This is a genomic window from Arcicella lustrica, assembly GCF_034930985.1.
In the GTDB taxonomy this organism is placed as follows: Bacteria; Bacteroidota; Bacteroidia; order Cytophagales; family Spirosomataceae; genus Arcicella; species Arcicella lustrica.
Genome location: NZ_JAYGIM010000011.1, coordinates 173,015 through 230,685, shown reverse-complemented (window position 1 = coordinate 230,685; position 57,671 = coordinate 173,015). Strand labels below are relative to the sequence as shown.

Sequence of the window (57,671 nt, the reverse complement as noted above, 5' to 3'; positions counted from 1 at the left end):
TAAAGAATAAACCAGAACAAGGGTTTAAGGTTAATGTTGTTCGCTCTTTTCAAGATGGAGATTTCGCTTTCACACACACAGAATACGATTTTTTTGGACCAAAAATCGGCTTCGACATTTTCCGATTTGAAGATGGGAAAATTGTAGAGCATTGGGATAATTTGCAGGAAACAGCAACAGAAACCGCCAATGGACATACAATGATTGATGGTGCCACCGAAATTAAAGACCTTGACAAAACTGATGTAAATAAAGCACTGATAAAGAAATTTGTTACAGATTTTTTAGTGGATGGAGACACCTCAATTATTCCAGATTATATTCATCCTACGGACTATGTACAACACAACCCACATATTGGCGACAAAATAGAAGGTCTGCAAGGAGCATTAACATATTTTGCAGAAAATAACATTGGATTTAAGTATGATAAAATCCATAAAATATTAGGTGAAGGAAACTTTATATTGGTAGTAAGTGAAGGACAAATGGCAGGAAAACACTCTTCGTTTTACGATTTATTTAGAGTTGAGAATGGTAAAATTGCCGAGCATTGGGATACCATTGAAGAAATTCCAGCGAAAGAAAATTGGAAAAACAACAACGGAAAATTCTAAACGGACAAACAACTACCGCTAATAACTAAGGTACTGTAATAAAAAGTGAGCAATTTTTAGATTATTTTTCTAATATTTTTTCTTCAGAGAGGAGACATATTCGATAGTAATCTACCTTGTGTAATGCCAGTTAGTCTGGCATTATTCATTTATTTTTAACTTGCTTTTGCTAAAGATACTATAGAGTGCTTGGTTGTTTCATACAACCCAAAATGTTAAAGAGCATCAGGGATAAATATTCCTTTTGCCTTGAAACATTTTAATATATTCAATAAGCCCTTTCGAGCTTGAGGCTCTTTATTGTTTTAGGGTTTAGGATTACTTAGGGATTGATACCGTAGCATTAAAAAAGGATGATTTTAGAACGAAAATAACGCTATGTCAAAGCCTAGCCTTGAGTTTATTCTCCCCGCAGGCATATTGGTCTTTATTGATTTAGCCCTATTTCAAACTTCATCCCAAAGGTTTTCAAGAGTATAGCCACTGCCCTCTAAGCACCAAAAATCACCCTTAATATATCGATAATGTTGATCTAATTGATTAATTTTCTCCATTTCTAAAGGTGTAAGTTCAATATTAGCCGCTTCAAGATTTTCTTTTAACCTTTGTGGATTTACAGATTTTGGAATGACCGATGTGCCTCTATTGATTGCCCAAGCGAGCATAATTTGTGCAGGTGTATTTCCTTTCTCTTGGGCAATATCTATAATTGTTTTATTTTCAAATAACTTGGGTTCACCTTCTGTAATCCTATTTATGGGTCTATCTGACGAACCAAGAGGGCAAAAACCAGTGAGGACGATGTTGTTGGCATTGGCAAAATCTACAATTTTCTTTTGTTGAAGAAATGGATGCAGTTCTAATTGTAGGGCTTCTGGACAAACGCCAGTTTCATTGATTAATTCATTGATTTTTTTAATGCTAAAATTTGAAACACCGATATGCTTGGTCAAATTATTTTCTTTTAAAGCAATCATCCCCTGCCAAGTTTCCACCAAAGGAATGTGCTTCAAGTCAACCATCTCACTCCCATCTTTTGGATAATTTACGTTGTTTAAGAGTGCTACTGGCCAATGAATTAAGTATAAATCTAAATATTCGAGTTTCAAACTGTCCAATGTTATTTCAATAGTTGGTTGAATATCAACTTTTTTATGGCGATTATTCCATAGTTTTGAGGTAATCCAAAGCTCATTTCTGGTTACTTCTCTATAATTGATTGCATCTGAAATTGCCTGCCCTATTTCGTGTTCATTACCATAGATTAAGGCACAATCAAAATGGCGATAACCAATTTCGATGGCTTTTCTAACGGTTTGATAAATCTCACCTTTGTCTGATTTCCAAGTGCCTAAACCCAACATTGGGATTTTGTCATTATTACTAAATTGAAGATATTTCATGAATTTTTGTTATCAATTTGATTGTTTTGTGTATTCAGTTTTTAGTGGGATGACCAATCTATAAATCACTCAGCCTTTACGTATTTCCTCCAATTATGTTGTTCTTTGAATCCAAGTACTTCTCGGATTTTTCGATTAGAAAATAAGGCTTCGTGTTCGCCTAATTCACGAGTAACTGGTACGTTAGGAAAAAACTTTTCGGCTAATTCTTTACTTGGAATAATGGCACCGTTGTGGTCATTTCCAGCATTGAAAATCTGAAACCCAAGCCCGTCTTTCTGTAAACATAAATTTACAATTTGTCCTAAGTCACGGGCGTCTATATAACAAAAAGCATTTCTGCGACGAACTTCAGGATTTTTAAAATAATGCGGGAATAGTTCAGCGTATTCATGAGGTTCAATCACATTTCCGATTCGGAGTGCATAAATATCAAAGCCTGAACGACGCTGGAAACTCTGGGCCGTTTTTTCATTTACAACCTTTGATAATCCGTAACTATCCATAGGGTCCACATCATAATCCTCTTCAAGTGGTAATGATTTTGGGTCAGTTTGTCCATCTGAAAAACAGATTCCATAAGTGGTTTCCGAAGAAGCAACAATAATCTTTTTAATACCCAGTTTAACAGCCGCTTCAATCACATTATAGGTCCCTATTGTGTTCACTCGAAAGGTTTCATTATCTGGTTTAATCAAAATTCTAGGAACTGCGGCAAAATGTACTACTGCATTAAATTTTGGTACGCCATCGCCACCTTCCAATTCACTTAAGCCTATGTAAGAACTCATGGCATTAAACATTTGTCCAGCATCCGTAATGTCAGCTATTAGGTTTTCAACCCCTACAAGATTCAAAGGTGTTATATCCACGTTCAGTACCTTGTGTCCCTGTTCGAGCAGATACGCAATTACGTACTTTCCTGCTTTTCCCGAGCCACCCGTAAAAAGAATTCTCATTTTAGTCATTTGTTTATTGAATTAATAAGGGTTTTAGTTGTTACTAACCCCTGCAGGTCTAAGTGAAAAACACTTAGACCTGTCTTGTCATAAAATAAGTTGACAGATTCGGCTAAGTTATCGAAATTAGTTATAAACTTTAAAGTAATGGGACAAAGAAGATTAAAAAGCGAAAAAATTGTTAATGAGCCATTTAAACGCAAAGTTATCGAAGAGTACTTATCTGGAGGTGTAACAAAGAAGTTTTTATTAAAAAAGTACAATATTCGTTATCAAAGTGCAATCCAAGAATGGATGAAGAAATTAGGCTATGAAGACCCCTATTGTAATGTTCATATTCCAAATGCATTTGAAGAAATCAAATTAAATAAACAAAAGGAACTTGATCAAACTAGTCGTAGTTTGTTGCCTACGACTCAAAATGTTAAAGAGCATCCCGTTCCTTCAATATATCAGGGATAAATATTCCTTTTGCCTTAAAACATTTTAATATATTCAATAAGCCCTTTCGAGCGTGAGGCTCTTTATTGTTTTAGGTTTTGGAGAGCCTAAATTTTTCAGGAAAACGAATAATCGTTTTATGGATGGTTTACATAGTAATGTCTTAGAAAAGCCCTAATTCGGCATTACTATTTTTTGTCAAAGGTTAAATTTATTTCAGAATCATAACTGGTATTGATGTATTTAAGCCAATTGTGTATTTTATCTTGATAGGTTCTGAATCCAATAATGGTGAAATTATTAGACGGTAGGTTAGATATGAAATATTTTAGAATGTCTAAGTATTGCATCAAAAAAATCTAATATTTCATATCTAATTAATACATCCTACCTTATAACTAAAAATCTTATTTTTCAACCGACCTAGAAAGTCCCATTTCTCCTTCTTTGCCGTCGTTTTCAGTGATACTGATGGCATATATATAGGTCTGACCTTTCTCTATTTTTTCATCGGTAAACACAAATGTGTCAGACGGCATCGTGTGTACCTTTACAAAATCACCACCTGTAGCATTACGTCTGTAAATGGTATAGCCTTTACGATTAGAATAAATGATTTCGGGAATACTTACCTCTACACCCGCAGTAATATTCCGTACATAAAACTCGTTAACAGTTTCTATTTTAGGTTTTTCAAGACTGTATTCTGTGATGTCACTATAGGCACTCATATCACCCGTAAAAGCCACCGATGCTACTCTGTACTGATAAGTTGTTCCTCTTTGGATAAGGCTATCCACTAAAAATGCATTGCCTGCTTCTTTAGGTTTCATCGTAACATATTCTGTTTCTCCTTTTTTTCTCCTTTGTATCAAGAAAGTCTCAATAGCATTATCTTGTGTTCTGGTGTCATCCCACATTACTCTAAGTTTGCCATTGACGTAATAAAACTGAATATTATCAGGAGCAATAACGTCAATTTTCTTAATAGGAATAACCGTTACGATGTTGCTATACATACTGGTATCCTGTCTCAGGTTTTGGTTTCTCACAGCATAATAATACTGGCTTCTACCACTCAATGATTCCGAGGTATCAGTATATTTTTTTTCCTTTACTGGTCCTGCAATCAAATACATTTTTTTAGGCGATGTACCTCTGTACACAAAATAACCATAGAACCCTGGTTCATCAGCCCCTTTCCATGATAATGAAACATTTTTCACGTTTGAAGAAACCTCTAAGTTGTAAGGAGGTAGGGGCTTCGAAAACTTAGTGTATGTACCTACTCCTTGTGCTGGAGCCTCTTGTGTGATGCCAATACCATGTATAAACAAGGCTCTGACATGATAACGATAATGTTCTCCTACCTTGATGGCATAGTCGGTATAGGTAGTGTCACTTGCAGACAATACGCCTAGCGGTACCATTGTATCCTGACTGTCGTATCGTGTAACTTCCACACCCGTCACATACGACTTATTAGGCAGTTTGTCCCAAGCAAGGCAAATACCATTCTCAATTTCACTTACCCTAACACCATAAATCAATGGTATACTTCTAGCCTCTACGCCAAAAACTACTGCGGTATCTGAATGTACACCCTGATTATAGATTTCATCTTCAGCCATTAAATAAGCTGCAAATTGTTCATCTTTACCTACAGTACCCGAATAATTAAAGGTAAGGGTATCAAGGGTACGATTTATTGATGGAATTAGCTTTATGCCCGGTATAGTCTTACCTTCACGTGTAGGTACTACTCGTCCACTAAGTGCCGAAAGTGGGAATGGTACCATTAGCAAGTCTCCTTTTGGGTCAAAAGATGCTCGTGTGATTGGCTTTGGAAACGTATTGACCATCGCCTCCGAGATTTTCAGTTTCCATGTAATGTTTACACTAGAGTCTGTAGATTGCAATGCTGTTACCTTAGGCTTAAGATAAGACAAAGCATAGTTACCCACTTTGCTTTGAGCAAGGGCTACACCCCATGGATATTCCTTTTTGTTTTTATCAACTCTAATTACCTGATAATACATTACTTCGCCATCTTTTACTTCAGTATCTAAGTAAACTTGCCCCATCATCATACGGATTTCAATGAGAGAATAAAGGAAACCATAGTCACTTGCCTTTACGTGCTTGTCAACAAAGTCAAGGAGTTCTTTGTTTGTTTTTTTATCCAAAAACCTTTTTACATCGGTTAAGTCATTTTCGTTAAATAGCTCTTTTAGCACTTTATCACTATTTGCTTTTTCGGCTTTACCAATTGTTTTAAAGTTTTTTAAGGCTGCCTTTGCTTTGGTCGAATCTGTAATGAGTACAAAAGGCATTCTTTTGATGATAAAATGGTCGGTAGCATGCAGGATAGCTGTGTCTTTGCCTTCAACTTCATCTCTACCAGTAAGGTAAATATAATTTCCTGCTTTAGACGAAGCCACTTTTAGCACACGTGGTGTTTCTATGGGTGCTCGCTGGGCATGCAAACTTGCAGTTGCCCAACACGAGATTAACAGAATAAGGGTTACTATATTTTTCATAAGATTTTTTTCTATTCAAGAATTAGTATAAGCGAACATTAACACTTGATCCTGCGCTAGATACATTGAAATCTGCCCCAACGTTGGTACAAATTTTAAATCCAACGCCACAAGGAACCCAGTTGCTTCCGCAAGAGCAATTGAAGCTACCGTTTGGATAAGGGATGCCGTAAAAATAACTAAAACATGGGCACACTGCTGGTGGCGAGCAATAGGTAACGTTGATCGTATTACAACCTGCTCTTTCGTCTGAATAAAATTGAGCTGCCATATTAGCACTACCTTTTACAAACCATGAACCATCGTAACCTCCTTCTAGATTCATACTAACAGCACCCATTGCACCAAGGGTCATATTTAAAAGAGTAACCCTGAAATCGGATGATGAACTGAATGCTGACTTAGCGTAAAATTTGTTTTCAACGAATTTATAATACATCTCTACATTTCCTGAAGAAACATACCTGTATCGAAAGCCAAATGCCTTGAAACCAGCTATTTCGGCATTGAATGCAGCATTGAAGTTTGGTACTATCAGGGATCCTTTTAAATAGATGGCATTCATGGTGCCATTGTTATCAAGACCATTACTCCCCACCAAAGTTAATAACGTTTTAGCATCTGCGGGAGCTCCTGGAGTCTTACTGCTAAAGTTATAACCAAGTGCCATAAATACGTTCCCGTTTAAGATAGCCCCTGCATATGCTGAGGCATTAAATCCAAGGAACAACGCACCATCTCCCTGTGATGATGATGGCGCTAGTGCATAAAGCACACCCTCGACATTTGCATCTACACCCTCAATAAATTTTATATCATTTCTTGCTCTAGACCTAACCGTAACTAACAGCGAATTCCTACAAAAGTCTGCATTAAATTCCATAATACCCCAAAGCTTATCTTTCATCACCAGCGACCCACTACCATATATCACTGGGTTATCGTTGCAATTAGTGTTATCAAACAAAATCCCAACAGTGGCATCTTTTACCATGGCTACTGTTTTGGGCACACCCATCGGGCCAAAGCTTCCTTTTAAGAATACATCGTATTTCTGTGTTCTAGTATCGATGTCAAATCCCCCGCCTATATTGTGCCACATGATAGGCCCTGTAGCAACGCCCGCATTGGTTGTAATACTGGCTGCAAGCTGAAAACCACCTGCTGTATAGTTATAGTATTTAAAGGCTGCTTCAAAATCCTTAGTTGCCATTTTTAGCTTGGCAGCGGCCTCAAAGCCTTGCTTTACATCATCAATCTGCAACTTTACTTTTCCGTTCAGTTTGAATGATGAGCTTTTCATTTCCAACTCAAAATCATTCAACATTATTTCAGGACCGTTACCGACATTCCCTACTACAAATGAGGCCGAAGCAGTAGTGGAGAGTCCCTCAAATGGAAGGGTAATTCCACCTGTAAGTCCTATTGCCCATGTAGCTTGTGCTGGTGTCATTTGCACATTGTTAGCTGTTTGTTTCTCAATTGGCTTGGCCGCATCAGTAAGTGCTTGCGCCATGGCTTTCATCGAAATACCGTTACCGATGTTCACGAGTAAAGTCTTGATACTTATCCTAGCCACCTTCAAGTCTACGACTGCATTGGGTGAAGCAACCAGGTATAAGTCCCAATTTTTACTCCGTAATTGGAATTGATTTACCACAATTGGGAATATCCCTGTCAATGACGACTTGATGCCTGCTGAACCTCCAGTACCAGCATAATCTAACGTGCCAGAAGTTTTGAATTCAAAGCTTCCTGCGTCAAAATTATAGCTCAAACTGATGTTACCATTGGTACCCGTTGTTTTAAAGGTTAATCCATTCATGGTCAATCCAGATGAAGGAAGCTGTACTACGCCCGCTAGGGTAGTTCCTACTCCTTCTTTGGTTGTCAATGAAAGTGATTTGATGGTAAGTGTGCCGTTTTCTTGGTTTCCTTCAAGAAGGGTAATCTTTCCAGACATGGACAAATTCGGATTAGTAGTACCCAACCCAGACAAATCCATCTTACTCACCATCAGCCTAAAGTTTTGCATGGTAGCAATAAAAGGTTTGCCACTCACCGCCATACTACCTTGTACAATAGTAGCGGGTTTCATGCTAAACCATTCGTAGCTAGAGCTTGTCACTGTGCTTGCTGGTATAGTCAATCCTGTTATTGTAGGTAATTGAAAATAAGTGCTTACACTATATCCTGTACTGCTAAGGCTTGGAGTACTTTTATTTACCAATAAAGTGCCCATAACACCTGCTTGCAATTCTAAATTACCAGTGGCAGCTGGTATAAAAGAAACCGTTGACGAAAAGCTTTGACCTGATTCTAGAAACTTCATTCTCAACTTTCTAGAATTACTCAATTCGGGAATTTCAGATGAGCTAAATACATAATTAAAGGTAGTATTTGTTAATAAACTATCCTTCAATGCTGTATCTGGTAGTTTAATAGGCAGGTTATCAGTTGCGCTAGATGAACTGAGTCGAAGCACTAGTTGGTCACCACCAATTACAAATTTGCTTCCTGTTATTGTTTTAAGCTTTATAAAAGGATTCCCCTGTACCTCAACTGAAGCAAAATTGAATGCCTTTACGTTCATTACAGACTCTTTAAAGGTAACATCGCCCAAAGGCACTGCACTGATGTCTGTAGCCTTAGCCTTTATAGGCACATCGCTAAATGTTAGGGTTGCATTCCTTCCTTCTACAGTATATAGGCTATTAGATGCAACCGTTAATGAGCCAGTAATCTCAAAATTTCCTGCACTTATTTTCTTTATTTTAGTAATCGCTACAGGAAAACCTCCAAAAGTTTGTAGCCTTGGTGCATCGGCGTCTATATACTGAAGAGGGAAGTCTACTGTACTATTGACTCCTACAGGTACTTTAACTTCAGTCGGTGCAATAAACGATGATTGTACTACACTAAGTACATATTCTCTATCAGCCTTGGGAAGGGTGAGCGTATAATTTCCTTTAGCATCAGTTACGGCTTCATAAGGGAGACCGTTGACATACACCTTGGCTCCTGCGACCGCTATTCCAGTTTCTGTATTACGTATTACACCCGTAATTACCATAGCAGGCGTTAATATTACTTTTAGGTCTAAACCACTAATTCCATTAACGATATTGAAAGATCCTGAAGCCTTCATGAATGATGCACCACCTACAACTGGCTCAATCGTAAAACTATGCGTTCCAGGTGTACCTGTGTAGAACCACGGAACACCATCTGTTGCAGTAAAAACTTCCTTACCATCTATGGTTACTTTTCCTCCAACTATCTGCTTGTTGCTCAAGCTAAAGAATAAAACAGCACTACCACTAGGTATAAGGGTAAGTTTTGTGTCAGTTCCAGATGTCACGTAAGAGCCCTTCACTTCTTCGCCTACGCTAAAATAAGTTGGAAAAATGTCCTTCACTTGTCCCGTACCAATTCCTAGAAGATCAGCAGTGATATCATTCTTACTCAGGTATTTCAACGGATCTAGACCCCATAGATAGGACTGCCAATTACTTGCAGTGTATCCACCCGATGGATATGTTGCAGGCAACATATAAAATGATATCTCTTTATCGAGATATCCATCAGCATAGCAATCAAGTTTACTGCCAAGTGGAACTGGATAGGGAACCTTTAGAGTAAAATAGCCATTTTTTGTGGTACGTGTAGAGATATTAGTACCTCTTAGGGTTACTAGGGCATTTTCTATGCCATCACCAGTTGATGATGAACTAAACTTTATTCGACCAATAATGGTTGCTACTAATCTTTTAAGGGCAATATTTTTGGTCTGAAGTTGTTGTCCGTCTTGTATCACTGCATCTACTTCCGTAGCGCTTTCCATAATACGAGTATCTGTAACGGATAATTTAACAATACCTCTCGGAAGAAGCCATGGTAACTCAGCGAACTTATAATAACCACTAGCATCTGTTATAGCCGTATATACAGTATTGACGTTCTTAGGTACGCCGGGTCTAAGATCATACGTTTGAATAGTGGCTGTAACTTTTGCCCCGCTTCGAGGAATGCCTGAGAAGGTAACAATACCATCTATCTGGTTTTTACTTACGTTAAAAACAAAGTTTTTTGTTACACGTGTAACGATTTTGGCAGTGTCTGATGTACTTCGTACGGGCAACGTTCCTAACGGATAATAGACCGATTCTGTTGATGGATAGCTTACTTGTACCAAGTAGTCATCTGGTGCAGTACTTCTGAACAATCGTTTAAACGTGTTTCCATTGCTACGTTTGGCAAGTACTACATAACTAACGTTATTGTAGGTTACAGTTTCGGGGGAGTTACCAAATACTGCCTTCATTACTGGCGATGCATTGTATTTGGCTTGATTTAATAAGAAATTGAGCGTCAGTCCAGGATAACCAGTAGTCACTAATACTAGTGGTTTTACCTGCATAGAGATAATCTGTAAGACAGTCGTTCCAAGGTTAGTATCGTAGCTATTAGTGGTATTTTTTACCAATTTTACAGTTTGTATAACAGGGTAAAGTTGGTTATCGGTATGCTTAGCTATGATATACCCCCCCTGACACATATCAGCCGTAACGGTATTGAAGCTTATACTATAAGTACCATCCGAAGCCGTTTGGGCTGTACCAAGTACAATTGATTCTCCTGAAAACATTGTTCCGTACAATGTTACTTGACCATTATTTAAGTTGTATTTGGTTGTGCCTGGGGTAGGGTTATTAACAGGCAGACTCGTAATTGATTCTGCGGCGGCATTCGTTGCTATGTCTGTTAATGTACTCGTACCTGTTTCATCAGTTTGTTCTGAAGAAGCATAAGCAAAGGTAACCTTCCCCTGTAAAATGCTGTTTACAGGAACGACAGGGGTTGTAGTCTCGACTAGCGTTGATCCTGCTGATGATGTACTACCCATTCCTGAGGGTACACTAATACCTGTTACACCAGCGTTTATTACAACAGAGCTTTGTCCATATATAAAACTGGTAACCAAGCTTTGTCCGTTGTTTCGGAAATTGGTAAAACCATTACGGTCAAATGCAGTTACCATCATGGCATATCGTCTGCCAAGGACTAATTGAGGATCTGCTGGGCTGTACACATACATATTTCCCATTACTTCTTTTTCAAAGAAATAAGGTTGAATAGCACTCTGAAGGGCATCGTTGGGATTTCGGTTTCCCACTATTTCTACTATCCTGATTCTGTACCATGTAGTAGGTGGTGCCCCTGGCGGAGTACTCCAGCTAATGTTTAATAATTGTACAGTAGTATTTGTAACCTCCATTCCATCACGTGGTGATGTTATCACGGGAGGCTCTATGTTGGTAATACTGAAATTATTACTGCAACCAACAGGTTCTTCGGCACTTATCGGAATATTAGAATCGTAGTTGAAAGCACGAATACATAAGCGGTAGTTTGCTTCTGGTAGGCCATTGCCACGAATGGCTTCTGCCTGAGTGATGCCGACGTACTCAAGATGGTCGAGATCAAAGAAGGAGGTAAAATCTGAACCATTTAGAACCTTCATTTCACCAGAAGCCATCACAAGCGGAGTTCTACTTTTAAAACCAGACTGAACACGCATTTCTATCCCATTATCCCCAACAATAGTACCTCTTAGCTGAACACGTTGTTCGGTAGTAGTGGTGTTTAAGAGTGTAATTAAAATCTGCTCGGGATGCGAAGAATAATCGGTGATTCTGTATCGATATGGTGGGATAATTTGTACCGTTACTCTTACCTGAGAAAATACATTTCCGGTAAGCATACACGATAGAAAAAAGACCAGAAAGCTTTTGATAAATATGTTCATAGTATTTTACTTAGGTAAGATTTAAAGAAAAAATAGAAAAGGTAAAAGTTAGTTAACATATATGAGCAAATGTAACGATTACATTCATCTCAAGTATTAAAAAGTATCCCAACGACCAATATTTAGGATGTTAATCAACTATTTATGTATGTAAGAAGATTTGTTATCAATCATTTAATCAGTAAACCAATTTGTGAAAATGTATCTTATCCTGAACGAATTCCCCCAAAACTTCTTAATATTTCAAAAGAACACATAAAACGTATTCAGTATGTATGATATGCAAATACATATCTGATGTACAAGTAAGTGTATACCTGAATTTTATCATGACAAATGCTTGTAAAAGGGTTTGGTTTATGGAATTTAGTTTCTCATAAGACGTTGGTATCTCACAGGCAAACAGATAGATTGTTTAAAATTAATTTAATTAATAAACTCAATATAAACCGACTGGATAAATACACCGTTAATAGCAAATTCCCCATACTTATAGTCGTCCCCGTTTCCTATCTTAGGGTCTAGTTTATACAAACTTATGCGGTCGAGGTATTCACACCCAAAATAGAAGATTTTATTAATTGATATTAAATACGGTATTGTTTAAAAAAAGAAAACAAATAAACAAGTTTTGATTAGCATACATAAAATTCACACCCACATACATAAACAAGGTGTTCAAATACTTTGATTTGCATTATTTCAATAATTGTCCATACATTAGATTATATTTATCACCAACTATCTTAATTGTGTAATCCAATAAGGCTTAGTGTATTATTGTGCTGCTAGATTACCATCAACAAATTTATATGTTTAAAAAGACGATTCACTATACTTTTATATTGATACTAGGCATTTGCGGGGCAGTTTACGGTCAAGGTAATACCAAGGGGAATGAGACAACCTATAAAAACGAACTCAATAAGTTAGTAGAAAGAGCAAATAAACTCAGTAATGATTCTCTCTTGCTAATTGTGAAGGAGTTTAATGCTTTGCATACCGAATATCAAGATCAGACTTCACTGGTTTATGTTGCACTATGTAAAGCCAATTATGAACATTTAAAGGCTAATCATGTAGGTGCCATGCGCAACGCTCTTGATGCCTTAAATATGGCTCATAAATACAATGTAAAAGAGCCAATACCAAGTATTTATATGCTTATTGGTAATTTGCATAAAGAAAATACCAATTATCCAATGGCATTTGAGTCGGCAGGAAAAGCACTACAGGTTGCTAAGGTTAATAAAGATACCATACGGATTATTGCTGCTATGGGGCTTTCAGCGATGTTTAAAAGGGGATATGTTAGACATTTTGGGCTTTCGATTGCTGAAGATAGTAGCATATATACACAATTTGAAGCATTAAAACTAGCGGAGTCGAGCCCTAAATATGAACGAGAACGTGTTAGCTTTTATCATAACATCGCCCAACATTATAAAGATATGAAGGATTATGATAAAGCAATTATGTATGCCCAAAAAGGCATTGCATTGGCTACGACTTTAAACAAAAAAAGATCATTAACGTATGGGTACTGCTGGCTGGGCGAAGCATATTATCGTAAGGGAAATCGGGAACTTGGAACGAAGTATATAGAAAAAGCCATTAGTATAAGCAAAGAAATCAAGCAGCCCTATCGCACAATGGAGCTTTATGAAACAATGGCTAACTGTTACAGATCATCAGGAGATTTAAAGAAAGCTATACCTTTTATGGATCTGTATTTGGAAGTACATGATTCACTAAATGTGCAAACTAATGAAAAGCTTATGGGAGAGCTACAAATCAAATATGAGAGTAGCAAAAAAGATAAAGACTTAGCTTTAATGCAACAGGCAGATAAGCTAAAAAGCAGACAGATGACATGGCTGATTGGTGGTATCATTATTTTCATGGTGCTTTGTATAACCCTTGTTTATTTTTATACTATTATCCTCAAAAAAAATAACACACTAAACGATAAAAACAAAAAAATTAACGAACAGGCGTCCAAATTACAAATACTGATGCAGGAACTGCATCATAGGGTAAAAAACAATCTGCAAATTGTGTCGAGCCTACTCACGTTACAGTCTAACCGAATGATGGATAACGATGCCCGTCAGGCCCTTGATGTTAGCAGGCAGCGTATTGAAGCCATGGTAATTATTCATAGTAGCCTTTACCAGCAGGAAAGTGCCAGCAATGTAGATATGAAGGGTTTTTTACCAGAGTTGTTACGTAGCATACTTGAAAGTTTTGATGTAGATGCCGATAAAATGGACATTAATACGGAGATAAATATTTCAGATATTGATGTAGATATAGCTATGCCACTAGGTTTAATCATGAACGAATGGGTTACCAACGTATTTAAACATGCTTTTTATCAAATAAATCACAGACCAGCCTTAACCATAAATATCTTGCAGATTGCAAATGAAATACAGTTAGAGATTAAAGATAATGGCATTGGAATGCCATTAAAAATATGGGAAAACCCAACAGGAACTTTTGGCATAAAGTTGATGAAAGTTTTGATTAAACAAATCAATGGTAAATCAACTATCCTAAACAACAATGGCACTACCTTTATTTTAAAAATCCCTAACGCATCCCTAATCCCCACTATTTAGACAAAATCTATGAATAGCGTTACTATACCCGATAAAATAAGAATTTTAATTGTTGAAGATGAAGGAATTGTAGCATTGGAGTTACAGGAAAGCCTTGAACAGGAGGGTTTTGAAGTGGTAGCTGTTGCAGACAATGCAATTGATGCCATTGCAATCATTAAAAAAGAAGACATAGACTTGATTTTACTTGATATTCACATTAAAGGTGAGTTGGATGGGATTCAAACAGCCATTCGGATAAATCAATTAAAAAACTTGCCCATTATTTATCTTACTGCCTATGCCGATAGCGAAACTTTTGAAAGAGCCAAAGCTACAAAACCATCGGCTTATTTAATCAAACCATTCCGGATTAATGATTTACGAAGAGCCATTGATTTAGCCCTATTTCATTTTGTTAATCAAACAACCCCAACAGAAGTAAAGGAAAAAACTCCTGAGAAAAGACGTAATATTGAACAAGACAGCATTCTGCATTTTAATAATGCCATATTTATTAAGCAAAACTATAAATATAATAAAATTAACGTTGAAGACATTCAGTATTTAAAAGCCGACGGTAACTATACTTATATTCAAACGGTTGAAAAACGACATATTATCAAGTATTCACTCCAAAACATCATTGATATTCTTAGTACAGATAAGCTAGTGAGGGTCCATCGCTCATTTGCGATAAATATGTCACAACTAACCTCATTTAATGAAAACCAGTTATTTCTTGGTCAAGAAGAAATACCCATCGGAAGGAATTATAAAGAAGCTTTTTTACAGCTATTCAAATCATATTAAAAGCTAGTTTATAGCATTGATTACCTTATTTTAGGGAATGAAAAATACTTATGTAATAAGTATAATTCTGAAGACCCTATTAAAAATAAAAACTTGTGTTATCCCCCCCTCTTTTTGTTTTAAGCATTTTTTTCGCATACTAAAATTCGTTACAGACATCCTTTAGAATGCTGTTCATATACCTTTTTCTATATGCTGATAATATTCTGTATATCTTTCGATTCATAACTACTACACCGAACAGATATGGATAAACCAAAAACACAATTGAACAATTAAAGCCTAACTATGAAACCACTTTTACTTGCATATATCCATAATATCATCAGATTAAAACCTAGGTATACTACAGCGGTTTTACTCCTACTTTTATCAATCACAGCTTTATCAGGCGTGGCACAATCGTTTGATAATCTTAAAAGCCAGAAGCCATTTACTATAAATGGTGGTCTTGAAATACGCCAAACATTGTATAATGCCAATGGCATCCCTAATCGTAGCCAAGCCAATTCATATTTTCTGAGTGGTTCGGCTACCATCAATATTTATAATTTTAGTATTCCTATTTCAGCAACGTACAGTCCATCGGCCCGTTCTTTTAGTCAACCCTTTAATCAGTTCGGTGTTAGTCCCACTTATAAATGGATTACCCTACATGCTGGTTACCGTAATGTGGAGTTTTCTCCTTATACATTAGGGGGGCATACTATGCTAGGGGGAGGATTGGAGTTGAAACCTGGTTTATTAAGATTTGGTTTTATGTATGGTAGGCTCAATCGTGCCACCACCGTTGACACCACCACTCAGGCATTAGTACCATTCTCATTCTCACGCAAAGCCATAGCAGTTAAACTTGGGCTTGGCACAGACCGTAACTTCTTTGAATTCAGCTACCTGAGAGCAAGAGACGACAGTACTTCGGTTTCAAGGAAAGATGTAAGACCACAAGATTATATTACGCCATCGTCAAATGATGTACTAGGGTATAGCAATAAATTTACTTTTTTCAAGAGGCTCACTTTTGAGAACCGAGCGGCGATAAGCGTATATACACGTGATATTAATTCGCCAATCAGTATTGATTCTGTTGACAGTCCGATTCTTAAAAAGCTAAAGGATTTAAATACATTAAATGGGACAACAGAATTTTATACAGCTTTAGATGCATCACTAACATACCGTGCAAAATACTATGGGCTAAAGGTCGAATATAAACGCATAGATCCTGAATTTAAGACAATGGGTTCTTATTTCTTTAATTCGGATTTAGAGTCGTGGACATTCGGCCCAAGCCTTAGTATTTTTAAGAATAAAGTTAGGATTTCAGGTAATGTAGGCTTCCAGCATGATAACCTCTTAAATCAAAAACGGACAACAAATAAACGTTTTATAGGCTCTGGTAATGCTAGCATTGAAATAAGCAAGCCACTAGCTATGGATATCAATTACAGCAACTTTTCTAACGACCAGCAACCGAATACCGTCAGATTTCCCGATTCACTTCGTATCGTACAGACTACCCAGAATTTTACGGTATCTCCTCGGTACACTATCCTCAAGCAATCTACGATGCAAGTGATAAGTGCTTCGGTTAATATGAATAAGCTGAATGATTTTAACCGAATTATTACGAGTAACTCAGTTAGTAGTAGTACCATCGATACCAAACAATACTTGTTAGTTTATACATTAAACTTTATCAAAAAAGGGATTGGATTATTCATTAATGTCAATCGTACTGACCTTACTAGCCAAACCATTGATAACACTTATCAGGGTGTTACTTTAGGAGGTTATGGCTCATTTTTAAAAAATAAACTACAGCTAAACCTAAATAATTCTGTTATTCAGGGAATAAGCAAGGAGGGAAAAAGTCTTATCATTAACACATCAGGCAGTGCCAATTATAAAATTACACGGAAGCAAGGGTTTAAATATGCGTTCTTTTTTACCAGTAACAATCCCACACCAGGTTCATCACAAAAGAATTATACTGAGTTAAAAAACGAAATAAGTTACTTACTTAACTTTTAAATTTATTTAAAAAAAGGTTCTTAATCTGGTTCTTGCATGGGTCATCGAAATTTATCACGTAAAATTTCGGCTGAATTTTGTAATTAATGGGCTTATGCTGATTTGATTCAAAAAGCAGACATCAAAATAAGTATGTGTTCTTCAGCAGAACCGAATAAAAATTCTATGGCAGAAAGACTCAAGCGAATCTTCTAATTCTTAATCTTATTCAATTATTGCATGAAGTAACTTTCCTAAATACCAGTCATCTATATTCTTTAAGTTAATCAAACGCATAATTTATTTAATAATGCAATGTTCGTTACTCCAATACTATTTTAGTAATACCTTTCTGCTCTTTTTGTTGAAATTTTAAATAGTATGTTCCCCTGCTTAGTCCATCTACTGGAATTGTGGTCTGTTTAATAAAAGTGCTTGACAGTACTTCTCTCCCTAAAGCATCATAAAGATAAAATGTTGTGTATCCTTCCATGTCTGTCTGGACTTGAATTATACCATTGGCTGGATTAGGAAAAACCTTAAATTCTTTGTTGGGTTCACTCTGATTACTTAAAATAAGCTCTACTTTCAATTCAATTTGAGATTTTGTAATACAACCATTTATATCTGTAACGCTAACCTTATAAATGCCCCCATCTTCAATTTGAACACTCTTTAGTATTGGGTTTTGTTCATTAGATATATAATTGTTGGGACCGTCCCAATGATAGGAATTTCCACCAGAAGCAGATAATTGAACATCTGTACCAGTATAAATAATTCCTCCTGTGGTATTCGAAGAAATTGAAGTTTTTACAATGGGATTAGGGTTAATTATTACCTCAGCAGAAGACATATTTTTACATCCATTTTCTCCTGTAACCTCAACAGTATATGCTCCAGCATTAGCAGAAACAACATTTGTAATATTAGGATTCTGTAATGTTGAATTAAAATTATCGGGTCCTTGCCAAACATATTTTCCACCACCTGTAGCATTTAAGTTAATTTCTGTTCCCACGCAAGCTGTAATATTCTTGGTAATAATAGTGGGTAATTTTAAGATTGTTATTTCAACAGAATCTTTGGAAATTGTTTTGGGCGAAGAACTTTCTATTTTTAAATAGTATTTTCCTTCGGGCAGAGATTTAGATAATGAAAAAAGAAAGTCTTTGCCTTCATTTACTTTAGTAAAGGATATAGGCGTATTAACTTTATCTGTCGATAAATATACTTTAAACTGATTGTCACTATCAAACTGACCAGCCATTTGCGGACTTACTTTTATGCTATCACCCTGACAAACTTGTTTTGTACTGACATTCCCAACTGTTAGAACAGGTAAAACATTTACTTTCAAATCCATTTCTTTACTTATGCAACCATCATCATAGCATTGGGCTGTATAAGTCGTATTGATTGTTGGGGAGATATTTAATACATTAGTTGATAGTTTTAGTTGGTCTTTAACACTTTCATTGGCATTTTGCCAGTTCCAAATTACATTTTTACAACCTTTGGCTACCAGTAAGTTATTCTCTCCAAACTCCATCGTTATTTTCTGAGCGGATAAGTCCGGTTTTGTGGCTGTTGTTTCGCAAGGGTTAAAACGAAGTAATCCGAAAACATTGCTAAACCATATTTTTCCAAAATTGTCAATATACATTTTTTCCGTTAAACTATAATTGGCTAATGGTGGAAGTTCCCCTAAATTTTTCCAATTTACATGGTCATATTTTAGTATTCTTGCATTATCAACCAAATAAATATTATCTTTTTGATCAATCCCAAGTTTATTTGGATTTGAAATCAATGAATTATTATTGTCAAACACTTTCCAAGTAGTACCATCAAACTTTATTAACAATTTGATACCATTATTAGATACAATAGCCCATAAATTACCTTTAGAATCTAATTTTGATTCTTCAATATAATTTCCCAATATGGGTGTATTCTCTTTGTTAAAGACCGTATAAGTGTTATTATTTAAATCATAACGCCAAAGCTCCCATGGTTTTGTTGAAGAATCATTTATTTGATACCAAGCATAATCACTGTTCCAATCCATGCGTGAAAAGGCCTTATCACTAATATTAAGTTTTAATATTGTTGTGATTTTCCCATCAATGATACGGGATAATGTATAGTTGCCTCCTGCATACCCAAAAATCAAATTATTTTTGATGTCAGCAGAAGTTAGGGAAGTGTTTTCTGGATTACTAATGTCTAATTCTGTGATTTTTTTACCTGTTTGTTGATCCATTTGAATTAAAGAATAGGCGGTTTGGGCATAAGCTCCATCATAATCTTTAATTTTACTGGTAATATTCATAACCCAAAGAGAATTATCGGAATTGACAGTACTTAACCCTAATATCATGTTTCCGATAGAGCCATTCGTGCTGTTTCTATCTAAAATATTGGTTGTTAAACTATCAGTACTAATCTGAACTAAACCTCGACTATTCTGGATAAAAATACTATTTGTACCCACAGTAAATGTTTTGACATCACGTGCAAAAGTTGGGATTTTATCGTTATTAAAGAAGGACCATTGATTCGAAATTTTAGCATAACCTGTTCTAAACTTTCGGTTGTATTGAAATAAAACGCCTATTGGCACATTTCTCGAATATTCATATCCGTCTCCTTGTTTGTATATCTCTTCAACTCTTACAAAATAATCAGTATCAGGAGATAAATTTTCTGCCATATATACATAGTAATTGCTTGGATGTTGAGTGGGTGGGAAGCTTTTAGTTTGAACCACATCTGAAAAATCTTCTTTTAGTGAAATAGTAAACCTTATCGTAGCTCCAGCAATGTTAAGGTTCCCGGAATATCCAATAGGAAAAGTTAAAGGGAGATTTACGCCATTATTAGGTAGCCTAATTACCGCTGCTCCAGGTTCTCGAAGCCACATTATATTCATTTCTGACCAAGCACTTTTCGTAGTTTCTCCAACAGCCCTTACTCGCCATAAAAGTGCTTCATAATAGGGCGTTTTAAAGGTAAACTCATTCGTGGTTACAGTTTGTTTTTGTACAGGATTTTTAAAGAATTGGTCGTAGTATGAAGTAACTTCTACTTCATAAGCTTTCGCAAAAGGAACAGTAGAAAATCTCAGGGTAAGCATATCATTTTGGACTAAATTAGCTGCCTTATGTAACGGGAATGTCAAAGTCGGCGGTAACAAAGTAGCATCAGGGATAAACAAAGTATTGACATTAGACCAGGTTGATTCTCCAAAACGATTTATGGCTTTCACTCTAATAAAATATTGTTGATTATTCTTGAATGCCTTAAAATTATAAGCATTAATAGAGGAAGAATCTGACCACAGTTTGGTGCTAAAGTCAGCCATTTGAGAAATCTCAACCTCATACTTTTCTGCGGATGGTATTGATTCCCACGTAAATATCGTATTATTATCAAAAGTAGATAATGACGGTAAAACAGGTACAGTAGGAATAGTATTGACTCTTTGGAAGGAATAAGCCGCATGGTTTTGCATAACTGCTTGACAAAGAGGATGAAATGTTGGAATATAAATACTACAATAACTCATAATACTCCCTCTGATGGCTTCAATTGCATCTTGATAGCAATCTGATTCCGCAGGAACACAATAATCTATTACACCACCCGGCCATGAACAGTTTTGGGTATGTGGAGAACCAAAGTTATGTCCTAATTCATGTGCGGCCACTATGATTCCCTTGGTATTTCCGTTGTCACCGAACGGAACTATACTTTCTCTACCACCAAGAAAAGCTATACCTCCAGCCTCTCTAAATTCTTTGCTAACCATATACATTAACTTGTCGTAGCGAGAACTTAATGGCTTTAGAACACTATTGTTTTGCCATGTATTATCAAGGATATCAAGCATAGTAAAAATATCATTGATTCCTTTGTAAGGGTCTTGAGTAGCATCTTTCCAAATATGAATATAGGTAACCACTAGTTGGGTATTGATTTCTTTTTCATAGATTTTAGAAATTCGCTCAATTTGTTTATAAACTTCATATTTAATAAAAGTTGTATCTCTATTAAATTGCTCATAAGTATCAGAGTCAATTTCTATTGCCATTCTACAAACATATAATTCTTTTGTAGCAACACGAGCTGAAGCACGTTGTTTTAACCAAATAGGTGCCATTTTCATCTGCTCAAGAATTTCTTTAGATAGCACAGCATCATTGACTCCACAAGAAAACGATTGATGTTGGTCTTGAGCAAAAGAAAAAAAGGTGTTGATGTAAAGAAGTAAGAGTAGTAAAACTTTTTTCATTTCTTTAGAGTGTTATAATAAATCAGTTAATATGGTTTTTTAAAGTACCTTTTTTACTGTATTACTCTAATATAAAACATCAAATATTTTATCATAACTTATCATACGGTAAAATCACATTAAAAATGTAGCATTATAGTCAGTAGTATCGCAAGAATAAGGATTAATAACGTCCAATGGGATTAAGTTGGTCATGAGTAAAACAGCATAGCCAATTTGACTACTTTATAATCTATTTTTCAATCATATTCTCCATGTATGCTAAAACCAATAAAACCACAGACATCGAAAATAAACGACTCAATGTAATGTAAAAATGGCATTTAAAGAGACTATTCCTTAAACTGTGTCAGGTAAAATGATGGTCTCTTATATACAAACCTGCTGAAACAAAGTTTCCATGAAAATAACGTGCCGCTAAGATAGCTAACACAACAACTTGAGCATCGTGGATTTTACGCTGTTTGTCTTCAAGTGTTTTATACTCTTTTAATTTTAATCGCAATGAGAGAAAGTGGCGGTTGGACAGAAAATGCTGAATTGAAAAGGCTTTTAGAAGAAAATAACTTACAATAATATAACCACATCGTTCATTTTCGTCTCAAATTAGTCGTAGGTTATTTCCTACGGCTCAAAATCTTAAAGAGCGTCCCGCTCATACAATGTATCAGGGATAAATATTCCTTTTGCCTTTAAATATTTTAATATATTCAATAAGCCCTTTCGTGCGTGAGGCTCTTTATTGTTTTAGGTCTTAGGAAACTATAAGACGAGTTCAGGATCTAATAATAGCTTTGTTTATATCTATTACTTAGTTTTAGGGAAAAAACAGCAAACATGCGTATGTTTACGAGTTATAGGCATGTTTAAAAAACGACTCAGCGGATAGACGTGAGAGCCTCCAAATAATTGTTTGGACAGCTCTTGACTGTTTGACAAATTCTTAATATTGCAATTCAAAAGTGGAGACCAGCGACCACACAAAAAACGGGGCAACATCGAAAAGCCAGATGAGTAGAACAGTTTAACAGAATACATAATAAAATGAAAATAACAAAATTTTTAACGACACTTATTCTTGCTGGGCTATTTGCAATTACATTAAATGGTTGTAAAAAGTGTAAGGACGAAGACCCACGGGCAAGAATTATAAATAATGGAACACAAAAAGCAAGTGTTCAAATTAAAACATCCGGTGGAAATACTGTGAATATCAACAATGTCGACTCAGGCACATCTTCCGCTTACAGCAGTTATGCGGCAGGACTAACAACATTTACTATTAAAGTAAACAACATCGATTATGTTAAAACTGTTGAAATGAGCAAATGTTACGAGTATGACATTGCTATTGACAATAATAACAACATTACTTCAACACCAGTTGACAGAAACAACTGATAACAAACCTGCTCATAACAATACCTTTAAGAAATTGGCGGTTCAGTGGTTAGAACAGAAAGCTTTGAACATTAAGAAGTCTAAATATCGTTCGATTTGAAGATTTTGGAAGAGCAGGTTTTGCCTGCTTTTTTTGTTTTTTGAGGCTTTAAATGTCCCTATTTTGTCATCTTAAAAATAGTTTGTAATTTATGAAAAGATAGAACTTTGAAAAGCCAAAAGCTAGAGTAGCCGTCCGCCAAGATTAAGTTCAACATTGGTTTTGCAAAATGGTGGCTGAAGTGCTTATATGAAACATTTGTACGACACCCGACTGAAAATAAAGTAATCTGACCATTGTTAATGACAAATAAAATTAAAGCAATATGAATTTTACAAAATTAATACCCAGTGTATTTTATACAGATATTTCAGACGGACTTAAGTTATTTGTTGACTGTCTAGAATTTACAATTGCACACAAAGATTTAAATACTTCACAACCTTATTGCGTATTAAAAAAAGACGGAATAAGCCTAATGCTTTTTCAAGATGAACAATTAGCCAAAGAACATAATCCAGAACTAAGGCTTGCAACGGATAATATTGAAGAAGTTTATGCAAAAGTATCTAAATCACATCCTTATCTACTTCATCCCAATCTTGACAAAGTTACAGTTAGACCTTGGGGTGCAAAAGAATTTGCGATTGCAGACAATCAACTCGGTATTAGGTTTCAACAATGGTAATAATTAGAGCCTGAGATAAATAACGAACTGGTAAAATGGGTATTGGGCAATAGTCAAGCTGACAGTTGTAAACTCAACATTTATAATTCTATTGGCATTATTGCAAATGTTGGGCTGACGTTATTTAAATATTAATTTAAAGATGGTAACCAATTATAAAAAAATCGACTTGTTCGGAAAATCATTTCTTCAAAAGATAGCGTTAAAACCGCCTTTTCGATTTGATTTTCCCGTAAATGAACAAGCCTGTTTTTTATTTGTGAAAGAAGGCGAATTTCAATATCAATTTGATAGTGAACAAAGGAATATTCCTGCCAACTATTCGTTGTTTCTAAATTGCATCAAATCCGGAAAACGAATACAAAACGCAAATTCAGAAAATGTTTGTGAAATCGTAATTGTTACTTTCCACCCAGAGATTTTAAAGCAGGTGTATAATCGTGAATTGCCGTCACTGCTGCAGGCGCCCAAAAACATTATTTCAAATAAATCCAGCGAAAAAATTAACAATGATTTTTTAATTCAAAAATACATTGAAGGACTTTTATTTTACTTTGAAAATCCGTCTTTGGTAAATGAGGATATTTTGGTTTTAAAATTAAAGGAAATTATACTCTTACTTTCTCAAACAAAAAATGCCGAATCTGTACAAGTAATATTATCACAACTTTTTTCGCCAACAACTTACACTTTCAAACAGATAATTGAAGTAAACTTATTTTCACAGCTGACACTTGAAGAGTTGGCAGACCAAACTAATTTAAGCTTGTCATCATTCAAAAGAGAATTTTCGAAACTTTACAACGATACGCCTGCTAATTATATCAAGACAAAAAAACTTGAAAAGGCCGCTAAATTATTATTAGCATCAAACGAACGTATTAGCGAAATTGCCTTTACTTGTGGTTTTAATGACTTAGCAAACTTTACCAAAAGTTTCGGAGAAAAATACAACATGACACCGACCAATTATCGTCTGAACCAAATTGCCAAATAGTTGAGCTAATTCGCAAAATCATTCCTATTTTTTCATCGCACATTTGTAATGTTAATTCAAATCAAAAATAAAAAATGGGACTTTCTAATTTAGGTATTTTTCATACCATCATTGGCATTATTGCCATCATTGCTGCAATTATTTCATTCAGAAAAAACGGAAAAATAGGTTTAGAGCAACCTTCAGGCAAAATTTATTTTTACGGAACCATCGTTACGTCACTTACATCATTGGGTTTATTGAAACACGGTTTTAATCCTGGTCATGTTTTCGCCTTATTTATTGTGGCTTTGGTGGCGGGAGCTTATTTTCTTCACAGCAAAAAACAGGGAAACAATAAAAGCCGATATTTTGAAAATTTCCTTCTTTCGTTTAGTTTTTTCTTGTCGTGGGTTCCTACCATTAACGAAACTTTTACCCGTGTTCCAATCGGACATCCTTTGGCAAAAGCATCAACAGACCCGGTTATCGGAATAACACTTCTTGTATTCTTATTGCTATTTATTATTGGTTCTGTTTACCAATTTCGTCATCAACGGAAAATTAATAGCGCTATCAATAGCTAAATCACAAAAGCCGCAGCCACCAATAACTAAGGTACCATAATAAAAAGCGAGCAATTTTTAGATTATTTTTCTAATTTCGCTCCTTCAAAGAGGAGACATACTTCAGTAGTAATCTACCTTGTATAATGCCAGCTAGTCTGGCATTATACATTTATTTTTAACTTGCTTTTGCTAAAGATACAAGAATCTGAGAGGGTGTTTACTATGCGCTAAAATGTTAAAGAGCGTCCCGCTTGTACAATTGTATCAGAGATAAATATTCCTTACGCCTTGAAACATTTTAGTGTTTTCAATAAGCCCTTTCAAACGTGAGGTTCTTGCTTGTTTTAAGTATTAGGGAATTCTATTAAAATTTAGGAGTAAAATCTACTAATATTAGGTTAGAAAAACCTTAGCGACAATTTCAGACAGGCCATGCGAATCTTAATAACAATATTCATTCTGATATATTTTGTTAGTGCTACAAACGGGCAGATACCAAGCCCAAATTTTATTTCAATTGACCACATTCCAATTGCAGTAAAGAATTTAGATAATTCAAGAAAAGAGTTCTCAGATTTACTTCATTTTAAAGTAAAAAATGGCAAGGAACACGAGGGCATTAAGAATTATTTTATAAAATTTGAGGATGGAACATACCTTGAATTCACTACTCCAATCGATAGTTTACAAACAATCGGGAAGTATTATGCCGATTTCTTGAAAAATAGGCAAGGTGGAACATCATTAGCAATAGCTGTCAAGAGTTCTGACACACTGATAAATTATCTAAATGCTCAATCTATTGTGTATAATATAGATAGCAATAGAATATGGAAAACGATTGAACCCAAAGGTTTTGAGCTTTTTTTTATAGATTACGCTGACAAACAATGGAGAGACAGTAAAACCAATACTACCCATTTGAATACTGCCTCTTCTCTAAAATCTGCTTATATCCTATCTCCTGATATAAATACAGATGTGAAAAAGTATAAATTATTCGGTTTTAGTGAGCTAAAAAAGGGTAGTTTTCTAAACATTCCTTACAGGCACTTGATAATAGGAGATAGTCATTTATATCTATTAGAAGCATACAAGTCAAAAAAAATAACCCGATTTCTCAATCAGCAAGATTTGATAGGAATCTGCGGATTTGAAATTAAAGTAAAGGCATTAAGTACATTGAATAAACTACTTGAAAAGACTGATCGGGTAATAATTGATAAGAATCGCACAATAGTTTATTTACAAGACCTAAATTTATTTTTTGTTTTTACCGAGTAATGGGATAATAATTAAATACTCGTAGCAACTCAAACTAATTATAACTTGTTTCCTACACCCCGCTATTCAAAGTCCTAATTAGCAAAAGCAAGGTTCTGGGAAAACATAGTAATACTTCTTTCAATGAAAAACAGAGACATTTGTTCAATAAATTGATGAGAAATTTTGAAGAAAAACTTACTTCTGCTAAATGGGCAAAAATAGCAAAATGTTCAGTAGATACAGCTCTGAGAGATATTCAAGATTTAATGACAAAAAAGGTTTTGCAGAAAGAAAATGTGGAGACAAACTAAAAGATAAATCATCCCGAATTTTGGACAATTGTTGCCAAAATTCGGGATGATTTATGCTTATATACCTTTATACCATTTTAGTACCCAGCATTCTGCATCGCTTGCTTTTGTGCTGGACTTAATGCTGAACCATTACTGTAAATCGCATCAAGGAAGGTTTGAGGAATAGGTCTCAATACATGATAATCCTTGATATATGTTACTGCTTCTGGGTTATAAGCTTTTGCTCTTGCTACAAGCGTCTTGGTTCTACTTAAATCTTCCCAGCGGTGGAATTCTCCACAAAGCTCTCGGGTTCTTTCGTTTAATACCAAACACAACAGTTTATCATAAGTAGATGTATAGCCTAACTTATTAATCACCGCTACATCTTGGGCAGGTAAATTGCTTGCACTCTGAATTTCAAGCGCTGTTGCTTCACTTGTCGTTGCAATATTATTCGATTCATAATATGAGTTTTCTGTCATGTATGAATTCAAATCTGGATTCGGAACTAAAGCAGATACGACATAAGCCGCAGCACCATCTGTATAGAAAGATCTATCTTCGCCAGCTTTGTAAGCAGCTCTTTTTCTAACTGCATTGATGTAAGGTAAAGCTGCATCAAAAGACCCTTGTCCAAGATTAGCTAAACGAATCTTGGCTTCTGCTGCCATTAAATATGTCTCTGCTGATCTTGCCAAAATCTCATCTCTTGTTCCTCTGGTTTCATTAATAGCCAAACGTGCTCCATCAAAATGTTTACTTAACGATGGAAATCTTACATCTGTCAATAAGCTTTTACCGTCTGAAGCATGTGCCACAAATACAGATGGTATCGTCTTTTTCGTTTTTGAATACACAATTTCATCTACATACTTGGTCTTTGTAAAACGGGTATCACTTGGACTATTGATGACATACATTATTCCTAAATCACCATTCACATATTTACCACTTCCTTTGTTGGTTCTGTGCTTAGTTCTAAAACTCTTCCAGAATCTTGAATCATTTACTTGGTCAAATACATCGTAAGTAAAATACGTTGGGGCTAAACGGCTGTAGGGTCTCATTCCCGTTAAATCTCTTTGCATATAAGGCATGTCGTCGTAACGTGCAGTAAACACAAGATGGTTGAAATTGAAATTCGTAGCTGTTAAATCTCCCGTGAACTGAGCTGATAGAATTAATTCAGATAAAGATTCATTCGCTCCATTTGGTTTATTATAAGCCCAAATATCCCCAAAATTTGTTGCTAATGGATGTCTGGCAATTACTTCATCTGAAAGACTTACCACTTTGGCAAGGTCCGCTGCTTTCGTGGATGTATTCCAAGCATCATTAATTTCACTCGCTCTTGAAAGATAGGCTTTAGCTAAATAATGTGCCGCCGCATCTTTGGTCACTTTTGCTGGTGAAGCACCTGTATTATCCAATAATTCATAGGCTTTCGTTAAATCATCAATAATCTGAGCATATACTTTATCCGCTGTAGCACGAGTGAACTCTAGTTCTACCGAAGTACTCACCGTCAATTTAATTGGAACCCCTCCATATTGACGAACCAATTTAAGATAGTTAAAGCCTCTGAAAAAATACCCTTCTCCTAATGCCGTTTTCTTAATCGCATTATTGGTTGAAGTAATTTCCGTAGCAGATTTGATAATCTGATTGGCTAAACCAATCCCAATATAATAAGTATTCCATGCCGCATCCGCTGCAACTGTATTGGCGTTTGAAACCGTAACAATTGATTTCAAACCTCCATCATAATTATTCCAAGTACCATTTGAAGCGTCTCCACCTACATGAAATTCATCTGTACCATAATTGGTCGTACTAAACTGCATTTCGGTACTGAAAGGTACACTCAATACCTGATTGTAAGTTCCTACCACTAAGGATTGAATCCCAGCCTCTGTATCATAGTAAGCCGAACCCCTTCTGGTGGTAAGTTCTTCATCAAGAAAGGTATCATTACAGGAGATATTCGCAAAAGTTGCGACCATGAAAAATCCTGCTTTTATATATTTTAGATATGTCTTATTCATTTTGAATTTGTTAAAACGTTAAAAATCAACATTGATACCCATTGAGAAACCCTTGTTCCAAGCTGAATTTCTTAGGTCCATGTCTATCCAGTCGATGTTATTGAAGATCATTCCTGGGTTCAATGCTTGGAAGTAAACTCTCGAATGGCTTAAACCAATGCTTTTTGAAAACTTATCAGGTAAATTATAACCTAATGAAATATTTCTGATTTTAAGAAACGAACCATCTTTGTAGCCTAAAGTCAAAGAATAAGGGTCGCCAGTTCCTGCTGTATAAATTGGCTTCTGATAGTCGGAATTGGTGTTTACTTCAGTATAGTAATTCACTACACGTTGGTTGAAACGACCTGTAAGACCTTCACCACCTGTATTAAATAAGTAACTTAATCTTCCGTACAAGAATATTGAAAGAGAAAAACCTTTGTATTCAAAGTTGTTTGTCAAACCAATCAAGAATTTAGGAATGGTACTACCAATGATTACTCTATCATTATTGGCATCAATTTTATAGTCTCCATTTTGGTCAACTGGTCTTGATAATCCTGCTGAAAAGTTCTGACCATTTGCATTAAACTTAGCCATTTCTGCTTGGTCTGTTCCTTTCCAAATGCCGTTTGATTGATAGCCATAAATAACCCCTTGGCTTTGTCCGATAAACCAATTGTTATTAATATCATCTACTTTTCCATTAGCCAATGTTACAATATGATTATCCTGCCAAGAACCATTGAAAGTAGTACTCCATTCAAAGCCTCCTTTACTAAGGTTTACAGTATTCAAAGTAAGGTCAATCCCTTGGCTGGCTGTTTCACCTACGTTCGCATAAGTATTAACAAAACCAGTGACCGATGGAATCGTCTTCAACAACAATAAATCTGTCGTACTAGAAGTATAATAGTCTAAACTACCCGTAACTTTTCTCTTGAAAAGAGAGAAATCAATCCCATAATTGAATTGGGTGGTTTTCTCCCAAGTTAAATCTTGGTTGGCTAAAGTCGTTAAGTTCACTACTCCAGAAGTAATCGTTCCTCCGAAGGGATAGAAAATAGGACTCAAACCTCCTTTTGTTGAATATGGGTCAATCGCTGAGTTACCTGTAACTCCCACTCCTGCTCTTACTTTTAATAAATCAACCCATGTCAGATTAGACATAAAACCCTCATTATTCAATCTCCAACCCAAAGCAGTACTTGGGAAAAATGCCCATTTATTACCTTCTGATAATTGAGATGCTCCATCATAACGTCCTGAAACGGTTACTAAAAATCTATTATCAAAATCATAGTTGATACGACCCATGTAAGAAAGGATTTGTCTTTGTACCAAGTTTGAATTCCAAGAGGTCAATGGTAAGTTGCTCGTTGACAAAGCATTCCATTTTTGGCTTGAAAAAGGAACATTATCTGCTCCCATACTACTTTGCTCATAGTCATATCGGGTCTGAGTTTGAAGAGCAGTAATACCAATTTGGTGCTTATTGTTTAAGGTTTTATTATACGTTAGCATGTTGTCTAAGGTATAAGACATCGTTTGGTCTTTAATCAAAGCCGCATAACTTGAGCCTGTTCTTACGACAGAATTAGCATCAAGATATACTCCATCTCTGTTCACTGAAATATCTGGACCAAAATTGACACGAAATTTCAAACCCTCTAATGCTTTTGTGAAACCTCCAAAATTAAATTCTGAATAGAAACTACCGAAAGCTCTTAAATTAATCCGTTGATCTTGAGAATAATTTTCTTCATTCACAATCGTTTTAACAGCGTCATCTCCACCCGGTAGTTCTACTCTTTTTCCTGTGGCATCAAATGGAACGGCATAACTAAAAATAGCTCTTGAACTTTCATAAAGTCCTGCAGTATTTACGTTATTGTTTCTACCCACAGTTGACTGCCCAAATTCTTGTACAGAATAAGCTGTATTCAACGTTCCTCCCATCGAAAACCAATCCGTGGGCTTTATATCAATACTCAATTTCCCTGAATAACGCTTATAACCTTGTCCTTTTACTGTCCCTTGATTATCCAGATAACCAAATGAACCATAAGCTTTCATTTTTTCACTACCGCCACTAACACTCAATGTATGTTGAGCCGTTAATGAGGTTTGCGTTATCATCCCTACCCAATCCGTAGTTTCTACTTTTGAGCCATCCCATGTTCCGCCAGCCCAGCCTTTTTGGATATTTGCCCAAGCGGAAGGGTCTGAAGTACCAAGAAAAATATCTTTATCATTCGCCTGGGTAGGTTGGTCTCCACGAGGAAAGACCGCTGGATTTGCATAATACTTTGACCAACGTCGGTAATCAATATACTGACCTGCATTCATTAGCTCAGCCCTGTTCTGCAAGGTTTCTGTTGTGTATGCAGTATTATAACTCAGTGTGTATTTACCATTCTTACCTCGCTTAGTCGTAACAATAACAACACCATTAGCTCCTCTGGAACCATAAATAGCCGTTGCAGAAGCATCTTTTAGTACGTCTATCGACTCAATATCGTTGGGATTGATATTCTCGATACCACCAGAAATCAAGGGAATACCATCTACAACATACAAAGGCGAATTCGAAGCTGTAAGTGAACGAACTCCTCTAATAGAAACACTACCAACAGTACCAGGACGTTCGTTTGATGAAATATCTACCCCAGCAGCTTTTCCTTGTATTCCTTGCAAGGCATTACTAACAGGTCTTTGATTAATTTCTGTCGAACTTACACTAACAATTGAACCTGTAACATCAGATTTTTTTCGCTCGCCATAACCGACTACAACTACTTCTTCTAGTGCCTTAATATCATTTACAAGAATAACGTTAATCACTGTACGTGAGCCTACAGTTACTTCTTGGGTTTCATAACCCGTCGAAGAAATCACCAATACCGTATTACCATCTGGCACATCTAGTTTGAACGAACCATCGGCAAGCGTTATAGTCCCCTTAGCTGTGCCTTTTATCTTAATCGTTACACCGGGCAGTGCTTCGCCATCGCTACTGGTTACTTTACCGCTAACGGATAAAGCAACTCCTGATTTGCTTGTCAACCTTTTCGAATTGACCAAATCAACACTTTTGCTAGGGACAAGATGTACTTTTCCCTGAACTTGAGTATAGCCACTAGCTAACGCCATCAGCACACTCACATTTAGTAATTTTTTAAGCATCAAATTTATATTTTAAAAAGTGAAACAGTTTTAAAAAGACTCAAATACATGATTTATTTAATATTTTTTTGTCTTTTTTGTAAAAGTATTCTCTTGAAAATACTCAACCTTCATGGGGCGTCCTGTAAAAATGGATGTATATTAAAACCTAATACATTATTCATTAAATACAGAAAAAACTTTATTTATTTCAAATATGCAATTTTCAAGAGGTTACATTTATGCCTCTTTGATTCGTATTTTGTAATATTTCAAGCTTTCTCTTCAATCAAAAAATAATCATCCTCCAAACAAATAAAAGCCACCAACCCAACAAAGAGATGGTGGAGATACAACTTATTATTTTCAGAAACAGGATGAAATCTATTGCATTTGCGTGTCATCCATCGTTGAGGAATTATTACTTTTCTTGAATAAGCTCATATTCATTTTCTCGAATCTAATAGAAAAATTCAGGTAAACGATTTGCGGCTTTGTGATTCTGTATGTAATACATAATTACGAATACCAGTATTGTCATTTACAATTAATAGTAAGAACAAATCGGTAGATTCCTCTACCGATTGAGTTGTAATTGCAGGTACTTTTTCTTTTTCAAGAATCCTTACTTTTTACCGCCACATAGCGGAATTAATTCTTCGGTCGGGCGTGAATTTAAAGATATTTGATAAGTATCAAAAAGTGACTATTCCTGTCTTTTGCTCTTGATTCGTAGCAATCATTCTGAAAAAAGCCTTTATCACAATTCATAAACAGAAATACTATTTCCCAATTATCTCCAAACGATGTTTTATGCCCCAATCCGTCAGGTTATTGATGATTGTTTGCAAAGATTTACCATGTTCAGTAAGCTGATATTGAACTGTAATGGGTTGTGTATCCAAAACGGTTCGTGTTATCAACTTGTTGGTTTCTAATTCCTTTAGTTCTTTACTCAACATTTTGTTAGAAATGCCCACTACATCATTCAGAATATCCGAAAAACGCCTCTTATTATAAAAGCAGATAGACGAAATAATGGATATTTTCCATTTGCCATACAGTACATCCATTGAGTCCTGAATAGCCATCATATTTTTTTTGTTTTGTAAACACTGATTTTCTTCCATAAGTTACTTTGTTACTTGTAGGTTACTGTTACTTTTAGTTACAAAGTTACAACAATATACAAAAGAGCCATAGCTTTGCATCGTAAACTTTAAGAGAATTAAAAAATGAACAAATTAGAAAACAAAGTAGCCTTTATTACAGGTGCTTCCAAGGGAATAGGTGCAGCGATTGCAACGCATTTCGCTGCTGAAGGTGCAAAAGTGGTTGTAAATTACGCATCAGACAAAAATGGAGCTGAAAAAGTAGTAAAAACGATAGCAGATAATGGTGGTACTGCAATTGCTATTCAAGGTGATGTATCAAAAACCTCAGATATTGTGAAACTTTTTGAGGAGACTAAAAGTACTTTTGGCACTTTAGATATTTTGGTAAACAATGCAGGTGTTTATCCAGCAGCCTTTATTGAAGACGTTACTGAAGAAACATTCCATAAACTATTCAATATTAATGTATTAGGCTCAATTTTGGCAATTAAAGAAGCTGTTAAGTTGTTTGGAAATGCTGGTGGTGTAATTATCAACATTAGTTCTGGAGTTAGTACAACACCACTACCAATGATGGCGGAATATTCGGCAACAAAAGCTGCATTAGATGCTATTACTATTGCTTTATCAAAAGAATTTAGTGGAAGAAATATCCGAATCAACTCGCTTTTACCGGGTGGAGTAGAAACCGAAGGTACAAGAGCTGCAGGTATTACAGGTAGCGATTTAGAAAAAAGCATCATTGCCAAAACACCACTAGGCCGCATTGGGCATCCTGACGATATTGCCAAAGTAGCTGTATTTCTTGCTTCAGACGATTCTGCTTGGATTACTGGTGAAAAAATTACAGTTGCTGGTGGTTTGTACGGTTTATAAAAAACCTAATGTAAATTTGAAGCCACAGGTATATATTATCTGTGGCTTTTTTTACTAATTATAAAAGAATATTAAATAAAATCTACCTAAGTATTGAGTTGCGTTTGTTGACTTTACATTGCTGTTTTAAAAACAAAAATCAATTCAAAAACCCTATTGAGATACAATTTTACCAAGCAGAAAAATAATTTCTCAAAAAAACAGACAAGTCTGTATGTTTTTAAAAATTTTCAATTATATTTGTTACGTAATAAAAAGGAAATAATGGAAACCAAAAAAAACATAGAAAATACCGCCGCAAGATTATTTTATGGACAAGGTTATAACTCAACTGGAATCAACCAAATAATAGCTGAAGCTGGCATTGCCAAAGCCAGTTTATATGCTCATTTTCCTTCAAAAATCGATTTACTGAAAAGCTATTTGAAAAATACTTCCATTAGTTCAAACGAGGTTTTGAGAAGTATAATCAACCAAAAACAAACACCGCAAGAAAAGGTGCTTAGTATCTTTGATTTTTTGGTCGAATTTTCAAATGAAACAAATTTTAATGGTTGTCATTTTTTAAATATTGCAGCCGAAATTCCACAATATAACGAGGACATACTTTCTTTAATCCAAGCTCAAAAGAATAAAATTCGTGAATTGTTTGTCGAAATTCTTGAGCCAATTCATCGTGAAGCTCTTGCTGATGAATTGTACATATTATTTGAAGGAGCTTTGGCAAGCAGTAAAGTTTTTAAAGAAAACTGGACTATTGAAGCTACTCGCAGAATCGTGGAAAAACTATTATAGTTTTTTATTCAAAAGAAAAAACAGACAAGTCTGTTTTTTCTAAACATATTTTCAATATTAAGAAACATTTCTAACACAAAAAGAAAGCAATGGAAATTACAGAAACGAAACAGGAAAAATTAGACTTAGCAACATTATTAGCGACTCAGTCAAAACAAGTTCAACTTCTTAATAATGATGAAGACGTTGTTATTCCTGACGAATGTGGTGATACTTTATGGGATAAAGTTTTGGCACAATATGAAAAAACAGATACACATAAATAATTAAAACTATGGCAAAGAATTTTGCAGAAATCGGATTTAGCTCGGCTGCCAAAAAATTACAAGAGCAATTTGGTAGCAGAGCCAACTATGCCCGTATGGAAAGACAAACGATATACGAAGGGCTAAGCAAATATGAACAACATTTTATTGCTCAAAGAGATAGTTTTTATATGGCAACAGTTGGTGAAAATGGCTTTCCTTATATCCAACACCGTGGTGGACCAAAGGGCTTTTTAAAAGTTTTGGATGAAAATAGACTAGGATTTATTGACTTCAAAGGCAATATGCAGTATATCTCGGTTGGGAATATGGCAACTAACAACAAAGTAGCCTTATTTTTAGTAGATTATCCAAACAAAAAACGATTAAAAATATATGCCAAAGCCGAAATTGTAGCGTTAAAAGATAACCCAGAATTACATCATTTACTTGATTTAGAAGATTATAAGTTTCGCCCAGAACGCATAATGGTATTCCATATTGAAGCCTACGACTGGAATTGTCCGCAACATATTACTCCACGATTTACAATTGAAGAAATAGAAGAAGTTTTACAACCTCAATACCAACACATCAAAAAATTAGAAGCAGAAATTGCTGATTTGAAGGCTAAATTGGGTTTGATTGAATAATTTAATTCTAATTCATTAATACATATTGGGTTCTTTTCTTCATTCTTTTTAGTAGAAGAAGCTTAGTCTTAGTGCTTTATTATTTTACATAACCATTTAATACTAAGATTTTTTCATGCAAAAAATGCACACTCATATTTATGCTGTTAACTGTTTGTAAATTAAAGACTTTATGTAATTCCTCTGTGTTCGCTACGCATAATTCTTCTCTTGCTTCATAAAAAATCCTTTTGTGCATCGCCATTTCAGGACAGTACCACAAATAAAAACCACCAACCCAAAAAGGGAAGGTGGTGATATAATTTGTTACTTCCAGAAACAGGATGGAATTTATTGCATTTGCATGCCATCCATTGTTGAGGAATTATTACTTTTCTTGAATAAACTCATATCCATTTTTCCAAATCGAATCGAAAAATTCAAGCGAACGATTTGCGGGTTTGTGATTCTGTAATATGTCTGGGTAAAACCTTCGCCAGTTGATACTTGGGTATTACCTCTGGTTTTGAAAATATCATTCACCGCAAGCGTAATCGAAGCTAAATCATTTTTCAGGAAAGTCTTCTTAATCGCTATATCAAATCCATAGAAAGGCTTGATATATCCTTGTGAAGAACTTTGTGCTTGGCTCATCGGCGGGCCGCCCATACCTTGATTTTGGGTTATTGGTAAATTTGTTTTGCCTTGATAATCACCCGAAAGTTGAATTACCCATTTTTTAGGAAGACTCAAATTATTATTCAATTTACCAAAAACAGTCCAAAGTGCTTCGGTCGCTAAACCTTTGTCGATATTATCAATATTGATTTTTGAATTGTAAAAATTAATATTTGCTGTAAAATCCCACCACTTCACAATCTTGTTAGTATAAGTAAATTCTGCTCCATAATTAATACTTGAATTCGCATTGATATAAGTATTAATCAGATCAAGTTTACCACTTATTGGGTTTATTTCTTGATTCAAATATCTGGTTATCAGATTATTGGTATGTTTATAATACACCGATGTCAAAAACGTAGCTGCACCTTTAGATTTACTGTATGAAAACTCACTTGAAGTAGTAAATTCTGGGACTAAATCAGCATTTCCACGAGTAATATTTAAACTATCGCTATAATCTACAAAAGGAATCAATTGAAAGAAATTCGGACGATTTACTCTACGTGTTACACTTAATTGAATTTGGTCAGTTTGAGTTAGACTTTTACTTAAAAACACCGAAGGAAACAGACTGATTGGATAACGATTACTGAATTTTTCACCTGTATTCAATAATTTTCCATCATAAGCAGAGCTTTCGCCTCTCAATCCAACTTTGTACGAAAACAACTTTTTCACTTTTCCTGCCAATGATAAATAAGCAGCATAAACATTATTTTTGCTTTCGTAATTGGTTGAAGCTGAAGTAATGTTTTTGTAAATATCGCTTCCTACAGCTTTCAGACTATTATCGTTTATATTTGAAAGTTCATTGATCTGGAGTCTAACACCTGTTTCAAGTGTAATTTCATTCTTTAAAGGCTTTACATAATCGGTTTGGAAAGTAATAAATTTATTACTCCCATTTCCAATATTTTTCTGAATCTGTGTTCCTGTAATCTGGCTACCATTTAGGTAATTGGTTGAATACAAACCATCGTTTTTGTTTGTTCCTCCAAAATATGTAAAATCGGCGGTAAGCTCCTCTCCTGCTTTTGCAAAAGTATGTTTCAAACCCATTTGTCCGCCTAAAGGTTTAAAGCTACGATTGGAATTAGAAATTCTATTGCTATAACTTGTATAACCATTGGTAGTATTTTGTATATCAATATCTTCTGATGGTTTGAATTGCCCACCTCCTAAAATTCCTGCAATCGAGAAACTTGTTTTATTGGTAATGTTATAGTCTAAACCCAATCTTGAAAAAGTAATCGAACCTTTAGTTTTACTTGAAATATCTTGATAAACATTCGAGTTTACTCCGCCAATTGTACTAATACGTTCACTATAACCATTGGTATTATTTCTCATGTTGAAGTTCATCACCATCAATGAAAGATTTACTTTCTTTTGTTGAAGATTGAAACTTCCCATAAGATTTGAACCGCCGAAACGGTCGGCTCCGCCATTGACAAATCCATTATAACCATTGCGTTTATTCTTTTTTAGTACTACATTGATAATCCCAGCCATACTTCCAGAAGCATCGTATTTTGCTGAAGGATTGGTAATTACTTCTACTTTTTCAATAACATCTGCTGGGATTTGGTCCAAAGAAAGTGTTGTGGGTCTTCCATCAATAAAAAGTGTTGGAGCGGCATTTCTAACTTTCACATTGCCATCAATATCAACCTGCACAGACGGAATATTTCTCATTACATCCACAGCAGTACCGCCAGCAGTCACGATGTTTTTATCTACATTGAAAGTCTTTTTATCAATGTCCATTTCAACCAGTGCTTTGGTAGCTGTTACTACAACTGCATCCAACATTTTGTTGTCAGTATCAAGTTTTAATTTTCCTAAATCTTTTTCAAAACCCGCCATAAATTTCGCCATCATAGCTGGGTCTGGTTGTTGGCCAGGCTTTGGTGGAGCAAAACCTCCATCCATTTTAGGAAACTGAAATGCAATTGGCATTTCAAGTGTTTTATAGCCTACGGAACTGATTTTTAGTTTCAACCGTCCCATTACTGGTAAATCCTTGAAACTAAATTCACCATTCATTTCTGTCTGTAATGCCTTTACCAATATATCTTTATTTTGTTTTGAGGCACTGTCTTGAACAGTTTTTAACACTACAATTGAAGCAAATTCAACAGCTTTCCCCTGTTCATCTACTACTTTTCCGATAATCTTTCCGAAATTCATTTCAGGAGCTTTTGCTCCTTTGGCGGGTGTTCCAAATGGCATTTGAGCCATACTTGCTATTGAAATCAATACTGATAATAAAGCAGATAATACTATTTTCATTGCGTACATTATTTTAATTGAACCAAGCTTATTGACGTATCAAAAAACTTGCATCAAAGGTGTACAAGATGATTGACACAATCAACGATTTGTATAGCAATGAATATCGAATGTATATCAATGAAAAAAAGAAGAGTAGTTTTCGTGAACCGAAATGCGTGTTTAAGGAAGATTTTACTCTGATAAACTCTTAATACTTGCCACATATTTTTTGCCAACAGGTAATTCTATTTTGGATAAAGAAATCTTTGATTGATGAAAACCCGTGATCTTTTGTTTATTGATAATGTAAGAATTATGGATTCTAACAAAGTGCTTTTCAGGAAGTTTGGCTTCCATTCCTCTCAGGTTACTGCGTGTCATCAGCGGATAAGCTCTATTCATTAAATAAATCTTAACATAATCTTTGAGTCCTTCAATGTAAATAATTTCACTAAAAAATAGCTTTACTTTTTGATACTCCACACTAATAAAAATATAATCTTCTTCGTTTTCTTCGCTAAGTTTTTCCCGCAATCTGAGTTGGTCTTCCACTTTTTTCAGCGCAATCGCCAACCTTTCCTTACGAATTGGTTTCATTAAATAATCAACAGCATTTAATTCAAAGCCTTCTAAAGCATATTGATGATACGCCGTTGTAAAAATAACTAAAGGCGGATTTTCTAAGGTTTTGATAAACTGCGTACCTAACATTTCGGGCATTTGAATATCCGAAAAAATCAAATCGACCTCATTTTTTTGTAAAAAATCAGGTACATCTTCTGGACTATTAAATTTCTCAAGAATCTCTATATTGACAAAATCCAATAAATCATCTTCCAGAATATTCAAAGCAAATGGTTCGTCATCTATTAAAATACACCTAATTTTCATCTAACATCAGTTTTAGTGTTACTTCAAAATAATCTGTTGTGTGATTGATATTCAGTTCATGCTTGTTCGGATATAATAATTCCAGTCTTCGCTGAATATTAGTCAGCCCGATTCCTTCGTTGTGAATCATCGTTTTCTTTAGAAGTATTTTATTTTTTGACTTGAATAAAATGCCATTGACTATTTTCTTGAATTCAAAATGAATATCTGGAGCATTTTTGCTATCAATCCCATATTTGAAAGCATTCTCAACAAAATGAATAAATAATAAAGGCTCTATCTGAAAATTATGGATATTTTCATCCACGTTAAAAGCCACAGTTCCTTCAATCGGTAAACGGAGTGTTTGTAATTCAATAAAGTTTTTTAAATGCTCCATTTCTCTGTTAAATTCTACTTTATTTCCTTCTACCTCATACAGAATATACCTAAGTATTTCAGAAAGTTTCATGACAGATTCTTCTGATAATTCAGATTTTTTTCGGATTAACCATCTGATATTATTGAGCGTATTAAATAAAAAATGTGGACTAATCTGCAATTTTAACATACTTAGTTCAGCTGCAGTCTTTTCAAGTTCTATTAGCTTGTTGAGTTCTTTTTGCTTCGCTTGTTCTTCATAAAGAAATAACATGGTACTAGTTAAAATACATAATGAAAATATGATGGTAGGACCAATTATCAAGCGAATAAAAAAAATATTTTGTTCTTCAATCTTTTTGTACCCTTCTACAGGACTAAAATGAATGGTTAAATAATTAAAGAAAATGTAGATTGCTAAAAGTATGAAAATTAGTACGGTAAACTTGATTCTTCTTTTCTCAAAGAAGTATTTTGGAGCCATAAAATTGATATTCAAATAGAATGTCGTGGCTATAAAAAGAATGTTTAGAAAATGTGTTTTAACAAAATAAAAGTTAAAATCACTGATTTTTTTGGGTTCATATAAGTATCCAATAAAAGGCAAAAGCAATAGAATCACCCAAGTGATGATATGCGATAAATACGGTTTTACAAATCTTTTTATCATGTTGATTGAATGATTAATGGTTACTCTTTTCTAACCGTAGAAATGGCATAAAGCGGATATACATCAATGGGCGGATAGGTAGAGAAGTTTTCTAAAGAAAGTCGAATACCTAAATCTCGTTTTTTTTCTTTTAAAAACATAAACATACTTTGCATTGCTCCTTTATTCGATGCTTTTATCTCTAAAGGCACAATTTGTTCGCCTTGCTGAATAACATAATCTATTTCTGCATTACTGTTGGCGTTTTCTCGATGCCAATAATATAAATTTTCTTGCTGCAAAGGATTGCCATATTTCAGATATTCTAGTCCAACAAACATTTCAGCGATTGCTCCTTTGTTAATAGCATCAAAATCATTTTGAGCTAATAACTTTCCGGCATCCAAGCCTAAAATTCTTTGATAAAGTCCTGTGTCTAATAAAATAAGTTTACGTTTTTTTTCGTCTAGCTCCGCTCCTAGCGGAATTCCATTGGCAGAACTATGCGTTACGGGAATGACCAAACCCGCCATCATCAATAATTGAACCGCCTCCTTGATTTGTACAATACTTGTTTGAGTTGCCGCTTTGGTATAAATAAACTTCCCTCCTGTTTGCTGTATGATGGCATCAAAAACTTCTGAAATTCTCATAGAAGGTACTCTTTTTTTATACTTGGCAAAATCTGCTTTGATTGAAATGATTAAATCATCCAAAACAGCTTGTACTTCTAATAAGCTACTTCCTTTGGCATATTGAGCAACGGCTTCTGGCATTCCTCCTACTATCAGAAATTTCTTAAAATATTCTGTCAGTTTTTGATGAAAAGGCAAAGCCAAAGGATTTGTTGGGCTTGCTTGTTTTTTCAAATTGATAAGTCTTTGTTCTCCTAAACTTCCTAAAAATTCATCAAAAGAAAAGGGATAAACAAAAACAGACCGCACCCTACCAACCCCAAAAGATGGCAGCTGTTCTAATGCAAATTCTAATAATGAACCTGCTGAAATAAGATGTAGCGCTGGCATTTTCTCATAAAAAAAACGAAGAGATGAAATAGCAGGCAAACACATTTGAATTTCATCAAAAAACAATAAAGTCTTACCCGGAATGATGGGAGTGTTGAAGTATAAAGATAAATTTTCACAAATCGTTTTGGGGTCAAGATTTCCATTAAAAAAAGCTTGGACATCTAAAGATTCTTCAAAATTGATTTCAATATAATAGTCAAAATGCTTTGACAATTCCTGTACAGCTGTCGATTTTCCAACTTGTCTTGCTCCACGAAGCATCAGTGGTTTTCTATCAATTTGGTTTTTCCAATCAAGTAAAACCTTGTCTATTTCTCTTTCAATATGCACTTTCATCATTTTTCGTACCCGTAAATTCATTACAAATGTGAAAAATAGTAGGCATAAAAACAATTTAAAAGTAATTTATAGGTATCGGAGATATTGATAAAAAAGGTAAATGATAAAAATTCAAGGGATTGGCACTCTTTTATAAAATCATTATTAACGAATAAATGTATTATCTTATCAAATAGGTAAAAGTAGTTTAAGCGTGTTGTTGGCTTTAAACTAAAATATTAAGTTTTATCAAATATCATACTCTCAAAATTTATGAAAAAAGTATCCTTCTTTTTAATCGCTGTTACAATCCTTTCTTGCCTTTCTTTCAAAGGCAAATGCCAAGTGCCTTCTTTTGATTATCTGAATGTCAAAGCACCTTTTGATATGCCGAAAATTAAAACCCCGAATTTTAGTAAATGTCAAAAAATTTTGATTACTGAATTCGGTGCCGTGCAAAATGACAAACAAAAAACCTCAAAAGCCATTGAACAAGCCATTAATAAAGCCAATCAAATTGGTGGTGGAATTGTGATTATTCCAGCAGGAGAATGGAAAACGGGAAAAGTACACTTCAAAAGTAATGTCAATTTACATTTAGAAAAAGGTGCAATTTTAAGTTTTTCGGGCAATCCAGAAGACTATCTCCCTGCCGTACATACTACTTGGGAAGGAATGGAATGCTATAATTACTCTCCTTTGATTTATGCGTATCAATGTAAAAATATTGCTATTACAGGACAAGGAGAAATAAAAGCGGAAATGGATACTTGGAAAAAGTGGTTCACTCGTCCAAAACCACACATGGAAAGCTTGAAAAGATTGTACAATTTATCTGCCAAGAATATTCCTGTTACTGACAGACAAATGGTAAATGATACGGCAAATCTTCGTCCGCAATTTGTACAATTCAATCGTTGTGAGAACATTGTATTGGAAGGAATTTCTATCACAAACAGCCCATTCTGGACAATCCATCCTTATTTATGCAAAAATATGGTTATCAGAAATATCAAAGTATATGCACATGGACATAATAATGATGGCGTTGACCCTGAAATGACGCAAAATTTATTGATTGAAAACTGCACTTTCGACCAAGGAGATGATGCCATCGCCATTAAATCTGGGAGAAATCAAGAAGGTTGGAGAATTAAAGTACCTTCAAAAAACATTGTAATCCGTAATTGTAATGTAAAAAATGGGCATCAATTGCTGGCACTCGGTAGCGAATTGTCGGGAGGTATCGAAAATGTATTCATGGATAATTGTAATGTAGTAGATGGCGCAAAATTGAATCATTTAGTATTTATAAAAACCAATGAACGCATGGGTGGATATGTAAAAAATATTCATATTTCTAATATCACTTCAGGAAAAATAGACCTTGGCATTTTGGGAATAGAAACCGATGTGTTGTATCAATGGAGAACTTTAGTTCCTACTTATGAAAGAAGACTCACTCCTATTCAAGACATTTATTTAAAGAATTTAAAAGCGACCAACGTAAAATTTATTTCAAGAATTTTAGGTCAAAAAGAACTTCCTATCAAAAATGTATCGCTAAAAAATGTTTCAGCCGATTTGGTGGCAGACAAGAAAAACATTCATGAGAATATTGTGAATTTTATGGAGTAATATCACAAAACGTTCAGTATTTAATTTTTGAAATAAAGGCGAATGAGTATTAGTTTTTCTAATACTCATTCGCCTTTTGCCTAAGATTTCTCTATATTTCTAAAACCTATGCTTGTTTACGAGCGATAGCTTTTAATGCTTTTTCTACGATTGAAGCTGCATTCAAACCATATTTCTCCATCAATTGAGCTGGAGTTCCTGATTCTCCAAATGAATCTTCTACTCCTACAAATTCTAATGGAGCAAGATGTTTTTTGATTAATACTTGTGCTATTGAATCGCCTAAACCACCAGCAATTTGGTGTTCTTCAGCAGAAACTGCACAACCTGTCTTGCGAACTGATGCTAAGACAGCTTCTTCGTCCAAAGGTTTAATCGTGTGAATATTGATAATTTCAGCATCGATTCCTTTCTCTGCTAAAATTTCGCCTGCTAAAATTGCTTCCCAAACCAAATGTCCTGTTGCAAAAATACTTACGTCTTTTCCTTCGTTCACTGTCCAAGCTTTACCGATGATAAACTCTTGGTCTGGAGCGGTGAAAATTGGTACAACTGGACGACCAAAACGTAAATAAACTGGTCCTTCGTGTTCAGCCACAGCGATAGTTGCCGCTTTTGTTTGGTTATAGTCACAAGGGTTTATGACCGTCATGCCAGGAAGCATTTTCATCATTCCTAAATCTTCAAGTATTTGGTGAGTAGCACCATCTTCGCCCAATGTCAAACCTGCGTGTGAACAAGCAATTTTAACATTTTTGTTAGAATACGCTACCGATTGACGGATTTGGTCATACACACGACCAGTACCGAAGTTAGCAAAAGTAGTAGCAAATGGGATTTTTCCACCAATTGTTAAACCAGCAGCGATACAAATCATGTTTGCCTCAGCAATACCCGTTTGGAAAAAACGCTCTGGATTTTCTTTGATAAAAGCATCCAATTTCAATGAACCAATTAAGTCAGCACAAAGGGCTACAACATTTGGGTTGGTTTGTCCCAACACCTGCATCCCAGCACCAAAGCCAGAACGAGTATCTTTTTTTTCTGTGAAAGTATATTTTTTCATCTTGAATTTCTAAGTAAATCAAAATCAGTTGAATAGATTTTGAAGGAGTAATGTTATTAATGATTTTTACTTTGTTGAGATTAATAATCTCCCAAAGTTTCAGGTAACTGTGCTAATGCTGCTGCTAATTGCTCATCGTTTGGAGCAACCCCATGCCATTTGTGTGAACCCATCATGAAATCAACACCAGCACCCATTTCAGTGGTCATCAATATCATTGTTGGTTGTCCGTTTCCAGAGAAAGCACGAGCTTCTGCCAATACTTTCACGACATCTGCCATATCGTTACCATTCATTTTCATTACATTCCAACCGAAAGCTGCATATTTAGCTCCTAAATCACGGTTGTTCATTACTTTATCTGTTGGTCCATCAATTTGTTGACCGTTGTAGTCGATGACAGCGACCAAGTTATCTACTTTGTGGTGTGGAGCGTACATGGCTGCTTCCCAAACTTGACCTTCGTTTTGTTCGCCATCACCCATTAATACAAATACTAATGAATTATCTCCATTTAATTTTTTCGCTTGTGCGGCACCAATGGCTACCGACATTCCTTGTCCTAATGAACCAGAAGCAATACGAATTCCTTCAAGGTGTTCGTGAGTAGTTGGGTGACCTTGAAGACGTGAATTTAATTTACGGAAAGTTGCTAATTCAGCCGCTGGAAAGTAGCCAGCACGAGCTAATACTGAATAGAAAACTGGAGAAATATGTCCATTTGATAAAAAGAAAAGGTCTTCACCAATACCATTCATATCGAAAACTTTGTTTCCAGCTTCATCTGATTTTAAAGTCATTTGGTCGAAGTAAAGACCTACCAATAAATCAGTACAGCCTAATGAACCGCCTGGGTGACCAGACTGACAAGCGTGTACTTGGCGTACGATGTCACGACGTACTTGCGAAGCAACTTTTTGTAATTCAGTAATTTCCATTTGTTCTTGATTAATTTTTGTAAGCTTTTATAGTTAATATATTTAAAGTATTTGATAGGAAACACCATAACACTATAGAACACATAGTGCAAAAAAAACACTTCTATACAAAACCATTTAATACTCTTAAAAATAAGTAACAATTAAATGTTTTGTTTTTTATCGCAATTTAATATACTTTTTTAAAGAATAAACCATAACACAATAGAACACTTAATTTAAAAATAAAATGTGTCTGTGATACACATTTCCAGTTTAATAAAAAAGACTTTAAAAAGTCAAAGCGCTCTATTCCATATTGCTAGCACAAAAGTAGAGATTAAATATAACATGAACAATTTTTAGTTTAATAAATTAAAGTGCTTTTAAATACTTTATTTCAAAATGAATGGTTTTCAAAATCTCTTAGGAAAACCATTCATTTAAACTAAAACCATTTATCCTTCTCGCACAATTCCTAAAGAAATAGCTTCTGAAAGAGAAATTCTATCTGTAAAATTTTCATCAATAAGTACTTCTTCTGAAAGAACTCTTAATTGCTTCCACGTTGATTCAAGGGCATTTTTAATAATAAATGAGCCTTTAATTTCTATGGTTATTTCTGTTTCAGAAGCATTTTTTATGCTATTATTTACTTTACTTAATAAGGCTTTTCTTTCTTCTGTTTCATTAGAAAAAACAGGCTTGTATTGATTTTTTTCTAAAATACTATTGAGTTCTTCGACTGAAGTAATAGGTTTTTCAATATCACTTTTAGCTAATTGTTGGATGGATTTTTTATCAACTTTTGTTTTTCCATTCAATACTTTGCCTTTCAATTCGTTGTTCATTTTATCTAAACCCTGAGCAAAAACAGCATCTCTTTTAATTGTTGCCGGGCTTACATTAAATTCTTGGGCTAGTTTTGACGCTGTATCAATCAATATCAAATCTTCAACTCCTTTCCCTGTCCTAACGCCTCCTTGTTTTGCCCTAAGTCGTTGATATTTAAGTCCTCTCAAATATGAAATCTGTTCAGAAGTCATATTTCTACGACCCACTTGAAAATCAATCATAAAATCTTTGACATCCTCAATCGTAGGGAACGACATCAAATCAATTTGAAAATCAATCCCATTTCGTTTGCAAATTTCATAACGGTGGTGACCATCAAATAACACAAAAGCTGCATCATTCGGGTTTTCACTGGTTGGATTAATCACTCCTTGGGTAGTATCCCAAATCAACAGCGGTGTTCTACAACCATTTGCAATGATACTTTCTTCTAATGAACTAAACTCATCGTTATTTAAAGGAGGTATAAAATCCTTTAATTCTGCTAAAATAATGAGGTTGTTCTTGATATTTTCAGAGCTTATCAGCTTATTATTCTTTAAGGTATTAGCGGTACTTAACGCTAATTGTTTTTTAAAATCAATCCCTTTCATAGCTTCTATTGGTTAATCACTTGTAAATACTCAACATACTCATCACAAAAATCTTTATAACATTTATAGGCTTCAGACGAACTGTTGATTGTTCCTAATGTTGCCTGAAGTGCCTGAGATTTTTGAAAATCTATCAAGTGTCTAATTTCTGTTTTAAAGACTCTACAACTGTCTTTCATACTATTTCTTACTGCTTCTTTAAAACCATCGTGAACAGTGTTTTTCTTTACCATCGTGAAAACAATACCATCCAAAGTCAAATCACGGTTGGTATGTGTTTTTACTTCACTGATACGATTTAAAAGAGAATTTAATCCTTTCAAAGAAGACGATTCTGGCAACATCGTAATTAAAGTTGCATTGGAAGCATTCAAGGCAGAAACCGTAAGTTTACTTAAACTTGGTGGGCAATCAATCAAAACATAATCGAAAGATTCTAACAATGGTTCAATCTTGTGTTTTAACCTAACGTCCCCTCCTACTTTAGATAATAAATCTACTTCCGATTCAGCCAATGAAATATCTGAAGGTGCAAGCCATAAATTATCCAAAATCTCGACAACTGGCAAAGGCAAATTCGTAAACAAACAATCTGCTACTTGTACTTCTGGATTTTCTACGCCTAATATTTGTGATAAATTTCCTTGTGGATCAAAATCAACTAATAAAACCTTAAAACCTTTGCTGACTAACGATTCCCCCAAACAAGCCGTTGTGGTGGTTTTACCAACGCCTCCTTTATGATTTACTACCGAAATTACTCTTGCATGCTGATACAAATATTCGCTGTAGCCGTATTTCTTTAAGATGGGTTCTAATTTAAGTAAATCATCTTCGCTTAGTTTACGAGAACCATTTGAATTAAATACCAAATCTAATTTTCGTTTTGGCAATCCAGCTTCATCATTAAGTCCATTGACGTTTAAAGAAGGATTATGTCTGAAAAAATTACTGATTTTCTCTAAGGTTAAATTCGTTTTCATATTTTATCTCACAATGGTTGTATATATTTTTATATTAATGGTTCAATATTTTATATCCTAATAATATGATAAGCCTAATTTGGTCGCTTGAGCCTTATACTTTTTCTGAATTTCTTTAAATACTTCAATGTCTTTAAATGATTCCAGTGTGGTAATAACTATGGTTTCAAAACCTGTATTTTCTCTAAAGAAAGCTAAAAAGGTTTCCTTACTAATTTCGGTTCCTACTTTGGTTAAGTAATTATCATAATAAATAGAAGAATACAACGAACCAGCCAAGACATCCAAAACCCTTTTATAAATCGTTAGATGGTCATTTAAAATTTTATCAACCTCTCTCCTTTTCTCTTGATAAACCTCTTCTAAAAACTCTTTTTGTAATTGCTTTTGCTGTTCGATATGAAGTTTTTCATCGTTATTTTTCTTCAACATCGCTTTCACCACTTTTTTCTCTTCTTCTACTTGTAGATGTCTATCCACCAACTGGCTTGAAGAAATGATTTTACTTAGATATGCTGGTATATTTTTAATCTTATTTTTATCTTTTTTAATTTCAGACAAAACGTACTCCACTCCTAACTCCACTTGCAAAACTGGATATTTTTCCAGCCATTCGCTTATAGTTGCTTTAGAAATTGACCAAGCATTTAATTTTTCAAATAACTTTTCCTCAATTGCCTCAAAAGCTGATGGGTTTGTAATTGTTTCAATTACTTCAAAAGGCGCATCATCTAAAATAGAAACGATGTTCCTATCGTCAATTTCTAATTGTTGTGAGGATTTTATAATATTTTTCTCAATTTTAAACTGCAATGAAACTACTTTTTTCCCATCCTTTACTTCTTTGAATGTAAAAATCAAATCGGAGTTTTTGATTAATTCCTCTTGTGCTTTTATAATTACTTTTTGTTTGAAAAGTCCATACATCTCGTACTTATTTTCCAAATTGAACATTTTCCTCATTTCATTGACTGTGAATTGAAATTTTCCAAAACGTTCAAATTCCTTGCAAAAACCATAGAAACGAATAGCGTAAATGCTATCCATCGACACAAGATTCCTTACATCAATATAAGTAAAGTTCTTTTTAAGTTGTAGTAGGTAATTACTCAGCATAGGCGGGAATAGAAAACTGAATGCTCCCTCCTTTTTATGGTATTCAATCTGCGAAAGAATATTGGCAACTTTCCAACTATTTTCATCTTCTAAGTAAATCTCTTTCTTCATTAACTTTCGAGATTCCTTTTCAAGAAGATTGTATAAATAATCGCTTGTTTTCGCTTTTAGAAACTGTGATACTTCCGAGACCTTCACTTTGGTCACAGAAAAGCCTTCTGCAGTTTGCTTAGTGTTCAATACTAGAAAATAAAATATTTTCATTTGAAAGGCAGTCAAATCAAATTTTGCATTGAGAAGAGGATTTCCCAAAACAATCATATAAGAACTGCTCGATATTTTTTCAAGTGCATCAATGCCCTTTTTATCAACAAGACTTTCTTTATTGTTATCTATTTTCATGCCTGCAATAAGATTATGAATAATTGCATTTCAACACTTTCCAAATGATTCAAATATGTATCAAATGTACAAATTTTTTTGAGCACTACAAGGAAAAGGGATTCAATTTTGTATCAGAGCGCATTTATTTTTGAAATGGCATCATTTACTGAGTCAAAACAACACTCTAAAAGTTATACGTAACACTTCAAAAGTTATCTTATGACACTCTAAAAGTTATTTTTAAGCACTTTAAAAGTTATATTAAACACTCCAAAGGTTATAAAAGACACTTCAAAAGTTACAATTAAGCATATAATCAACTGATTTTCAAAAGATTACAACAGAGGAAATATTAGAAAATAAAAAAGAAATAAAAAGAAATATCTTCAAATGCTATTTTGTTGATTTATATGTGGTTAGAATAAGAAATTTTGAATATTATTAAAATAATTTTAAAATAAATACCTCATTTATTCTAATACGATACCATACGTTGACCAAAAACATTAAGAGCAAGTAAAGACACTCTAAAAGTTATGCTTATTTCAAAGATTTTATTTTATTGAAATGGTTTTGCAACATTCGAGCACTCAAAAAGATATAGATAAATATATCGAATAACTTTTTAGCCATTATTGGAAATTTAATTTAGCTCAAACACTCTAAAAGTTATAGTTGTTACAAAAAGAGCAAAGTATCATTGTGAGCTTTTGGTCTTTTTGTAGAGATTTCAAACACTCTAAAAGTTATAATAGAAGCAATGTTAAGAGTCCGTAATACATCCATAATATTGCTATAATTTTATAGCACGCTAAAAGTTATAGTATGAATTTTTAATACCAAAGTATCATAATGAGCCTTTGGTTATTTGAATTAAACTAGCCAAAACCAACTTACGAACACTCTAAAAGTTATATTATAAACAGCAAAGTATCACAATGAGCTTTTGATTTGCTTTATGTTTTTACAAAGGTTTTTAATTTTTTCATGAAAGAGAAAGACACTCTAAAAGTTATATTACAAATAGCAAAGTATCATAATGAGCTTTTGATTGTTTATTGCCTACAACTGCCTTTTGAACGCCGTAATCGTTTGCTAGTCAAAAATACTTTCCAGATTTTCTTTAATCAGCAAGCTAAATCTTCGTGCAATAATGAATGATGGTTTGATAAGATTTTACATAAAATTATTATTGTTACAAAATGTAATAATAATTGCACTTATGTTATTGTATTTATGAATATTACCTGTAAATTTGTTTCGAATTAGATGAAACACTTAATTTTTATTAGGAATAATCAATACCTAATATTCAATTTATAAAGACAAAATAGGGTGTAGAAAATATAAACTCATACCATTTATTAAGATGGATTGGGGTATAATTTTTATGCTAAAATTTTGTAAAGTTCTATATGTCAGCTAAATACAATTATATGTTCTCTAAATAAAGGATAGACGATTTAATAATCAAAATAATGTTTTCAAAAAGAAAGTTTTCGATAATAATAGTGTTATGCTCGCTATTATCTTTTATTAAGTTACAGGCACAAACTGCTAAAACAAATGTATTGGTTTTTAGTAAAACCGCAGCATTTAGGCATCAGTCGATTGATGCAGGAAAAACAGCTTTAGCCAGAATGGCGAAAGAGAAAGGTTTTGGTGTGAGTTTTACAGAAGATGCTGAGACCTTCAATGAACTAAATCTTAAAAAATATCATGCTGTGGTATTCCTCAATACAACTGGCGATGTATTGAACAACGAACAGCAAAGTACTTTTGAGCGATACATTCAAGCGGGTGGGGGATATGTCGGGATTCACGCTGCAACAGATTGTGAATACGATTGGCCTTGGTATGGGAAATTGGCTGGAGCATTTTTCTTGGATCATCCATCTACGCCAAGTAATGTACAAAAAGGCAAGTATTTTATCACTCAAAAAAATGAATTTACAGCAGGAATGCCAGAGGAATTTGAGCGTACAGATGAGTTTTATAGTTTTAAAGACATTTCCCCGAAAATCAATGTAGTCTTGAAAATTGACGAAAAAAGCTATATCGGTGGTAAAAACGGCGAGAATCACCCAATGAGTTGGTATCAAGCATTTGATGGCGGTCGTTCATTCTATACGGCAATGGGACATACCAATGAAACATTTTCAGAACCACTGTTCCTAAATCATCTTTGGGCAGGTATCAAATATGCTGCTGGACTATCGTCACTAGGAGGGGAAATGCCTAAAAATGTGGACTTTAGCAAAGCAAGACCAGAAGAAAATCGTTTTACAAAAGTAGTTTTAGAAGAGAAATTGGATGAACCCATGGAGCTATCAGTACTAAACGATGGGAGAGTATTGTTTATTCAGCGAAAAGGAGAAGTTCGTTTGTATAATATCAAAACGAAAGAATTGAAAACCATTGCTAAAATTCCAGTTAACCTTAAATATGTCAGTAAAGAAGGGAAAGTATCAGTAGCTGAAGATGGACTATTAGGATTGAATAAAGACCCAAATTTTGCTCAAAATCACTGGATTTATTTATATTATTCAACTCCAGAAGCATCTAAAAATATCTTAACAAGATATGAACTCAAAGGCGATGAATTAGTCCTTGATTCTAAAAAAGTATTATTAGAAATACCTACTCAGCGTGAAGAATGTTGCCACACAGGAGGTTCTATCGCTTGGGATAAAGTCGGAAATCTATATTTATCGACTGGCGATAATACTAATCCACATGGTTCAAGTGGTTATAGCCCAAGTGATGAACAAGAAGGAAGAAGTGCTTGGGATGCACAAAAGTCATCTGCAAATACAAACGATTTGAGAGGTAAAATCATCAGAATTAAACCACAAGCCGATGGAAGCTATACGATTCCTGAAGGAAACTTATTCCCAAAAGGTACGCCGAATACTCGTCCAGAAATTTATACGATGGGACATAGAAATCCCTTCCGTATTTCAGTTGACTCAAAAACTGGTTACGTATATTGGGGAGAGGTAGGGCCAGATGCTTCGAAACCAACAGAAAATAGAGGTCCAGCAGGACATGATGAAGTAGGACAAGCACGTAAAGCAGGGAATTTTGGTTGGCCGCATTTTGTAGGCGATAATCAAGCTTACTATAAATATGATTTTGCCAATAAAAAGTCTCTTGAACAATGGGATGCGAATGCTCCTACAAATACTTCCCCCAATAACACGGGCTTAAAAGTGCTTCCACCAGCACAGAAAGCATTTATTTGGTATCCTTATGGATTGTCGAAAGAGTTCCCTTTGGTAGGAAATGGTGGTAGAAATGCGATGGCTGGGCCAGTATTTTATTCGGATGAATTTAAAAATGCTACTCGTTCTTTTCCGAAGTATTATGATGGAAAATTCTTAGCTTATGAATGGATGCGTGGCTGGATTATGGCAGTAACGATGGATAAAGAAGGTAATTTTGAGTCAATGGAGCGTTTTATGCCAAGTTATAAGTTCAGCAACCCAATGGATATGGAATTTGACGAAAATGGAGATTTGTATATGTTAGAATACGGTTCTGGATGGTTTACTGCCAATGATGATGCTCGTTTAATTCGAATAGAATACAATGGAGGAAATCGTAAACCGCAAATTCAAATGGTGGCGAATCAGATGGGAGGAGCCGTTCCGTTCAATTTAAAACTTAGCTCAAAAGGTACGGTTGATGCCGATGGAGATGTTTTGAAATATACTTGGAAAATTACTTCAAAAAATGGTTTTAGTAAGATTGTCAACACGCCAGAAGCGAATTTAATGCTCAGTAAGATAGGCGTTTACAAAGCTACGCTAACAGTAAATGACGGCAAAGGAGCATCGAATAGTCAGTCTATGGAAATTGCAGTTGGAAATGAACCGCCAGTTTTGAGTTTGGAAATGCCAAAAAGTAATAAGACTTTTTTTGTGCCGAATCAATCGTTCAACTACGAAATTAAAGTAAAAGATAAAGAAGACGGCACATTAGGGAAAGACATCAATGAAGAGCAAGTAGCGGTGAGTATTGACTATTTATCAGAAGGTTACGATAAAATACAAATTGCCCAAGGACACCGTTCGGCAGATGCTAATGCCCTTTTTGCCACAGGAAAAAAACTGATAGATGGCAGTGATTGTGCGGCTTGTCATAGTAAAGAAAAAAAATCAATCGGACCAAGTTATAAAGAAGTAGCAAGCAAATACAAAGGAGATGGCACAGCCTTGGAAAGACTGACGAAAAAAGTAATTTCAGGAGGAAATGGTGTTTGGGGCGAAACTGCCATGGCTGGGCATCCACAGCTTTCTGCTAATGATGCAGCTGAAATGGTAAAGTATATTTTAAATCTTTCCAATGAAAAACCGAAGGAAAAATCTTTACCAGTAAAAGGGAAATTTGATGCCAAAATTCCATCAGGAGATAAAGGAAAAGGTGTATTTATCGTAAGAGCTTCTTATGAAGACCAAGGAGCGAATAATCTTCCTTCTTTGAAATCAGAGCAATCATTCATACTAAGAAATGCCAAAGTAGATGTACATAGTTTTGATGAGTATGATAACATCAATAAAATGGCATTTAGTGGAAGAAATTTATTAATGCCAGCAAAATCTGGAGCAAGTGCGAGAATGAAACAGGTTGATTTGAATGGAATTACAGAACTTCAGATTTTTGCTTCGGCACAGAAAGCTCAGTTAAATGCGGCAGGCGGAAAAATAGAATTACATATGGATAGTCCGAACGGGAAATTAATTGGCGAAACAGCCTTTTTGGAAGCTTCAGATAAGTCAATGTTTGGAGCGGCACCGTTAAGTATTCCAGTAAAATTACCAGAAACTGTTACGAACAAACTTCATGATTTATACTTGGTTTTTGTCAATCCAAAATCAGAAGGTCAAACATTAATGGTGGTAACGAGTGTGGAATTTAAGCTCAAAACTGAATAATAAAGTCTTATAATTCAAAAGAGTACAACAATTTTTTAAATCAAATTCACAATTAAACAATCAATTACATGAAAAAAGCAAGCATTCTTCTATTTGTGTTATTACTTGGAGTAGTAATCAATGGATTTTCACAGACAACAACACCAGCGCCGACTAAAGATTTCTTTGTGGGAAAATGGGAAATAACCATTTTCGGAACACCCAATGGAGATAGTAAAATGGTTACTGTACTTGTACGCAAAGACGGAAAACTGACGGGGGAATTAAAAGACGCAACAGATACCACAAAACCAGCTATTCCGATTACATCTATTGAGGAGAAAGATGGTGAAATTGAAATCGCTTTTTCAGCTTCTGGTTATGATGTAACCTTGCCTTTAAAAAAAGAAAATGACGATAACTTGAAAGGGCAATTGATGGGGATGTTTGATGCAAAAGCAGTAAGAATTAAAGACAAGTAGTTGCTGAAAATAAAAGGAGGGAAGTATTCTCTCCTTTTATTTTTACCGTTAAAAAGCCTTTTAATATAATCCAAAAACTAAGATTTATCCTTAAATCTATACAGATAAGGAGCTTTATTGGCTGCACCAGTGTATTTCTTTTCAAGTCTTTCTAAGATGTTCATATCCAGCATTTTACGTTGAAAACTGTCTCTACGAAGCTCTTTCCCTAAAATTGTTTCATACAGTTTTTGGAGTTCCTGCATCGTAAAAGTTTCAGGAAGTAAATCAAAGCCTACCAATTTATAGTCAAGCATCATTCTCAATGTTTCTAATCCTTTTTGAATGATGTCTTTATGATCCAATGATAAGGTTGGTAATTCATTTATATTAAACCATTCAAAGGCTTCATCATAAAATTCATAGACTTTAGGCTTTACTTTAGAGTATTCAACCAGAGCATAATAACCAATTGAAATCACTCTGCCTGCTAACCAATTTAAGCGAGAATCATCATGATGTTCAGAGGGAATTAAATTTAAAATAAAATTTCTTGAGACTCTATTTACATCACCAAAAATGCCAAATTGTTCGAGGTGAATATTCGTCAATCCAGTTCTATCTTTAAGCATTCTATCTAAAGCTTCATCCACACCTTCCGCCCTTTGAATAAATCCACCCGGTAGCATCCAGCAACCATCTAAGTTTTTAATTTTTACGAGTAAAACTTTTAGCTCATTGTTGTGAAAACCGAATATTACACAATCGATGGCAATATGTTTTATGTAGTTATCAAACACATTCAGTGCTGTTTCTGCGGCATCCATTTATAAGTAGTTTATGTTTTGTTGATTCAATTTTAATTAAAATTGGGCGAATATACTACAAATTTACTCAAACTTTATATTGTTACAAAATGTAATAATAATTGTACTAATTTTATTGTATGTTTAAATATTCCATTTATATTTGTCCTATAAATAAGGACAGTATAAAGAAATAAAACCCAATTTATTTTTAAATAAAAATAGCCGATAATGCTGAAACATTATCGGCTACAGATTACTCATGCTAATTGTCGAGAAGAGCATGATATTCAATAATTGATATGAAAAAATGGACATTGCTTGTTTTAGGAGTACTTCTAATAACATTTGCTTTTAAACCATCGAAGGAACAACCTTCAAAATGGTTGACTTATTATGATTTCAATTCGACAAAATTCAAAAATCCAACGCAGGAATTTGGCCCGATGGCTCGTTGGTGGTGGCCTGGGAATGATGTAAATGCCACAGAATTACAAAGAGAAATTAATCTTTTTGCGGATAATACTTTTGCAGGAGTAGAGATACAAACGCTAAAATTAGGCATGCCTATTACGGCAGAGAATCGTGATAAAATATTAAGTTGGGATACGCCTCAATATTACGAAAATGTGAAAGCAGTGATGGAGGAAGCTCGCAAAAGAGGACTTATCATCGACATGACCAATGGAAGTGGTTGGCCAGCAGGAAGCTCCATTTTGCAAGGAGATGATGGGTTTCGTAACCTTAAATTTAATACTGTTACTGTAGAAGGAGGGAAGCCTTTGACGGTGGCTTTGCCCAAAGTACCAAGTAAAATAGGGAACTCTCTTTTACAAGCCGTAGTAGCTTCTAAAATAGTAGGAGGGAAGGAAAACCTTTCACTGAAAACAACACCTTTAGATATTCATTCGAGTATAATTCTTACTAATAAAGTAGTTGGTGATTCTGTAAAATGTTTATTACCTGATGGTTACTGGAAAATTATTGCTTATTGGAGTTTGCCAAGCGGAGAAACACCGATGTCGTCAGAGCCAAAACAAGGGTATGTAGTTGACCATTTTAATTCAGAAAAAGTACTCAAATTGTACAATCATCTTTTTGGCGAACGGACGGGATTAAAACCTTATTTCGGTAATCCGATGAGAGCGATTTTTAACGATAGTTATGAATTCAAGGCAGATAGACACTATTCCCACGATTTTATAGATTGGTTTAAAAAGCATAGAGGTTACGTCCAACGCCTTATTTGGCAGCAAATATGCAAAAAGGTTACAACTATGTTTCTTTTATGAATCCGAATGCGCCGAAAGATTTCACTTTTGATGCTGAAACAGATGCCAGAATTCGCCATGATTACGACCTTACTTTAAGTGAATTATTGGGAGAACATTTCTTGAAAACGAGTAAGGATTTTATGGAAAAACAAGGGCTGTTGCATCGTACCCAAACATATGGTTTGAATATGGATATGATGTCAATTGCTGGTTTAGCATCTATTCCAGAAATGGAAAGCATGTTGGCTTCTGAGGCAAATATGAAAATTGTTTCTTCTGGAGCTCATTTGTATAATCGTCCATTGGTTTCGTCTGAATCTGTGGTTTTTATCAACAGAGCTTATATGACAACGCCACAAAAAACACGTTTGGCGGTTGATAAATTATTTGCGGCGGGAGCGAATCAAATTATTTATCATGGAATTCCTTATCGCTATTTTCCTAAAGATTTTGCCAAAGAAGGCTGGTATCCATTTTCAAGTTCAGTCTTAGGTATGGTCAATTTCTCGTCAAATTATGGTGAGAGTGATATTTTCTGGAAATACCAAAAAGACATTAATCAATACATTCAGCGAACACAATATGCTTTGCGTGCTGGAAAAGCCAAAACTGATGTTTTGATTTATTTCCCCTATATGAATGTCGATAAAATGCCCGAAAATCCAACAGAAATTATGGCGATGGGTGAAATGGTTGGCGTTGAACCTCCTTTGGCGAAAGCAAAGGAACAAGTAGATGAAAAAAGTAAATGGGCTGAAAAAACGTGGGAGCTTATCAATCAATTGGAAGCCAAAGGTATTACTTGGGAATGGGTAAATGATAAATCTATTCAAGAAGCGAAACTTACGAATGACAAGCAAATCAATATCAGA

The 57,671-nt window shown here is 34.8% G+C and carries 39 protein-coding genes (2 of these 39 running past the window's edge); 20 read left to right on the top strand and 19 right to left on the bottom strand.

From position 1 onward, the window contains the following. A protein-coding gene (locus VB798_RS15380; RefSeq protein ID WP_323259862.1) for a nuclear transport factor 2 family protein crosses the window boundary here: on the top strand, positions 1 to 617 show its 3' portion. 148 nt of this gene lie to the left of the window's left edge; the window shows 617 of its 765 coding nt (coding positions 149-765); its start codon lies off the left edge, out of view; the stop codon is at positions 615 to 617. Between the two features lie 446 nt (positions 618 to 1,063). On the opposite strand, the gene VB798_RS15375 is transcribed toward VB798_RS15380, so the two are convergent. Both VB798_RS15375 and VB798_RS15370 read right to left on the bottom strand, forming a co-directional pair. Beyond that, a complete protein-coding gene (locus VB798_RS15375; RefSeq protein WP_323259860.1) occupies positions 1,064 to 2,020 on the bottom strand; it encodes an aldo/keto reductase in 957 nt (318 codons plus the stop codon). A 65-nt stretch (positions 2,021 to 2,085) separates the two neighbouring features. Continuing rightward, positions 2,086 to 2,988 carry an NAD-dependent epimerase/dehydratase family protein gene (locus tag VB798_RS15370; protein WP_323259859.1) on the bottom strand — a complete coding sequence of 301 codons (903 nt, stop codon included), beginning with the start codon at positions 2,986 to 2,988 and terminating at the stop codon, positions 2,086 to 2,088. A 138-nt stretch (positions 2,989 to 3,126) separates the two neighbouring features. On the opposite strand from VB798_RS15370, the gene VB798_RS15365 reads away from it, so the two are divergent. After that, positions 3,127 to 3,441, top strand: coding sequence for a transposase (locus VB798_RS15365; RefSeq protein WP_323259856.1), 315 nt, complete (start codon positions 3,127 to 3,129; stop codon positions 3,439 to 3,441). Positions 3,442 to 3,827: 386 nt separating this feature from the next. Here the strand turns inward: VB798_RS15365 and VB798_RS15360 are convergent, their stop codons facing one another. After that, positions 3,828 to 5,960 (bottom strand): fibronectin type III domain-containing protein, encoded by a 2,133-nt coding sequence (locus tag VB798_RS15360; RefSeq protein WP_323259855.1) that lies wholly within the window; start codon positions 5,958 to 5,960, stop codon positions 3,828 to 3,830. 22 nt (positions 5,961 to 5,982) lie between these two features. Next, positions 5,983 to 11,769 (bottom strand): carboxypeptidase regulatory-like domain-containing protein, encoded by a 5,787-nt coding sequence (locus VB798_RS15355; RefSeq protein ID WP_323259854.1) that lies wholly within the window; start codon positions 11,767 to 11,769, stop codon positions 5,983 to 5,985. Positions 11,770 to 12,581: 812 nt separating this feature from the next. Here VB798_RS15355 and VB798_RS15350 point away from each other — a divergent pair. From VB798_RS15350 to VB798_RS15340, 3 genes are all read left to right on the top strand, one after another. After that, positions 12,582 to 14,393 (top strand): tetratricopeptide repeat-containing sensor histidine kinase, encoded by a 1,812-nt coding sequence (locus tag VB798_RS15350; protein ID WP_323259851.1) that lies wholly within the window; start codon positions 12,582 to 12,584, stop codon positions 14,391 to 14,393. A 9-nt stretch (positions 14,394 to 14,402) separates the two neighbouring features. Continuing rightward, entirely contained in the window at positions 14,403 to 15,185 is a 783-nt protein-coding gene (locus VB798_RS15345) for a response regulator (RefSeq protein ID WP_323259849.1), read from the top strand. 288 nt (positions 15,186 to 15,473) lie between these two features. After that, positions 15,474 to 17,219 carry a hypothetical protein gene (locus VB798_RS15340; protein WP_323259847.1) on the top strand — a complete coding sequence of 582 codons (1,746 nt, stop codon included), beginning with the start codon at positions 15,474 to 15,476 and terminating at the stop codon, positions 17,217 to 17,219. A 301-nt stretch (positions 17,220 to 17,520) separates the two neighbouring features. Here VB798_RS15340 and VB798_RS15335 read toward each other — a convergent pair whose 3' ends face one another. Beyond that, on the bottom strand, positions 17,521 to 21,495 hold the full coding sequence (locus VB798_RS15335) for a M12 family metallo-peptidase (protein WP_323259845.1): 3,975 nt from the start codon (positions 21,493 to 21,495) through the stop codon (positions 17,521 to 17,523). A 349-nt stretch (positions 21,496 to 21,844) separates the two neighbouring features. Beyond that, positions 21,845 to 22,000 (bottom strand): hypothetical protein, encoded by a 156-nt coding sequence (locus VB798_RS15330; protein WP_323259843.1) that lies wholly within the window; start codon positions 21,998 to 22,000, stop codon positions 21,845 to 21,847. A gap of 539 nt (positions 22,001 to 22,539) precedes the next feature. Here VB798_RS15330 and VB798_RS15325 point away from each other — a divergent pair. From VB798_RS15325 to VB798_RS15300, 6 genes are all read left to right on the top strand, one after another. Continuing rightward, complete coding sequence (locus tag VB798_RS15325; RefSeq protein ID WP_323259841.1) at positions 22,540 to 22,896, top strand: hypothetical protein; 357 nt, start codon at positions 22,540 to 22,542, stop codon at positions 22,894 to 22,896. Positions 22,897 to 23,261: 365 nt separating this feature from the next. Next, positions 23,262 to 23,624, top strand: coding sequence for a VOC family protein (locus tag VB798_RS15320; RefSeq protein WP_323259840.1), 363 nt, complete (start codon positions 23,262 to 23,264; stop codon positions 23,622 to 23,624). A gap of 142 nt (positions 23,625 to 23,766) precedes the next feature. After that, positions 23,767 to 24,621 (top strand): helix-turn-helix domain-containing protein, encoded by an 855-nt coding sequence (locus tag VB798_RS15315; protein WP_323259839.1) that lies wholly within the window; start codon positions 23,767 to 23,769, stop codon positions 24,619 to 24,621. Between the two features lie 74 nt (positions 24,622 to 24,695). Further along, the gene (locus tag VB798_RS15310; protein WP_323259837.1) at positions 24,696 to 25,187 is read left to right on the top strand and encodes a hypothetical protein; all 492 of its coding nucleotides are present in this window, start codon (positions 24,696 to 24,698) and stop codon (positions 25,185 to 25,187) included. Positions 25,188 to 25,601: 414 nt separating this feature from the next. Next, a complete protein-coding gene (locus tag VB798_RS15305; protein WP_323259835.1) occupies positions 25,602 to 26,453 on the top strand; it encodes a VOC family protein in 852 nt (283 codons plus the stop codon). 155 nt (positions 26,454 to 26,608) lie between these two features. Beyond that, positions 26,609 to 26,746 (top strand): hypothetical protein, encoded by a 138-nt coding sequence (locus VB798_RS15300; RefSeq protein ID WP_323259833.1) that lies wholly within the window; start codon positions 26,609 to 26,611, stop codon positions 26,744 to 26,746. A gap of 77 nt (positions 26,747 to 26,823) precedes the next feature. Here the strand turns inward: VB798_RS15300 and VB798_RS15295 are convergent, their stop codons facing one another. The 3 genes from VB798_RS15295 to VB798_RS15285 form a co-directional block, all read right to left on the bottom strand. Further along, positions 26,824 to 28,776, bottom strand: a complete 1,953-nt coding sequence (locus tag VB798_RS15295) for a RagB/SusD family nutrient uptake outer membrane protein (protein ID WP_323259831.1) — start codon at positions 28,774 to 28,776, stop codon at positions 26,824 to 26,826. Positions 28,777 to 28,794: 18 nt separating this feature from the next. Continuing rightward, a complete protein-coding gene (locus tag VB798_RS15290; RefSeq protein ID WP_323259830.1) occupies positions 28,795 to 31,944 on the bottom strand; it encodes a SusC/RagA family TonB-linked outer membrane protein in 3,150 nt (1,049 codons plus the stop codon). Positions 31,945 to 32,705: 761 nt separating this feature from the next. Further along, positions 32,706 to 33,017, bottom strand: coding sequence for a winged helix-turn-helix transcriptional regulator (locus VB798_RS15285; RefSeq protein ID WP_323259828.1), 312 nt, complete (start codon positions 33,015 to 33,017; stop codon positions 32,706 to 32,708). A gap of 141 nt (positions 33,018 to 33,158) precedes the next feature. Between VB798_RS15285 and VB798_RS15280 the strand changes: the two genes are divergently transcribed. The 4 genes from VB798_RS15280 (at position 33,159) to VB798_RS15265 (ending at position 35,607) form a co-directional block, all read left to right on the top strand. Further along, on the top strand, positions 33,159 to 33,914 hold the full coding sequence (locus VB798_RS15280; protein ID WP_323259826.1) for an SDR family NAD(P)-dependent oxidoreductase: 756 nt from the start codon (positions 33,159 to 33,161) through the stop codon (positions 33,912 to 33,914). 264 nt (positions 33,915 to 34,178) lie between these two features. Beyond that, a complete protein-coding gene (locus VB798_RS15275) occupies positions 34,179 to 34,709 on the top strand; it encodes a TetR/AcrR family transcriptional regulator (protein ID WP_323259824.1) in 531 nt (176 codons plus the stop codon). Positions 34,710 to 34,798: 89 nt separating this feature from the next. Continuing rightward, positions 34,799 to 34,975 carry a hypothetical protein gene (locus tag VB798_RS15270; protein ID WP_323259822.1) on the top strand — a complete coding sequence of 59 codons (177 nt, stop codon included), beginning with the start codon at positions 34,799 to 34,801 and terminating at the stop codon, positions 34,973 to 34,975. An 8-nt stretch (positions 34,976 to 34,983) separates the two neighbouring features. Further along, the gene (locus VB798_RS15265) at positions 34,984 to 35,607 is read left to right on the top strand and encodes a pyridoxamine 5'-phosphate oxidase family protein (protein WP_323259821.1); all 624 of its coding nucleotides are present in this window, start codon (positions 34,984 to 34,986) and stop codon (positions 35,605 to 35,607) included. Positions 35,608 to 35,937: 330 nt separating this feature from the next. Here the strand turns inward: VB798_RS15265 and VB798_RS15260 are convergent, their stop codons facing one another. The 4 genes from VB798_RS15260 to VB798_RS15245 all read right to left on the bottom strand — a co-directional run bounded on the left by VB798_RS15260 (position 35,938) and on the right by VB798_RS15245 (position 41,811). Continuing rightward, a complete protein-coding gene (locus tag VB798_RS15260; protein ID WP_323259819.1) occupies positions 35,938 to 38,562 on the bottom strand; it encodes a TonB-dependent receptor domain-containing protein in 2,625 nt (874 codons plus the stop codon). A 174-nt stretch (positions 38,563 to 38,736) separates the two neighbouring features. Continuing rightward, positions 38,737 to 39,435, bottom strand: coding sequence for a LytR/AlgR family response regulator transcription factor (locus VB798_RS15255; protein ID WP_323259817.1), 699 nt, complete (start codon positions 39,433 to 39,435; stop codon positions 38,737 to 38,739). Beyond that, positions 39,425 to 40,465: a sensor histidine kinase gene (locus VB798_RS15250; protein WP_323259815.1), complete on the bottom strand. Its 1,041-nt coding sequence runs from the start codon at positions 40,463 to 40,465 to the stop codon at positions 39,425 to 39,427. Before VB798_RS15250 ends, VB798_RS15255 begins: the two co-directional genes overlap by 11 nt. Positions 40,466 to 40,485: 20 nt before the next feature. Next, positions 40,486 to 41,811: an ATP-binding protein gene (locus VB798_RS15245; protein WP_323259813.1), complete on the bottom strand. Its 1,326-nt coding sequence runs from the start codon at positions 41,809 to 41,811 to the stop codon at positions 40,486 to 40,488. A 252-nt stretch (positions 41,812 to 42,063) separates the two neighbouring features. Here VB798_RS15245 and VB798_RS15240 point away from each other — a divergent pair, with 252 nt between their 5' ends. After that, positions 42,064 to 43,428, top strand: a complete 1,365-nt coding sequence (locus VB798_RS15240; RefSeq protein ID WP_323259811.1) for a glycoside hydrolase family 28 protein — start codon at positions 42,064 to 42,066, stop codon at positions 43,426 to 43,428. A gap of 106 nt (positions 43,429 to 43,534) precedes the next feature. On the opposite strand, the gene VB798_RS15235 is transcribed toward VB798_RS15240, so the two are convergent. From VB798_RS15235 to VB798_RS15215, 5 genes are all read right to left on the bottom strand, one after another. Next, positions 43,535 to 44,494, bottom strand: a complete 960-nt coding sequence (locus tag VB798_RS15235) for a transketolase family protein (protein ID WP_323259810.1) — start codon at positions 44,492 to 44,494, stop codon at positions 43,535 to 43,537. Positions 44,495 to 44,574: 80 nt separating this feature from the next. After that, complete coding sequence (locus tag VB798_RS15230) at positions 44,575 to 45,432, bottom strand: transketolase (protein WP_323259808.1); 858 nt, start codon at positions 45,430 to 45,432, stop codon at positions 44,575 to 44,577. 437 nt (positions 45,433 to 45,869) lie between these two features. Further along, positions 45,870 to 46,859, bottom strand: coding sequence for a hypothetical protein (locus VB798_RS15225; protein ID WP_323259807.1), 990 nt, complete (start codon positions 46,857 to 46,859; stop codon positions 45,870 to 45,872). 5 nt (positions 46,860 to 46,864) lie between these two features. After that, positions 46,865 to 47,842, bottom strand: coding sequence for a ParA family protein (locus VB798_RS15220; protein WP_323259805.1), 978 nt, complete (start codon positions 47,840 to 47,842; stop codon positions 46,865 to 46,867). Between the two features lie 57 nt (positions 47,843 to 47,899). Beyond that, the gene (locus VB798_RS15215; protein WP_323259803.1) at positions 47,900 to 49,360 is read right to left on the bottom strand and encodes a replication initiation protein; all 1,461 of its coding nucleotides are present in this window, start codon (positions 49,358 to 49,360) and stop codon (positions 47,900 to 47,902) included. Positions 49,361 to 50,820: 1,460 nt separating this feature from the next. On the opposite strand from VB798_RS15215, the gene VB798_RS15210 reads away from it, so the two are divergent. Both VB798_RS15210 and VB798_RS15205 read left to right on the top strand, forming a co-directional pair. Then, positions 50,821 to 54,279 carry a ThuA domain-containing protein gene (locus VB798_RS15210; protein WP_323259801.1) on the top strand — a complete coding sequence of 1,153 codons (3,459 nt, stop codon included), beginning with the start codon at positions 50,821 to 50,823 and terminating at the stop codon, positions 54,277 to 54,279. A 68-nt stretch (positions 54,280 to 54,347) separates the two neighbouring features. Beyond that, positions 54,348 to 54,740, top strand: coding sequence for a hypothetical protein (locus VB798_RS15205; RefSeq protein ID WP_323259799.1), 393 nt, complete (start codon positions 54,348 to 54,350; stop codon positions 54,738 to 54,740). A gap of 77 nt (positions 54,741 to 54,817) precedes the next feature. Here the strand turns inward: VB798_RS15205 and VB798_RS15200 are convergent, their stop codons facing one another. Continuing rightward, positions 54,818 to 55,546 (bottom strand): NUDIX hydrolase, encoded by a 729-nt coding sequence (locus VB798_RS15200; protein ID WP_323259797.1) that lies wholly within the window; start codon positions 55,544 to 55,546, stop codon positions 54,818 to 54,820. Positions 55,547 to 55,827: 281 nt separating this feature from the next. Between VB798_RS15200 and VB798_RS15195 the strand changes: the two genes are divergently transcribed. Together VB798_RS15195 and VB798_RS15190 are read left to right on the top strand one after the other, a co-directional pair. Next, positions 55,828 to 56,817: a glycosyl hydrolase gene (locus VB798_RS15195; RefSeq protein WP_323259795.1), complete on the top strand. Its 990-nt coding sequence runs from the start codon at positions 55,828 to 55,830 to the stop codon at positions 56,815 to 56,817. After that, positions 56,784 to 57,671, top strand: partial view of a glycosyl hydrolase gene (locus VB798_RS15190; protein WP_323259793.1) — the 5' portion only. The gene runs 1,014 nt beyond the window's last position; 888 of the gene's 1,902 nt are visible here — the first part of the coding sequence; it begins with the start codon at positions 56,784 to 56,786; the stop codon falls past the right edge of the window. Before VB798_RS15195 ends, VB798_RS15190 begins: the two co-directional genes overlap by 34 nt.

What these genes read in the sequence shown, in the direction of transcription:
- VB798_RS15375 (WP_323259860.1), bottom strand. Translation starts at nt 2,020, where the DNA reads ATGAAATATCTTCAATTTAGTAATAATGACAAAATCCCAATGTTGGGT.
- VB798_RS15370 (WP_323259859.1), bottom strand. Translation starts at nt 2,988, where the DNA reads ATGACTAAAATGAGAATTCTTTTTACGGGTGGCTCGGGAAAAGCAGGA.
- VB798_RS15365 (WP_323259856.1), top strand. Translation starts at nt 3,127, where the DNA reads ATGGGACAAAGAAGATTAAAAAGCGAAAAAATTGTTAATGAGCCATTT.
- VB798_RS15360 (WP_323259855.1), bottom strand. Translation starts at nt 5,960, where the DNA reads ATGAAAAATATAGTAACCCTTATTCTGTTAATCTCGTGTTGGGCAACT.
- VB798_RS15355 (WP_323259854.1), bottom strand. Translation starts at nt 11,769, where the DNA reads ATGAACATATTTATCAAAAGCTTTCTGGTCTTTTTTCTATCGTGTATG.
- VB798_RS15350 (WP_323259851.1), top strand. Translation starts at nt 12,582, where the DNA reads ATGTTTAAAAAGACGATTCACTATACTTTTATATTGATACTAGGCATT.
- VB798_RS15345 (WP_323259849.1), top strand. Translation starts at nt 14,403, where the DNA reads ATGAATAGCGTTACTATACCCGATAAAATAAGAATTTTAATTGTTGAA.
- VB798_RS15340 (WP_323259847.1), top strand. Translation starts at nt 15,474, where the DNA reads ATGAAACCACTTTTACTTGCATATATCCATAATATCATCAGATTAAAA.
- VB798_RS15335 (WP_323259845.1), bottom strand. Translation starts at nt 21,495, where the DNA reads ATGAAAAAAGTTTTACTACTCTTACTTCTTTACATCAACACCTTTTTT.
- VB798_RS15325 (WP_323259841.1), top strand. Translation starts at nt 22,540, where the DNA reads ATGAAAATAACAAAATTTTTAACGACACTTATTCTTGCTGGGCTATTT.
- VB798_RS15320 (WP_323259840.1), top strand. Translation starts at nt 23,262, where the DNA reads ATGAATTTTACAAAATTAATACCCAGTGTATTTTATACAGATATTTCA.
- VB798_RS15315 (WP_323259839.1), top strand. Translation starts at nt 23,767, where the DNA reads ATGGTAACCAATTATAAAAAAATCGACTTGTTCGGAAAATCATTTCTT.
- VB798_RS15310 (WP_323259837.1), top strand. Translation starts at nt 24,696, where the DNA reads ATGGGACTTTCTAATTTAGGTATTTTTCATACCATCATTGGCATTATT.
- VB798_RS15305 (WP_323259835.1), top strand. Translation starts at nt 25,602, where the DNA reads ATGCGAATCTTAATAACAATATTCATTCTGATATATTTTGTTAGTGCT.
- VB798_RS15300 (WP_323259833.1), top strand. Translation starts at nt 26,609, where the DNA reads ATGAGAAATTTTGAAGAAAAACTTACTTCTGCTAAATGGGCAAAAATA.
- VB798_RS15295 (WP_323259831.1), bottom strand. Translation starts at nt 28,776, where the DNA reads ATGAATAAGACATATCTAAAATATATAAAAGCAGGATTTTTCATGGTC.
- VB798_RS15290 (WP_323259830.1), bottom strand. Translation starts at nt 31,944, where the DNA reads ATGCTTAAAAAATTACTAAATGTGAGTGTGCTGATGGCGTTAGCTAGT.
- VB798_RS15285 (WP_323259828.1), bottom strand. Translation starts at nt 33,017, where the DNA reads ATGATGGCTATTCAGGACTCAATGGATGTACTGTATGGCAAATGGAAA.
- VB798_RS15280 (WP_323259826.1), top strand. Translation starts at nt 33,159, where the DNA reads ATGAACAAATTAGAAAACAAAGTAGCCTTTATTACAGGTGCTTCCAAG.
- VB798_RS15275 (WP_323259824.1), top strand. Translation starts at nt 34,179, where the DNA reads ATGGAAACCAAAAAAAACATAGAAAATACCGCCGCAAGATTATTTTAT.
- VB798_RS15270 (WP_323259822.1), top strand. Translation starts at nt 34,799, where the DNA reads ATGGAAATTACAGAAACGAAACAGGAAAAATTAGACTTAGCAACATTA.
- VB798_RS15265 (WP_323259821.1), top strand. Translation starts at nt 34,984, where the DNA reads ATGGCAAAGAATTTTGCAGAAATCGGATTTAGCTCGGCTGCCAAAAAA.
- VB798_RS15260 (WP_323259819.1), bottom strand. Translation starts at nt 38,562, where the DNA reads ATGAAAATAGTATTATCTGCTTTATTATCAGTATTGATTTCAATAGCA.
- VB798_RS15255 (WP_323259817.1), bottom strand. Translation starts at nt 39,435, where the DNA reads ATGAAAATTAGGTGTATTTTAATAGATGACGAACCATTTGCTTTGAAT.
- VB798_RS15250 (WP_323259815.1), bottom strand. Translation starts at nt 40,465, where the DNA reads ATGATAAAAAGATTTGTAAAACCGTATTTATCGCATATCATCACTTGG.
- VB798_RS15245 (WP_323259813.1), bottom strand. Translation starts at nt 41,811, where the DNA reads ATGATGAAAGTGCATATTGAAAGAGAAATAGACAAGGTTTTACTTGAT.
- VB798_RS15240 (WP_323259811.1), top strand. Translation starts at nt 42,064, where the DNA reads ATGAAAAAAGTATCCTTCTTTTTAATCGCTGTTACAATCCTTTCTTGC.
- VB798_RS15235 (WP_323259810.1), bottom strand. Translation starts at nt 44,494, where the DNA reads ATGAAAAAATATACTTTCACAGAAAAAAAAGATACTCGTTCTGGCTTT.
- VB798_RS15230 (WP_323259808.1), bottom strand. Translation starts at nt 45,432, where the DNA reads ATGGAAATTACTGAATTACAAAAAGTTGCTTCGCAAGTACGTCGTGAC.
- VB798_RS15225 (WP_323259807.1), bottom strand. Translation starts at nt 46,859, where the DNA reads ATGAAAGGGATTGATTTTAAAAAACAATTAGCGTTAAGTACCGCTAAT.
- VB798_RS15220 (WP_323259805.1), bottom strand. Translation starts at nt 47,842, where the DNA reads ATGAAAACGAATTTAACCTTAGAGAAAATCAGTAATTTTTTCAGACAT.
- VB798_RS15215 (WP_323259803.1), bottom strand. Translation starts at nt 49,360, where the DNA reads ATGAAAATAGATAACAATAAAGAAAGTCTTGTTGATAAAAAGGGCATT.
- VB798_RS15210 (WP_323259801.1), top strand. Translation starts at nt 50,821, where the DNA reads ATGTTTTCAAAAAGAAAGTTTTCGATAATAATAGTGTTATGCTCGCTA.
- VB798_RS15205 (WP_323259799.1), top strand. Translation starts at nt 54,348, where the DNA reads ATGAAAAAAGCAAGCATTCTTCTATTTGTGTTATTACTTGGAGTAGTA.
- VB798_RS15200 (WP_323259797.1), bottom strand. Translation starts at nt 55,546, where the DNA reads ATGGATGCCGCAGAAACAGCACTGAATGTGTTTGATAACTACATAAAA.
- VB798_RS15195 (WP_323259795.1), top strand. Translation starts at nt 55,828, where the DNA reads ATGAAAAAATGGACATTGCTTGTTTTAGGAGTACTTCTAATAACATTT.